Origin of the sequence: Clostridium sp. D33t1_170424_F3, from assembly GCF_015667585.1 — a bacterium.
In the GTDB taxonomy this organism is placed as follows: domain Bacteria; phylum Bacillota; class Clostridia; order Oscillospirales; family Acutalibacteraceae; genus Anaeromassilibacillus.
This window is the reverse complement of record NZ_JADPEG010000004.1, coordinates 57,026-112,674: the sequence shown is the minus strand read 5'-3', so window position 1 is coordinate 112,674 and position 55,649 is coordinate 57,026. Positions and strand designations below refer to the sequence as shown.

General features: G+C 50.4%; 66 protein-coding genes (2 of these 66 running past the window's edge). 16 read left to right on the top strand and 50 right to left on the bottom strand.

The genetic code is table 11. The features are described from left to right. Positions 1-323, bottom strand: partial view of a 5-bromo-4-chloroindolyl phosphate hydrolysis family protein gene (locus I4V53_RS03970; protein ID WP_195984099.1) — the beginning only. The gene continues 856 nt to the left of window position 1, outside the view; 323 of the gene's 1,179 nt are visible here — the first part of the coding sequence; the start codon lies at positions 321-323; the stop codon falls past the left edge of the window. 156 nt (positions 324-479) lie between these two features. Beyond that, entirely contained in the window at positions 480-3,089 is a 2,610-nt protein-coding gene (gene clpB / locus I4V53_RS03965; protein WP_195984098.1) for an ATP-dependent chaperone ClpB, read from the bottom strand. Between the two features lie 557 nt (positions 3,090-3,646). Here clpB and I4V53_RS03960 point away from each other — a divergent pair. From I4V53_RS03960 to I4V53_RS03940, 5 genes are all read left to right on the top strand, one after another. Next, on the top strand, positions 3,647-4,216 hold the full coding sequence (locus tag I4V53_RS03960) for a sigma-70 family RNA polymerase sigma factor (RefSeq protein ID WP_195984097.1): 570 nt from the start codon (positions 3,647-3,649) through the stop codon (positions 4,214-4,216). A 2-nt stretch (positions 4,217-4,218) separates the two neighbouring features. Next, positions 4,219-4,932, top strand: coding sequence for a DUF4367 domain-containing protein (locus I4V53_RS03955; protein ID WP_195984096.1), 714 nt, complete (start codon positions 4,219-4,221; stop codon positions 4,930-4,932). Between the two features lie 89 nt (positions 4,933-5,021). Continuing rightward, positions 5,022-6,269, top strand: a complete 1,248-nt coding sequence (dinB, locus tag I4V53_RS03950; protein ID WP_195984095.1) for a DNA polymerase IV — start codon at positions 5,022-5,024, stop codon at positions 6,267-6,269. 12 nt (positions 6,270-6,281) lie between these two features. Then, positions 6,282-6,530, top strand: coding sequence for a hypothetical protein (locus I4V53_RS03945; RefSeq protein WP_195984094.1), 249 nt, complete (start codon positions 6,282-6,284; stop codon positions 6,528-6,530). A 10-nt stretch (positions 6,531-6,540) separates the two neighbouring features. After that, positions 6,541-7,104, top strand: coding sequence for an SOS response-associated peptidase (locus tag I4V53_RS03940; protein ID WP_195984093.1), 564 nt, complete (start codon positions 6,541-6,543; stop codon positions 7,102-7,104). A 41-nt stretch (positions 7,105-7,145) separates the two neighbouring features. Here I4V53_RS03940 and I4V53_RS03935 read toward each other — a convergent pair whose 3' ends face one another. After that, entirely contained in the window at positions 7,146-7,370 is a 225-nt protein-coding gene (locus tag I4V53_RS03935) for a helix-turn-helix domain-containing protein (RefSeq protein WP_195984092.1), read from the bottom strand. Between the two features lie 168 nt (positions 7,371-7,538). Here I4V53_RS03935 and I4V53_RS03930 point away from each other — a divergent pair, with 168 nt between their 5' ends. Then, positions 7,539-7,865 carry a hypothetical protein gene (locus I4V53_RS03930; RefSeq protein WP_195984091.1) on the top strand — a complete coding sequence of 109 codons (327 nt, stop codon included), beginning with the start codon at positions 7,539-7,541 and terminating at the stop codon, positions 7,863-7,865. A gap of 56 nt (positions 7,866-7,921) precedes the next feature. Continuing rightward, positions 7,922-8,758, top strand: a complete 837-nt coding sequence (locus tag I4V53_RS14135) for a recombinase family protein (protein WP_195984090.1) — start codon at positions 7,922-7,924, stop codon at positions 8,756-8,758. 213 nt (positions 8,759-8,971) lie between these two features. Here the strand turns inward: I4V53_RS14135 and I4V53_RS14130 are convergent, their stop codons facing one another. From I4V53_RS14130 to I4V53_RS03875, 10 genes are read right to left on the bottom strand one after another with little or no spacing between them, the layout of a single operon-like run. After that, complete coding sequence (locus tag I4V53_RS14130; protein WP_195984089.1) at positions 8,972-10,987, bottom strand: SGNH/GDSL hydrolase family protein; 2,016 nt, start codon at positions 10,985-10,987, stop codon at positions 8,972-8,974. Positions 10,988-11,044: 57 nt separating this feature from the next. Further along, positions 11,045-11,533, bottom strand: coding sequence for a phage holin family protein (locus tag I4V53_RS03915; RefSeq protein WP_195984088.1), 489 nt, complete (start codon positions 11,531-11,533; stop codon positions 11,045-11,047). Between the two features lies 1 nt (position 11,534). After that, positions 11,535-11,798, bottom strand: a complete 264-nt coding sequence (locus tag I4V53_RS03910) for a hypothetical protein (RefSeq protein WP_195984087.1) — start codon at positions 11,796-11,798, stop codon at positions 11,535-11,537. Positions 11,799-11,814: 16 nt separating this feature from the next. Then, the gene (locus I4V53_RS03905; protein WP_195984086.1) at positions 11,815-12,585 is read right to left on the bottom strand and encodes a peptidoglycan recognition protein family protein; all 771 of its coding nucleotides are present in this window, start codon (positions 12,583-12,585) and stop codon (positions 11,815-11,817) included. Continuing rightward, the gene (locus I4V53_RS03900; RefSeq protein ID WP_195984085.1) at positions 12,582-12,998 is read right to left on the bottom strand and encodes a carbohydrate-binding protein; all 417 of its coding nucleotides are present in this window, start codon (positions 12,996-12,998) and stop codon (positions 12,582-12,584) included. Before I4V53_RS03900 ends, I4V53_RS03905 begins: the two co-directional genes overlap by 4 nt. After that, positions 12,991-13,308 carry a hypothetical protein gene (locus tag I4V53_RS03895; protein WP_195984084.1) on the bottom strand — a complete coding sequence of 106 codons (318 nt, stop codon included), beginning with the start codon at positions 13,306-13,308 and terminating at the stop codon, positions 12,991-12,993. Before I4V53_RS03895 ends, I4V53_RS03900 begins: the two co-directional genes overlap by 8 nt. A 3-nt stretch (positions 13,309-13,311) precedes the next feature. Then, positions 13,312-14,556: a Kelch repeat-containing protein gene (locus I4V53_RS03890; protein WP_195984083.1), complete on the bottom strand. Its 1,245-nt coding sequence runs from the start codon at positions 14,554-14,556 to the stop codon at positions 13,312-13,314. Continuing rightward, the gene (locus I4V53_RS03885) at positions 14,556-15,560 is read right to left on the bottom strand and encodes a hypothetical protein (protein ID WP_195984082.1); all 1,005 of its coding nucleotides are present in this window, start codon (positions 15,558-15,560) and stop codon (positions 14,556-14,558) included. The genes I4V53_RS03890 and I4V53_RS03885 overlap by 1 nt, the downstream gene beginning before the upstream one ends. After that, positions 15,561-16,706, bottom strand: coding sequence for a siphovirus ReqiPepy6 Gp37-like family protein (locus I4V53_RS03880; protein WP_195984081.1), 1,146 nt, complete (start codon positions 16,704-16,706; stop codon positions 15,561-15,563). After that, entirely contained in the window at positions 16,706-17,575 is an 870-nt protein-coding gene (locus I4V53_RS03875) for a phage distal tail protein (protein WP_195984080.1), read from the bottom strand. Before I4V53_RS03875 ends, I4V53_RS03880 begins: the two co-directional genes overlap by 1 nt. Positions 17,576-17,727: 152 nt before the next feature. Between I4V53_RS03875 and I4V53_RS03870 the strand changes: the two genes are divergently transcribed. Continuing rightward, positions 17,728-18,978 (top strand): DUF5780 domain-containing protein, encoded by a 1,251-nt coding sequence (locus I4V53_RS03870; protein ID WP_195984079.1) that lies wholly within the window; start codon positions 17,728-17,730, stop codon positions 18,976-18,978. Here the strand turns inward: I4V53_RS03870 and I4V53_RS03865 are convergent, their stop codons facing one another. The 26 genes from I4V53_RS03865 to I4V53_RS03740 form a co-directional block, all read right to left on the bottom strand. Continuing rightward, complete coding sequence (locus tag I4V53_RS03865; RefSeq protein WP_195984078.1) at positions 18,979-22,911, bottom strand: tape measure protein; 3,933 nt, start codon at positions 22,909-22,911, stop codon at positions 18,979-18,981. A 9-nt stretch (positions 22,912-22,920) separates the two neighbouring features. Beyond that, positions 22,921-23,061 (bottom strand): hypothetical protein, encoded by a 141-nt coding sequence (locus I4V53_RS03860; protein WP_195984077.1) that lies wholly within the window; start codon positions 23,059-23,061, stop codon positions 22,921-22,923. Next, on the bottom strand, positions 23,061-23,534 hold the full coding sequence (locus I4V53_RS03855) for a hypothetical protein (protein ID WP_195984076.1): 474 nt from the start codon (positions 23,532-23,534) through the stop codon (positions 23,061-23,063). The genes I4V53_RS03860 and I4V53_RS03855 overlap by 1 nt, the downstream gene beginning before the upstream one ends. 58 nt (positions 23,535-23,592) lie before the next feature. Next, entirely contained in the window at positions 23,593-24,228 is a 636-nt protein-coding gene (locus tag I4V53_RS03850; RefSeq protein WP_195984075.1) for a major tail protein, read from the bottom strand. 5 nt (positions 24,229-24,233) lie between these two features. Next, positions 24,234-24,635: a hypothetical protein gene (locus I4V53_RS03845; RefSeq protein ID WP_195984074.1), complete on the bottom strand. Its 402-nt coding sequence runs from the start codon at positions 24,633-24,635 to the stop codon at positions 24,234-24,236. Beyond that, the gene (locus I4V53_RS03840) at positions 24,632-25,024 is read right to left on the bottom strand and encodes an HK97-gp10 family putative phage morphogenesis protein (RefSeq protein WP_195984073.1); all 393 of its coding nucleotides are present in this window, start codon (positions 25,022-25,024) and stop codon (positions 24,632-24,634) included. Before I4V53_RS03840 ends, I4V53_RS03845 begins: the two co-directional genes overlap by 4 nt. Next, positions 25,021-25,362 (bottom strand): phage head completion protein, encoded by a 342-nt coding sequence (locus I4V53_RS03835; RefSeq protein WP_195984072.1) that lies wholly within the window; start codon positions 25,360-25,362, stop codon positions 25,021-25,023. The genes I4V53_RS03840 and I4V53_RS03835 overlap by 4 nt, the downstream gene beginning before the upstream one ends. Further along, a complete protein-coding gene (locus I4V53_RS03830) occupies positions 25,337-25,663 on the bottom strand; it encodes a phage head-tail connector protein (protein ID WP_195984071.1) in 327 nt (108 codons plus the stop codon). The genes I4V53_RS03835 and I4V53_RS03830 overlap by 26 nt, the downstream gene beginning before the upstream one ends. A 1-nt stretch (position 25,664) precedes the next feature. Further along, positions 25,665-26,516: a phage major capsid protein gene (locus tag I4V53_RS03825; RefSeq protein ID WP_195984070.1), complete on the bottom strand. Its 852-nt coding sequence runs from the start codon at positions 26,514-26,516 to the stop codon at positions 25,665-25,667. A 3-nt stretch (positions 26,517-26,519) separates the two neighbouring features. Then, positions 26,520-27,245, bottom strand: coding sequence for a DUF4355 domain-containing protein (locus tag I4V53_RS03820; RefSeq protein WP_195984069.1), 726 nt, complete (start codon positions 27,243-27,245; stop codon positions 26,520-26,522). A 134-nt stretch (positions 27,246-27,379) separates the two neighbouring features. Continuing rightward, the gene (locus I4V53_RS03815; protein ID WP_195984068.1) at positions 27,380-27,562 is read right to left on the bottom strand and encodes a hypothetical protein; all 183 of its coding nucleotides are present in this window, start codon (positions 27,560-27,562) and stop codon (positions 27,380-27,382) included. Between the two features lie 201 nt (positions 27,563-27,763). Beyond that, positions 27,764-29,359 (bottom strand): minor capsid protein, encoded by a 1,596-nt coding sequence (locus tag I4V53_RS03810; protein WP_195984067.1) that lies wholly within the window; start codon positions 29,357-29,359, stop codon positions 27,764-27,766. Next, complete coding sequence (locus I4V53_RS03805; protein ID WP_195984066.1) at positions 29,356-30,723, bottom strand: phage portal protein; 1,368 nt, start codon at positions 30,721-30,723, stop codon at positions 29,356-29,358. Before I4V53_RS03805 ends, I4V53_RS03810 begins: the two co-directional genes overlap by 4 nt. Positions 30,724-30,728: 5 nt before the next feature. Then, on the bottom strand, positions 30,729-31,934 hold the full coding sequence (locus I4V53_RS03800) for a PBSX family phage terminase large subunit (protein ID WP_207747830.1): 1,206 nt from the start codon (positions 31,932-31,934) through the stop codon (positions 30,729-30,731). After that, complete coding sequence (locus tag I4V53_RS03795; protein WP_195984064.1) at positions 31,897-32,307, bottom strand: phBC6A51 family helix-turn-helix protein; 411 nt, start codon at positions 32,305-32,307, stop codon at positions 31,897-31,899. Before I4V53_RS03795 ends, I4V53_RS03800 begins: the two co-directional genes overlap by 38 nt. A gap of 27 nt (positions 32,308-32,334) precedes the next feature. Next, positions 32,335-32,667, bottom strand: a complete 333-nt coding sequence (locus I4V53_RS03790) for a hypothetical protein (protein WP_195984063.1) — start codon at positions 32,665-32,667, stop codon at positions 32,335-32,337. A 41-nt stretch (positions 32,668-32,708) separates the two neighbouring features. Beyond that, positions 32,709-33,113: a hypothetical protein gene (locus I4V53_RS03785; RefSeq protein WP_195984062.1), complete on the bottom strand. Its 405-nt coding sequence runs from the start codon at positions 33,111-33,113 to the stop codon at positions 32,709-32,711. Beyond that, entirely contained in the window at positions 33,098-34,366 is a 1,269-nt protein-coding gene (locus I4V53_RS03780; protein ID WP_195984061.1) for a DUF3102 domain-containing protein, read from the bottom strand. The genes I4V53_RS03785 and I4V53_RS03780 overlap by 16 nt, the downstream gene beginning before the upstream one ends. A gap of 18 nt (positions 34,367-34,384) precedes the next feature. After that, complete coding sequence (locus tag I4V53_RS14125; RefSeq protein ID WP_195984060.1) at positions 34,385-36,394, bottom strand: PcfJ domain-containing protein; 2,010 nt, start codon at positions 36,392-36,394, stop codon at positions 34,385-34,387. A 15-nt stretch (positions 36,395-36,409) separates the two neighbouring features. After that, entirely contained in the window at positions 36,410-36,793 is a 384-nt protein-coding gene (locus I4V53_RS03770) for a Cas9 inhibitor AcrIIA9 family protein (RefSeq protein WP_195984059.1), read from the bottom strand. A gap of 12 nt (positions 36,794-36,805) precedes the next feature. After that, complete coding sequence (locus I4V53_RS03765) at positions 36,806-37,321, bottom strand: Holliday junction resolvase RecU (protein WP_195984058.1); 516 nt, start codon at positions 37,319-37,321, stop codon at positions 36,806-36,808. Further along, on the bottom strand, positions 37,269-38,054 hold the full coding sequence (locus I4V53_RS03760; RefSeq protein ID WP_195984057.1) for a rolling circle replication-associated protein: 786 nt from the start codon (positions 38,052-38,054) through the stop codon (positions 37,269-37,271). The genes I4V53_RS03765 and I4V53_RS03760 overlap by 53 nt, the downstream gene beginning before the upstream one ends. A 393-nt stretch (positions 38,055-38,447) precedes the next feature. Continuing rightward, a complete protein-coding gene (locus tag I4V53_RS03755) occupies positions 38,448-38,753 on the bottom strand; it encodes a hypothetical protein (RefSeq protein ID WP_195984056.1) in 306 nt (101 codons plus the stop codon). Positions 38,754-38,756: 3 nt separating this feature from the next. Then, positions 38,757-39,050 (bottom strand): hypothetical protein, encoded by a 294-nt coding sequence (locus tag I4V53_RS03750; RefSeq protein ID WP_195984055.1) that lies wholly within the window; start codon positions 39,048-39,050, stop codon positions 38,757-38,759. 4 nt (positions 39,051-39,054) lie between these two features. Then, positions 39,055-39,321: a helix-turn-helix domain-containing protein gene (locus I4V53_RS03745; RefSeq protein WP_195984054.1), complete on the bottom strand. Its 267-nt coding sequence runs from the start codon at positions 39,319-39,321 to the stop codon at positions 39,055-39,057. Positions 39,322-39,469: 148 nt separating this feature from the next. Beyond that, positions 39,470-39,736 carry a hypothetical protein gene (locus tag I4V53_RS03740; RefSeq protein WP_195984053.1) on the bottom strand — a complete coding sequence of 89 codons (267 nt, stop codon included), beginning with the start codon at positions 39,734-39,736 and terminating at the stop codon, positions 39,470-39,472. A gap of 397 nt (positions 39,737-40,133) precedes the next feature. Here I4V53_RS03740 and I4V53_RS03735 point away from each other — a divergent pair, with 397 nt between their 5' ends. Further along, positions 40,134-40,355 carry a hypothetical protein gene (locus I4V53_RS03735; protein WP_195984052.1) on the top strand — a complete coding sequence of 74 codons (222 nt, stop codon included), beginning with the start codon at positions 40,134-40,136 and terminating at the stop codon, positions 40,353-40,355. Here I4V53_RS03735 and I4V53_RS03730 read toward each other — a convergent pair. Both I4V53_RS03730 and I4V53_RS03725 read right to left on the bottom strand, forming a co-directional pair. Continuing rightward, the gene (locus tag I4V53_RS03730) at positions 40,342-40,491 is read right to left on the bottom strand and encodes a hypothetical protein (protein ID WP_195984051.1); all 150 of its coding nucleotides are present in this window, start codon (positions 40,489-40,491) and stop codon (positions 40,342-40,344) included. The two genes, I4V53_RS03735 and I4V53_RS03730, sit on opposite strands and share 14 nt — an antisense overlap. A 36-nt stretch (positions 40,492-40,527) precedes the next feature. Then, entirely contained in the window at positions 40,528-40,677 is a 150-nt protein-coding gene (locus I4V53_RS03725; RefSeq protein ID WP_195984050.1) for a hypothetical protein, read from the bottom strand. Positions 40,678-40,811: 134 nt separating this feature from the next. On the opposite strand from I4V53_RS03725, the gene I4V53_RS03720 reads away from it, so the two are divergent. Next, complete coding sequence (locus I4V53_RS03720) at positions 40,812-41,009, top strand: Arc family DNA-binding protein (protein ID WP_195984049.1); 198 nt, start codon at positions 40,812-40,814, stop codon at positions 41,007-41,009. Positions 41,010-41,398: 389 nt separating this feature from the next. On the opposite strand, the gene I4V53_RS03715 is transcribed toward I4V53_RS03720, so the two are convergent. Further along, the gene (locus tag I4V53_RS03715) at positions 41,399-41,614 is read right to left on the bottom strand and encodes a helix-turn-helix domain-containing protein (RefSeq protein WP_195984048.1); all 216 of its coding nucleotides are present in this window, start codon (positions 41,612-41,614) and stop codon (positions 41,399-41,401) included. A 165-nt stretch (positions 41,615-41,779) separates the two neighbouring features. On the opposite strand from I4V53_RS03715, the gene I4V53_RS03710 reads away from it, so the two are divergent. From I4V53_RS03710 to I4V53_RS03700, 3 genes are all read left to right on the top strand, one after another. After that, positions 41,780-42,313 (top strand): helix-turn-helix domain-containing protein, encoded by a 534-nt coding sequence (locus I4V53_RS03710; protein WP_195984047.1) that lies wholly within the window; start codon positions 41,780-41,782, stop codon positions 42,311-42,313. Positions 42,314-42,510: 197 nt separating this feature from the next. After that, complete coding sequence (locus I4V53_RS03705) at positions 42,511-44,049, top strand: recombinase family protein (protein ID WP_286167013.1); 1,539 nt, start codon at positions 42,511-42,513, stop codon at positions 44,047-44,049. Between the two features lie 69 nt (positions 44,050-44,118). Continuing rightward, on the top strand, positions 44,119-44,790 hold the full coding sequence (locus I4V53_RS03700) for a hypothetical protein (RefSeq protein WP_050697553.1): 672 nt from the start codon (positions 44,119-44,121) through the stop codon (positions 44,788-44,790). Between the two features lie 237 nt (positions 44,791-45,027). Here the strand turns inward: I4V53_RS03700 and I4V53_RS03695 are convergent, their stop codons facing one another. Next, a complete protein-coding gene (locus I4V53_RS03695; RefSeq protein ID WP_286167012.1) occupies positions 45,028-45,390 on the bottom strand; it encodes a LysM peptidoglycan-binding domain-containing protein in 363 nt (120 codons plus the stop codon). A 292-nt stretch (positions 45,391-45,682) separates the two neighbouring features. On the opposite strand from I4V53_RS03695, the gene I4V53_RS03690 reads away from it, so the two are divergent. Together I4V53_RS03690 and I4V53_RS03685 are read left to right on the top strand one after the other, a co-directional pair. Next, positions 45,683-45,946: a hypothetical protein gene (locus I4V53_RS03690; RefSeq protein WP_195984045.1), complete on the top strand. Its 264-nt coding sequence runs from the start codon at positions 45,683-45,685 to the stop codon at positions 45,944-45,946. Between the two features lie 117 nt (positions 45,947-46,063). Further along, positions 46,064-46,300 (top strand): hypothetical protein, encoded by a 237-nt coding sequence (locus I4V53_RS03685; protein WP_050697550.1) that lies wholly within the window; start codon positions 46,064-46,066, stop codon positions 46,298-46,300. Between the two features lie 178 nt (positions 46,301-46,478). Here I4V53_RS03685 and I4V53_RS03680 read toward each other — a convergent pair whose 3' ends face one another. From I4V53_RS03680 to I4V53_RS03650, 7 genes are all read right to left on the bottom strand, one after another. Then, the gene (locus I4V53_RS03680; protein ID WP_195984044.1) at positions 46,479-46,913 is read right to left on the bottom strand and encodes a hypothetical protein; all 435 of its coding nucleotides are present in this window, start codon (positions 46,911-46,913) and stop codon (positions 46,479-46,481) included. 242 nt (positions 46,914-47,155) lie between these two features. After that, positions 47,156-47,833 (bottom strand): hypothetical protein, encoded by a 678-nt coding sequence (locus I4V53_RS03675; RefSeq protein WP_195984043.1) that lies wholly within the window; start codon positions 47,831-47,833, stop codon positions 47,156-47,158. 275 nt (positions 47,834-48,108) lie between these two features. Beyond that, on the bottom strand, positions 48,109-49,482 hold the full coding sequence (locus I4V53_RS03670; protein ID WP_195984042.1) for a UDP-N-acetylmuramoyl-tripeptide--D-alanyl-D-alanine ligase: 1,374 nt from the start codon (positions 49,480-49,482) through the stop codon (positions 48,109-48,111). A gap of 67 nt (positions 49,483-49,549) precedes the next feature. Beyond that, positions 49,550-51,013 (bottom strand): UDP-N-acetylmuramoyl-L-alanyl-D-glutamate--2,6-diaminopimelate ligase, encoded by a 1,464-nt coding sequence (locus I4V53_RS03665; RefSeq protein WP_195984041.1) that lies wholly within the window; start codon positions 51,011-51,013, stop codon positions 49,550-49,552. Positions 51,014-51,079: 66 nt separating this feature from the next. Then, positions 51,080-52,276, bottom strand: coding sequence for a glycosyltransferase (locus I4V53_RS14120; RefSeq protein WP_195984040.1), 1,197 nt, complete (start codon positions 52,274-52,276; stop codon positions 51,080-51,082). Positions 52,277-52,295: 19 nt separating this feature from the next. Further along, on the bottom strand, positions 52,296-53,360 hold the full coding sequence (locus tag I4V53_RS03655) for a glycosyltransferase family 2 protein (protein WP_195984039.1): 1,065 nt from the start codon (positions 53,358-53,360) through the stop codon (positions 52,296-52,298). A 26-nt stretch (positions 53,361-53,386) separates the two neighbouring features. Next, entirely contained in the window at positions 53,387-54,541 is a 1,155-nt protein-coding gene (locus tag I4V53_RS03650; protein WP_195984038.1) for a glycosyltransferase family protein, read from the bottom strand. 211 nt (positions 54,542-54,752) lie between these two features. Here I4V53_RS03650 and I4V53_RS03645 point away from each other — a divergent pair, with 211 nt between their 5' ends. After that, positions 54,753-55,649, top strand: the 5' portion of a protein-coding gene (locus tag I4V53_RS03645; protein WP_195984037.1) for a glycosyltransferase. Its footprint extends 360 nt past the window's final position; 897 of the gene's 1,257 nt are visible here — the first part of the coding sequence; its start codon is at positions 54,753-54,755; the stop codon falls past the right edge of the window.

Here is a 55,649-nt window from a genome sequence, read left to right as displayed (position 1 = left end):
GTGGGGATCGCACCCAACAGGCCGAATACCTGCATCAAAACCCCGGATACATTTCCCACCGGCTTGCGCATCACACGCACCACAGGTGGCGGCTCCACCGGGGTTGATGCACTTTTCACATAGGGCCTTCTTTTGCTTCCCCGGACGCTCTCCCGAACCGACCTCTTAACGGACCGGCTGACATCTTTTCCAACAGAACGGACAGAGTCCTTGAGCTCCTCAAATCCCTCCGAATGCAGCGCGTCTTTTACGGTTTGATTGATCTGGTCCCCCAAATCGGAAAGCTGTCTCTCTAAATCCTCAAAAGGTTGCTTATCTTTCATGACATTCCTCCGTGATGCTTTTCACAGCAATCGAATGTAAGTCCTATTATATCGCATTCCCGTGGAATGTACAAGCAATTCCCCTTCGGCGTTTAGATGAAAAATGCCCTCGTCTTACGCACCCGGCGCAAGACGAGGGTAAAAATGCGGCTGTTATCAATTGGATGGGCAAACTGTCAGCTGGTTTCCATCATAATCGACGGTCAGCACGGTACGGGGTTTCAACTCGGCCTGAATGATCAGTTTTGCAATCAACGTCTCCACCCTGCTCTGAATGTAGCGCTTCAGCGGACGCGCGCCGTAAACCGGATCATAACCCTGGTCCACAATATAATCCTTTGCCACAGCGGTCAGCTCGACACCAAGCTGCTTATCCTCCAGCCTGCGGCGCAGATCGGCAATCTGCAGGTCCACGATGTGGTAAATTTCCGACCGGGTCAGCGGCTTGTAGAACACAATCTCATCCAAACGGTTGAGAAACTCCGGGCGGAACTGGGTTTTCAGCAAATTGCTGACCTGTTCCTTAGCTGCTTCACTGATCTGTCCGTCCTCCCCGATTCCCTCCAGGATATAACTGGAACCGAGATTGGAAGTCAGGATGATGATGGTATTTTTAAAATCCACCGTGCGGCCCTGAGAATCCGTGATGCGCCCGTCGTCCAGTACCTGCAACAGGATATTGAACACGTCGGGGTGCGCCTTTTCCACCTCGTCAAAAAGTACAACGGAATACGGCTTGCGGCGCACTGCCTCGGTCAGCTGACCGCCTTCCTCATAGCCAACGTATCCCGGAGGCGCTCCAATCAGGCGGGACACGGAGAATTTCTCCATATACTCGGTCATATCGATGCGCACAATGTTGTGTTCGTCGTCAAACAACGACTGCGCCAACGCCTTCGCCAGCTCCGTTTTACCGACGCCGGTCGGGCCCAGGAACAGGAACGAACCGATCGGGCGGTTCGGGTCCTGAATACCCGCGCGGGAACGCAGGATCGCTTCACTGACCTTCTGCACAGCTTCATCCTGTCCAATCACACGCTGGTGCAGGATATCGTCGAGGTGCAGCAGCTTTTCGCGTTCACTTTCCATCAGCTTCGCAACCGGAATGCCGGTCCAGCGCGCGATAATCTTTGCAATCTCCTCGTCGGTTACTTTGTCGCGCAGAAGACTGGAATCGGAAGACTGGCTTTCCTCCGCGACACGCTCCTCTTCGGCAAGCTGCTTCTGCAAATCAGGAAGCTTACCGTACTTGTATTCCGCGGCTTTGTTCAGATCGTATTCGCGCTCCGCTTTCTCAATTTCTGCGTTGACCTGCTCAATCTCCTCGCGCAGCTTTTGCACCTTGCTGATCGCCTGTTTCTCATTTTCCCATTTGGCCTTCATTTCTTTAAACTGTTCTTGCAGGTCCGCCAATTCTTTTTGAATCTCTTTCAAATGCTCCTGCGTCAGCGGGTCAGTATCCTTCTTCAAAGCCGCTTCTTCAATTTCATGCTGCATGATCTTACGGGAAATCTCGTCCAACTCCGTCGGCATGGAGTCGATCTCCGTGCGCACCATCGCGCAGGCTTCATCCACCAGGTCAATCGCTTTATCCGGCAGGAATCGGTCGGAGATATAACGGTTGGAAAGAACCGCAGCGGCAATCAATGCCTGGTCCTGAATTTTGACGCCGTGAAACACCTCGTAACGCTCCTTCAAGCCACGCAGAATTGATACGGTGTCCTCTACCGTCGGCTCATCCACCATGACAGGTTGGAAGCGGCGTTCGAGCGCCGGATCCTTCTCAATGTATTGATGGTACTCGTTCAATGTCGTGGCGCCGATGCAGTGCAGCTCTCCCCGCGCCAGCATTGGCTTGAGCAGGTTGCCGGCATCCATGGAGCCCTCTGTTTTGCCCGCGCCCACAATCGTATGCAGCTCATCGATAAACAGAATGATTCGGCCTTCGCTCTTTTTGACCTCGTTTAAGACCGCCTTCAATCGCTCTTCAAATTCGCCGCGGAACTTTGCACCGGCGATCAGCGCGCCCATGTCAAGAGAAAACAGCTTGCGGTCTTTCAGGTTGTTCGGTACATCGCCGCGCACAATGCGCAGCGCCAGGCCTTCCGCAATCGCCGTTTTTCCAACGCCGGGTTCTCCAATCAGTACAGGGTTATTCTTGGTTTTACGGGACAGGATGCGGATCACATTGCGGATTTCCGAATCGCGGCCAATCACAGGATCCAGCTTATGATTCTTTGCCAGCTCTACCAGATCCTGCCCATACTTGGAAAGCGCGTCATACGTCTCCTCCGGACTGTCGCTTGTCACGCGGGTATTGCCGCGCACAGAGGACAATGCCGTCAGGAATGCATCTTTTTCAATATGAAACCGTTTCAACACATCCTGCATTGCCTGATTGGGCCTGTTCAGAACGGCAAGCATGATATGCTCTACCGATACATATTCGTCCTTCATGCGGTCGGCTTCTTTTTCCGCCGCAATCAGCACTGCGTCTACATCGCCTGAAACATAAATTTTACCCGCTTCACGCCCCGGTCCCGTGACGCCCGGAATCCGGGAAATTTTCTCTTCCACCGCCTGCTGCACCGATACGCTGTCAATCCCCATCTTTTTCAACAGCTGTGGGATCAATCCGTTTTGCTGCTGCAGCAATGCACAAACCAGATGTTCCTCCTCAATCTGCATATTATGGTTGGATATGGCAAGATTTTGCGCCTCCTGGATTGCCTCCAGGGATTTTTGTGTAAACTTCTGAGCATTCATATTCTGCCCCTCCTATCTGTAAAACGTTCAACATCCATGGGAGTTAAAGCTTTATTTTTAGCACTCTTTCTTTGAGACTGCTAAAATTATAAACAGTAATTATGAATACAATATGAACAATCGTGGTCTTTTATGTAAACCGATAAAAGTTTCGCCCAAAGATAATCCCTTTATACGATGCCGAATCCCCTGTTGCTCTATTTCTTTTCTAAAATTCCTGTAACAAAAAGAACACACTTCCATAAAATGTTAAGGAGAAACAAGGTCTTATCGCACAACAAACACCTTATTTCAGATGTTAGGAGGATTTACCATGGATGAAAATAATTGCGGATGCACCCCGCAGGAGCCAGGTGCAGATTTTAAAGAAGCCGTGTGTATCGACGCCATGCGGATTTACGACAGCTGCAGTGAATAAGATTGTTCATCCTATAACTTATTCCATAATTGTGCAATTATAACATATATTACCTGTGATTATTGTACACCATTTACATTAAAGAACCTCCCAATATGATATGGTTAATCGGACATATCATATTGGGAGGTTCTTTGTATTGTGGATTTTGCTGACTGGCCCTTCGGACCTGGGCAATCAGTACACAGATAAAATCAAATCAGCGTTTTTACGGTACTTTAATCTCGCTGTACATACAGCTAATTCCATCTTAAACGATCCAAAAAAATCAGAGGAGATTGCCGCATCTGTTTTTGAAAAAATGATCAGCTCACCTGAAAAGTTTTTCGACCATTGTAAATCCGAAGACCATCTCAAAAACTTCATTGCTACAGTAGCCAGAAATTTAGCAAAAGATGTTTTAAAGCACGAGAAAATAGTTTCAATAAACTCTGATGAAGAAAATTTCTTTGATATTTTGGAAAACGAGTCAGATGAAGATATGGATTTTAAGATTCTGTTCCGGGATTTTTTGCTGTCGCTACCGCGTGAGACAAGAGATATTTTCACGCTAAAAATTGCGTACGGATATAAGCTCAGCGAAATTGCTCGTCTACTGAATAAAAATGTAAAGGCCGTCCAACGGAAGTGGGAACGTGGCCTGGAAAAGATGTGTGCTTACTTTGACGCTTGCGGAATAGATGTTAAAAACCGCAGGAATGGAGGCTGATTATGAATAAAAAATCCGATGCAATTCAGATACTTGAAAAGTACCAGCACTTACTGCTCCTTGATAGTCTTGCCGCCATTCCTCCCAGCGCTTACATAAATGATTTTGAGCCATCTCCGGAAACAATGGCCAGAATTGATGATATTGCTGAACGATACATATTGCAAAGGCCTGCCAAGACAGCGAGAAAGATTGGTAAACGCATAGCGATTGCCATTATCGCCGCTCTGCTTGCTGCTCTTATTACGGCTATTACGGTCACCGCGGTCCGGGAAGCAATCATCAAATATTATGACGGTTTATATTTTAGCATCTCAGATTTACAAGAACCTATAGATTCCAGTATTGATCAAAATGAAATATTTATAAGAAGTATGACTGTTAAGGACATTTACGTCCCGTACAAGCTCCCCCACGGATACATTCCCATTTTATATGGTCCTGCAAACCGGGAGCCAGGGGAGACGTTTGAGATAGAATATCGCTCGCAGACAAAGCGAATGATTTTCAAACAGCGAACTGGAATTGTTGACGAGGATATACTCAGTACACCGATCATTGTCGACGGGCAAGCATACCATTACGCTGACGACGTACCGGATCCAGAGTATCCGTGCGAACTGATGTGGCAGGCTGACGGTATCATATTCAGCATTGGTGGGGATCTAAGCTCCACCGAAATGATCAGCATGGCACAAAGCGTCGCACCGAGATAGCCAATAAAGCCATTATTTACCGCTTGATTATCACCGAACGCTCGTTCTATAATACAAAGTGGCAGAACGTGCGTTTGGAGGTGAATTAGGTGGAACGAACCATCCTGCATTGTGATATGAATAATTTTTACGCGAGTGTGGAATGTCTATACGATCCCAAACTGCGCGGCAAGCCTGTCGCGGTGGCGGGCGATGTAGAGCAGCGGCACGGTATTGTGCTTGCCAAAAACTACGAGGCCAAACGGTATGGCGTAACGACCGGGCATCCGCTGTGGAGAGCGAAGCAGCTCTGTCCAGAGATTGTGTTCGTTCCTCCCCGCTTCGATCGGTATCTGCAATTTTCGGCACTCGCACGGGAAATCTACAGCGACTATACCGACCAGGTAGAAAGCTTCGGGCTGGACGAGTGCTGGCTGGACGTCACCGGCAGCACTCACCTATTAGGAGACGGGCGCACCATCGCCGACGAGTTGCGCCGGCGGATAAAAGATGAGCTGGGTATAACGGCCTCTGTTGGCGTATCCTTCAATAAAATTTTTGCAAAATTGGGCAGCGACCTTAAAAAACCAGATGCAACAACTGTGATTACGCGTGATAACTACCGTGACGTGGTCTGGCCGCTGCCGGTATCGGATCTCCTGTACGTTGGCCCGGCGACCACTCGTAAGTTGCAGCGATATGCCATCCACACCATCGGCGATCTGGCCAACGCACACACGGATTTCTTGCAGGGCCTGCTCGGTAAAATCGGCCTGATGCTCTGGAGCTTTGCTGATGGTCACGATATCTCTCCTGTTACCAATGCCGGCATACATCCGGTTATCAAATCGGTTGGCAACAGCACCACGACGCCCAGAGACTTAAAGACGGACGACGATGTCAAAATCACTCTGTACATCCTGTGTGAAAGCGTAGCGGAGAGGCTCCGGGAACAGAATTTCCAATGTGATACCGTTCAAATATATTTGAGATACACGGACCTCTGGTCCTGCGAACGTCAGGTAAAACTGGACTTCCCTGTCTGTAACTCTGCGAGCGTCTTTCAAGCTGCTTTTGCACTGTATCAAAAACACCGTCTGCCGGACAAAGCCATCCGCAGCCTTGGAGTAAGGGCATGTGGACTATCCCTCTGCGAGCAGATTCAACTATCTTTTCTGCCTGAAATCTCTCGTGTGCAACGCCGGGATGATCTGGAACACGCCGTGGATGATATTCGGCGACGTTTTGGGCATTTTAGTATACAAAGGGGAATTGCTCTGACGGACCGCGAATTGTCCCGTTTGGATCCGAAAGCCGATCACATAATTCATCCGGTCGGCTTTCTCCACAACGGATAAGAGGTGTGCATCATGGAAACTCGAAAAGTATACGTAGAGGTCGATGCGCATTTTGACGCCGGCGGCAAGCTCACTCCCACTGCGATTACCTGGGAAGACGGCAGACATTTCGAGATTGACCGGGTACTTGACATGCGCAGAGCCGCCAGTTTGAAGGCTGGTGGAATTGGTACACGCTACCGGGTGCGTATTTTAGGCAAGGAACGGTATCTATGGTTTGAAGGGCCAAGCTGGTTTGTGGAAGCATCCAGCTCATCGTAAGGAGAACACTATGTGCGGACGATATACACTATTTACCGATAGTGAGTACGAAGATATAAGAAAAATCATCGAGGAAGTAGAGCGCAAGCACGGCACGGGTTGTGTAAAGACAGGCGAGATCTTCCCCACCAACTCTGCGCCAATCTTGTTGGATGTCGGCTCCGGTGTGACTGCGGATGTCGCAAAATGGGGTTTCCTCTCCTTTCATGGCAAGAGCTCCATCATCAACGCTCGGGCCGAGACAGCAGCTGAAAAGCGCATGTTTGGTAAAAGTTTGATGATCCGGCGCTGTGTGGTTCCAAGCACCGGTTTTTACGAGTGGGATTCTCAAAAACGTAAACGCCGGTTTCAACTTCCCGGGTCGAACACCCTTTATATGGCCGGCCTTTACAACGATTACCAAGGTGAGCGCCGGTACGTAATTATGACCACGACTGCGAATGAATCCATTATAAATGTGCATGATCGGATGCCAGTGATTGTGCCGCTTGATAAAATTGATCGCTGGATCGCGGATACGGATGCCGCATTTAAAATCATGAGTGAGAGGCAACCAGAGCTCAGTATAACGTAAAATGGCACTGCTATTATGGCAAAAATCCCCCTGACAAGCTACTAAAGCTTATCAGGGGAATTCTCTTCGTCTACATATTCCATTAGATCGCCGGGTTGGCACTGCAAGACCCGACACAATTTATTTATTGTTTTTGCATCCAGACCACCGGTGTGTCTTCGCAACGCGGTTAACGTCCCCTGACCAATCAGTTTCTCGTCCCTTATACGGGTTGCGTTGTAGCCTTTATCCTTCAAGATCCTGAATAGTTTATCATATTTAATCACTTGATCACCTCTCACATTATCTTATCAAATATTTAGCACAAAATCAAGTGCATTTCATACACTTTTAGCACTTAACTTTGTGCTATACGTCAATTGTTTCGCACAAAGTTAAGTGCTATAATGTAATCACAGTCAAGGACGACTGAAAAAAGAACGGAGGAAAACAAAATGAAAGAAAACAAAACAATCACAATCTACCGCTGTACGTCCGAGGAACGGTGCCAGTTCAGGAAGCAAGATGCCTTTACACTGAACGAGCCGCAGAGTGTCAGCCGCATCTGGTACGACCCGGAAGAGTACAATCTTCCGGATGGATTTATCGTCGCTGAATGCGTCGGTGGAGGCAAGGCCATCTATAACGCTGCGGGGGAGCACTGTACTTTAACCGCCGGTTATAATAACCGTCCGATATTGATTGACGCGGATGGAATTCACGCATTAAAAAAAGCCGCTGCCCTGCTGGAACAGGGCAACGGCGAAGTGGCCGGAAAGTAAGCATACAAAACCGGGCCGTGTTTATTATAGCACGGCCCCTATTAGGAGGCAATAGAGTGCGCAAAAAAGCAGCTATCTACATAAGAGTGTCCACGCTTGATCAGGTGCGGGAGGGATATTCCCTTGCTGCCCAAGAAAAAGCGCTGCGAAAGTGGTGCAAAGAGCACGGGTATGAAGTCTATTTTGTTTACGCTGATGAAGGAATCAGCGGAAAGGACATTGACCACCGTCCCGGTATGAAGCAGCTTTTAGAAGACGTTAATGGTAAACGCTTCAATTTTATCATCGTGTGGTCCTTGAGCCGGTTCACCAGGTCTGTATCAGATTTATATGATACACTCGAACTATTACAAAAATACAATGTATCCTTTGTTAGTTTGACAGAGGAGTTCGACACCAGTACAGCTATGGGGCGCGCAATGGTTGGCATTTGCGGCATTTTTGCGCAATTAGAGCGGGAGATAACCTCCGAGCGGATTAGCGCAGCAATGGAAGAACGCGCCTCGCAAGGAAAGCGGACCTGCAATGAAGTTTTAGGCTATGACCTTGATGGAAAGGATAGCCTGAAAATTAATGAAGCAGAAGCTGAGAGGGTACGGTACATATTTAATAAATACCTCGAATATAAAAATCTTTCAGCCGTTGCAGAATTGTGCAGACTTAAAGGCTACACAGGAAAACGCGGCAGAGTACAAACTGCCGAAAGTATAAGAAAAATACTCACACGTCCAGTTTATGCTGGATATAACAGTTATTGCGGGCAAATATACAAAGGAAATCACCCCGCCATTATTAACGTAGAGACTTACAATAAAGTGCAACGTTTTTTAGAAAAGTCCATCGTCGGAAGACGTTTGCAACGTCAATATAAGAAACTAAATACCACAATATAAAAGCAAAAGCCCCCAACCTGCAACTTTGACAATAAACAGGTTGAGGGCTTTGTCTCCATGGAGTTTTCCCGCTATTTTCTCCCTAACAGCGAGCAACTCGAACTCATCGATATTTTAGAGGAGTTCAATTTTTCGTCCAATTTGATTCTCTTTACATTGTAAAGTATTTTGCACTTGCAACTAGAATTTGTCAAGCACGGCACAGCTGCCTGTTTAAAACTCACTTAGAAGCTTTCCGGAAATCTTCTCCCCCAGCAACGTACGGCCCAAATCGTTTGGATGCGTTCCATCCCCAATCGGAAAATACTGTCCCCGGTTGTATTTGTTGATTCCCAAAGTGTAATACAAATCCAGCGCCGGCGTTTTGTAATCCTTTGCCAATTGCAGGAGCGCGTTTCCGTATTCGTAAAAATGCTTGTTTCCAAACATTTTTTCATCACTGTCTACCCGCTCGCTATCCCAATAGCGATAGATCGGGGTTAAAAGCAAAATACGCAGATGTGGGTAACGGCTCCAAAGCGCTTCCAAGGCATGCCGCGCCGCGCCCAGGTAGGTTGTAACATCTTTGGGATTGTCCACATTATCCAATGGCATCCCTCCCTGAATATCGTTGGTTCCATACATGATTGTGATGAAGTCTACTGCCGACCAATTGATGGCCTTGAGCGTCTGTACTCTCTCAGCTGCATAGCTGCCAGTGTTGCCGACCGCTGTCTCCTGCAATGTATAATTCTCGGAAACGATGGCGTTGGCGAGTTGGTACATACTAAAGGCGTCGTAATATGGATCTGGGTGCTGGCTCATGCGGCAGCCCTCCATACCTACGTTGTGAACCGTCATCCCTGTCAGTCGGGCAATAACGGATGGATAGTCGGTTGGCGGCGCGAACATGCCGGTAATGCTATCGCCAAAGCAGACTAACGTCTTGCCTTGCAGTCGGCTGATCGGCAGACTGACGTTTCCCTCATCGTCTGGCTCCTCCCCGTTTACCGTGAACACCTTAGACTTTGCTTCGGTGTAATAGACGGAGCACACTGGATCCGCTGTGTAATTCAAGCCATCCGTATATTCCAAAAAGACTTTTTCGCCCGTGAACGTGCCGGTGTCACTGTATATCTCAGTGTGGCCGCTCTCCGCGTCCGCATAATTGATGTACAAATCCTTGAAACGCACCTGGTACCCGTTTACCAGCTCCGAGATTTCCTTTCCCGCGTAATATTCCAGAATCACATCCGGTGTTGTCGCGGTAAACTCCCAGGAATTCAGCCTGGCATGATCGACTTCCGTGGTGCTGACAATCAAATCACCCTTGGCGCCGTTGACAACACTGGCCAACAGAAAGCGCCCGAAATTCATCCCTGTGGTTGTGGAATCCGGCGTAAGACCTGTTGTGTCGATATACAGCTTATACGCCTTCCCTACCTCCAGACCGGTGAATTTCATGGACCAGAATACTTGATACCAGCCGCTGGGCTTATTATTTACGATGCTAACGGTAAACTTATAAATACCGTTGGAATGGCTTTCAGTCATCCAGTTCAGTGTCCGCCCCGCGCTGTCCATGTCTTTTACAGTATCGGAGTATAGCCGGTAGCTGCACTCTGCGGAGGATACCATTTTCACGCCGCTGATTGATGGACCCGACACCCGGCAGGGCGTTTGACTGAAAAAGTTCCACTCTGCGTTTCCGCTGGCGGGGATGCCGGTATCACTCAACTCTCCGGTTGTGCTATTCCATGTGTACCAGTTGCCATTTTCACCGATCTGCGGTGAGCATAAGGCAGCCTTTGCGGCACGATCGGCATCGGCCTCCACTGCCTCCTTAACATCCAGAATACGCAGTTCATACTCCGCAAATTCAGACGGCAGCGGAGACGGGACCACATCCGGCGCGTTGATACTGGGATTAACGGACAATACAAGCTGCGCAGACTTCTTGACGCGGCCGTCCGCATGCGAGGCCCGCAGCTGTATCGTAATACTTCCGGCTGCCGCGATGTATTCGCGCTTGATCAGTACAGACAGGACCATGTTGCCGGCTTCTTCTGTTTTCTCTACGGCCCAAATGTTTTTCTTGCTTGGTTGGGACACATCCAGTACAATATCCCAGTCCATAAATTCCGTCCCGAGTTTCTGTATTTGCAACGTGCAGACTTCATTTTCACCCACGTATCCGAGGGAAGTGCCGCCCTTCGACGTGAATGTCCAATTTTCGTTTAAGATGATCACAATGACATCCCTCCATATAGAAAATCGCCCTGCCTCATGAGAAGCAGGGCTTTGTTTTTACTGATCTTCTTTCTCTTCGCCGCCGGCGAGCTTGTCCCCGGCCGCGTCCACGCTCCCTTTACAAGCGACAATAATTTTGCTCAAAAACGCAGGGATAGGCGCGCCCAGCTTTCCGGCATTCTCAACAATGGATCCCAGTTCCGTGAGGATATACCAAACCAGCACAACCGGGCAGAGGAGCACCGCATAATCCCACGGCAGTGTGACCGCCGGAATATTGTTGACAACCAGACCAATCATCCAGTCAGCCAGCGCAGCAGCGATTACTGCAACGATCGCCCCGGTCTTATGCCAAATGCCATCCCGCGCAACCGCGCTGCTCCATTCTCCCGCCCGGCAAGCTGCTGCGCTGCCTGTAATGTAATCCACCACCAAGCAGGCAACCCAAGCAACAACCAACCAGCCAAACCATCCCAGCCAGGCGGACAAGGCGGCGCAGGCCGCTGTAATGGTTGCTTTAATTCCAATAATGGTATGTTCGTTCATATTATTCCACCCTTTCGTATGTCTTCTCAAAGATGTCGGGCTTACAGGGGTATAACTCACCCTTTACGCCACGGATGATATAATCGCCCTCACTTGCGATATGTTTGCCCTCCAGCGTCGGGAGCATACAGGTACATTTTCCATTCGGTCGCCGTTCAATCGTCAAGCTATGCACCGTTCCGTTGGTAAACTGATAAACTTCATCGAAATTGTTTCTGGTAAAAACGATTGCTTCAATTACAACCGGCTTTTTTCTGTATTTCATTCCTACATATCCTTTCTCATTCCGCAATTTTGAAAACAAACCTGAGAACTCCGTCTATCCCGCTCTGATCCGGCAGGCGCGTGTAAATCCCCGTACTCTCCCCGGCTTTGCCAATCGCGACGATGTTCGCCCGCCAGCCGTTATTGTGCGGGAAAGCCGGGCAGACCGTCACAACACCGGCGGTACCGGGATAGATCACCGGCTTGTCCGCGCACTGCATGGCCACCGTGTAGCAGTCTCCGTGCCGTCTGACAACATCCATGGTAGTATCAATCCCGATAGCCATCAAGCCCCGCACGCGCTGCCGCATGGCCTCAAATGCCTCCGGATGATCCACGTAGTATTTTGGGCAGCACTTTCCTGTCACGTCGTAATGCCTGATGATGTCACGCAGCGGATCAAGCTTGTACCGCCGGCAGAGATCGGCACAGAGGGCAACCAAAGCCCGTTCCGCCGCCGCTGTGAATTTCCCGTCCGCCGCCGGGTGGCAGCACTCGATGCTGATGCTGTACGGATTGGCTTGGTTGGTCGCGTAGCTGACCTCGCTCTCCGGGATACACTGGATGACCGCGCCATAGAGGCCAATTATGTAATGTGACGACGCGTAAATGAGTTGACCGGCTTTGTTGCGTTTGCCTACTTTGAGCCCTTCAAAATAATTCCTATTGGCCTGCATTGTGGTTCCCGGATTGCCAACGTAATGCACAGCTATCTTGGTCACCTTGCCAAGTTTCGTCCCCGGGCGGCTGTAGGGGTTGATCGTGAGCAGATCTTTTACAATGTTCATTCCGCAGGCACCTCCGTCCACTGAGTCGGCGGCTCCCAGACGTTGGCGTCAACGTCGCTGGTCCAGTGCTTTCCGTTGTGGCTGACCTTGGCTCCTTTGGTGTAAGCATCCGTGCTGCCGGCAGGCTGCCGCCACTCTGGCCACTCGACGGCGGGATCGTCAATATGCACCCAGAGAGATGAAGCCGCATCCGGTGTCCAGCTGGCCTGCGATGTGTGGGCTGTCAGGCAGCGATAGAGCGAGCCGCCATACTGCACGCGGTCACCAATGGTGTATTCATGACCTTCACTGATCCACGCCGGGAAGAGTGTTGGTACAGTAACTGCCAGCTCATCTGGTACGAAGGCGCTCATGGCCTCAATTCCTGCGCGGATGCGGCGGGCCTCCGCAATCAAAGATTCCCGATCAAACATTTTCAGCACCTCCCATAATGATTTTAAGCGCTTCTTCCTGCGCTGCTACCTTTGCAGCAAGGTCAGTATCTTCCGGTTTCTGTTCGCGTTCTGCATTGATAACCGCAATGTGGTTCTGCGCGCTTTTTTCAATAGTCGCGCCGGGGTATGGTGCATCCCTCTTAGTCTGTACAATCCAGTCCGCGCCGTTCTCATTGACGATGATGTAAACTTCATCATTCGGCTGGATACGCAGGGATTCCATTGCTTTGTCCGCCGAGCAAGAGTTGATCGGGGATTGCTTGTCCCAAATTCTATATGTAAGGTTCATTTTTTATTGCTCCTCTCGAATTAGATTCCAATTTTCACCGTCACCACAATATACGGCGGGAAATGTTACATCGCCATCTTTAAACAGCATTGCATCTTTGAAATAAACCGGAAGATAATCTACCAACTTTGTCGCCAGCAAAGAAGTCATGTGCGTATGATCGTTTGGTTGATAGTAAAGAATTGTTGTTGGATTGTCTGGATATTGTTTTGAGGTTAAGGACATGCAATCTCCATCAGCCGATCCATAAGTAGATGATGTTGATTTATATCCAAAAAAAATATATATCCTATCGTTGACCTGCGCACAACACGAGCTATATCTTCCAATTGGTAGTGGTTCTGCATACCGAAACGTTTTAGTATTTGGGTTATAGGCTAATACAGTGTTTGCTATATTAAAAGTATCTAGCTTTCCGCCAAAAATAAAAATTTCATCGCCGATTAAACAACTACATGCCCATGATTTAGAAGCTGGCATTGGAGTCAATGTTGAATAAGTATTAGTCTCTGGGTTATATTCATATACTGTATTTTTAAACCCGTTCATATATCCACCAAAAACATAAATTTTATCTCCATAAGTTTCGCAGCAAGAACCTGTTCTGTTATCCGGAAGGGCACGAATTGTCGTACAGGATTTAGTATCCGGATCAAAAACTTCTGCGGACACCATTGGGGTTGAAGATGCGTTTGATCCCCCGAACATATAAATTTTACTGTTATAGACAGCACAGCACGAATCGTATTTTCTTGCTTGCATACTACATACATTAGAATACGAATTTGTCTCTGGACTATATTTTAAAATATGAGGAATAATGGTCTCATTTTTATCATGTCCACCAATTACATAGATGTAATCTCCACAAGTAGCGCACATCGCGCCAGCACGTTGCGGGTACCCATCACTGGTCAATGCGGTTCCTTTATAATTGTTTTCAGCAACATCATATAAAAATGACATTGCCCAGCTTCCGGTATCGGTTACTCCTCCCCAAAAGTAAATTTTGTTCTTATAAACAGTACAACAAGAATCTCTAAGATTTTGACTATATTCAGTAATCGGGGATGGAGTTATCCAACCTTCCTTGCCCCAATAACTCGTATCAAACACTATCTTTTTGGGAGATATATTCGTGCTAGTTTTGAACCAAATTCCGTTTTTCTCTTTCGGTTCGGTCGGCTGGCAGAACACGTTGAACTTAACCGCCGCACCGCTTCCGCCAGTGTTCACGATCGTGGACATTACGCATCCCCCCTTACAATCACCCGTACAGGAATATTGATGGTCGGTTTATCTCCCCACGCTTTAAGCGTGAGTCTGCCGGAAGTCTGTCCGCCATCCTGAATGTTTGCCGCCTGCAATGCTTCAAGTTGGGCGGCAGTTATAGACAATCCCGGCAACAGGTCTTGATTACTTGTTGCGGTTACTCCTGATACACTCAGGTTGTAGGTATATGGGGCGCTGCTGCCGCTCCAAGTGGACGCATACAACGTGGTCGTTCTGGTCGTGCTTTTATTGGCTTTGCCGTCCTGCAATGCGGTAATCATGTTCAGCAATTGCCCTGCAGCGTCTTCGCTGAGTACACTCTTCGCAGTTTCAAACCAGTCATTAAACGTGGTTTTAAAGTAATCCTGTAAGACCTGGTTTTGCTCCCAAATACCTTTTGTGTCTACATTGGGGATGCTTTTCATGAGTCCGGACAACGGTTTACCATCTATCGGATGTGCAGAGGTATTCAATCTCTGATCGGTAATCATGGGCGCTGTGACCGCCGTAGAACTTTGCGGTACAACCACGGTCGCCAATGCAAGCTCGTAATTCAGTGCATCGTGCAAGAGGCTGTTTTCGATCGACACGTTTCCTTCTCTCTGCTTCGTCGCGACATAAATCTGCGGTTTCGCTCCACGCAAGTCCAGCCGCAGGACAATGTCCGTCGTGGCGCCGGCGGACACGGTATGCGACATCGGGAAGCTGGATATGTATCCGCGGCCTTTTATCATGGCCGCACCAGGTGAAACTATAACCTGTAGGTTAACTCCAGCAGTGACAGCTAAACTTGATCCAATGTAATCCGCCGGGTTATCATCCGGACTTGTGATCGCCATTTGTGGTGCAATGCCCGTCGTGTACAAGCATTCAAAAAAGCTTGCCAGGTCCTGCGCCGCATACTGGTAATAGGCCAGCTCATCTTCCGTAAGCGCCCCTTCCGGTTTATCCCAAAAGAATGATTTTTCACCTAAAGCCATTTATTTTCCCCCTGTCCGTATTTGTCGCTCCAATAGTTGTAGATTGGTTTTTCTGGGCTTCCCAAAGGTTCCCGTTATCCCATAACCTTTCCCCTGCCATTCGTGCGTAACACTGATAAGCTGAACATCCGCATACTGGTTAAGGACTCTATCGCGGATCGTCACAAAATCACCTAAATAAAAATCTTTGTTGTAAACGAAGCTGCTGTTCAGCTCAACTGTGAAGGTGTCGTCTTTCTCAAAGTTCGTTGCTTCTTTGCGGGCAAGGTTCTGCATTTCTCCGACGACATCCGACGCTGTATCATCCACATTCACATTGATTTGCGTCTCATATCGTTCGCGGCCTTCCGGTTCCGTATCGTCTTCCCGACAAACCAGCAAAGTAGTTGCTTCTGCCTCAGAGCGCGCACCACTCTTGGTTGTATAAAACGCATTGCGGTAGTTCTCCACGTCGCTGACGAAGTGACTGTCCAGAGCAGTCCTTAAATCCACGTCCAAAATGATGCGCGGTCGGTCGGATTGTCCGGCTGTGCGGTCTGTACCCATAACCACATCAAACACCATATTACCTGCAGACAAATCCATATCCACCTTATATCCGAGCTCCTGCGCCGCACCCACCTCTTGCAAAAGCTCATTTAAACGGTTGAACCGTGCCATGTACTTGTCATCCGCAATGCCTCTGCCCTGATCGGTAGCAACGGTAAAACCGGGAATTGCGCGTTTTGTATTGGCTGGAGAAACGATATTATTGATTACATAGTGCTTCATTACGGTTTCCGTGCTGCCAGATACTGTATCGTACCCCTCTAGGTCGCTGCCCGATGACGGATACAAACAAACGCGCTGCTTGAGGTATCCTTTCAGATCGTCGCCGCTGCGGCCAATCGGCGCGGCAGTCGCGGTGCGCTCATCGTCAAGACCACGGATAATCCCCCAAAGATAGACGTTGTTGCCGCGGACGCTGATGAGATTACCCTGCTGCAATGCGTTTGCATAAGCGTCAAAGGCGGATAGCGACATAGACCAAGAACCCGGCTCATACAGGTTCTCTGTCCATGAGATTGACTGCGGGACGATTTTCCCCAGCTGTCCCTCTTCAAGCGCCGTATCCCCGGTGATCGGGCTAAATACACGTATATCCATCAGACGCCTCCAAACTGCTTCCGCCAGAACATGTACCCCAACGGCTTTGTAGTCTGTCCACCGCCGTCCAGATTAATGACATTGCGGCCACGCTGCAAATACCAGTAATCGCTGTCTAATGTCAGGTAATGGCTGGCGTTTTCGATAACCAGCCCCGTCACGGACGATTTGACAACGGCGGTTCCCCGTTCGGTATCTACTTCCAACTGCTGATCGGCGGAAATTGCACGGTTAAACTGCATATACCGGCCCGACGTTTCATTGGTTATCGTTACGCGCTCTGCGGTTCCCATCACGACGATGCGCACCGGAAGGTCGTCATAGGTGTCATTGATGACAGCAAACTCTGTCGTATATGTGCCGAATACAAAATTCGGGTCGATTACCAGAGGAAAAGACAAACCGCCGAGCACTGCACCCATGCGAACGACTCGATCACTGCGTTCTTTCCATTTTGGATTTTCTGTAGATTGGAATGTAAGACTAAATTTCTCGTAGCTGCCGATCCGATCAAAGCCGGCGGGAATCTCCAAAAAGCGTCCGCGCAGAGAATACGCACCGGTGTCGTTCTCATAGACCAGCGTCCCCTGATAATTCAGATCAATGGTGCTGGCCAGCTTTTGTTTCATCTGCTGCAAGTTTCCGAGGTCAAACCAGCCTCTTTTATCACCGCCCAGGATTGCAAGCTCCATCGGCACGCTACGCTGGTCGTAGCCGGTCGCGTAGGTGTTATACACTCCGCCAATTGACATGTCGCTGTCCTCAGTGCTGCCGACGCCCATCGTGTCAATATCGGATAAAAGGTATGGACCGACCTCATCAAAAACGACAAATAGGCCATTGTCGGATATATAGGTGACTTTATCCATTGTTATCATCTCTTTTCAGATTTGGGTATAAGAAATCCGCGCCCTTTTTCGGAGTGCGGTTTCAATTTGAGAATTTTTTTCACTTCTCTTGCAGAAAATGTTTACTCAAGCTATAATATGAACAAACAATGAACTTTTTGGAGGTAGAATTTATGAATTGTCCAAAGTGTGGCGAAAACATAGGGGCTTATAGATATTGCCCTTTTTGCGGAACTACTGTAGAACAAAGCAGCTATTCTGAAAACGTTACCCCATCTCTCGATCAACCAGCCACATTAGCTGATGAGAAGACGAAAAAGCGTCGTTTATCACCCGCGGTAATTATTACGTGCTGTGTTTTGGCTGCAGTAATTGTTTTCTGCGCTTTAATGGCATTGGGTAATATTCAAAACTATCCCGATAAAATTATATCCGCAGTCAAAGAAGGACAAACGGAACAAGCGGTTTTGCTCTACAGCGAAAATATAGAAGGAAATAAGAAAGAAGAAGAACAGGTTAAAGAACGTCTAATTTCTCATGCTCAATCTATAGAAAAGGACTTTGAGAATAAAAAAATCTCATACCAAGATGCCGAAGACCAACTTAATACCATTATGGAAATTCGTATAATTGGAGACGTACGGACGATACAAGACAACGTTGATAGATTACATAAAAGTCGAGTGGCATATCAAACAGGATTAGAATATTTAAAAAGCAACGATTATGAAAATGCGATCGATAATTTAAAAAACGTTATTGAATCTGATACAAACTACCAAGACGCACAAGATAGAATTAATACTTCTTCACAAAAATATATTGAAGAACTTTTAAAATCCATTGATGACTTTAAAAATCAGGAAAAATATTTAGAGGCATTAAATGCCGCTAAGAAAGGCTTAACTCTATTTCCGGATACATCAACTTTAATGATAGCCAAAGAAGATTGTCAAAATTTATATGACCAACAGGTTGCCCAAAATAAAGCTAAAAAAGTAGAAGAAGCCAAACAGTCTCAGCTTATTCCTGTGACAGACTGTAAAATCAAAGTACAAAGTACAGACATGAAAAGTCTGTATCCAGATATGATCTGCGCCATTGTTAAAAATAACTCTGACAAAACCATAGACTACTTAGAAATATCGTTCATTGGTTTTGATGAAAATGGTTATCCTTTAAAAATAGAAGGAGACTTGGATTTTTCTGGTGCTGCACTTGAAAAATTTGCAAAAGGCGACGCGTTAAACATTATACCTGCTGCGAGTTGGGGAGACGATATGGGATTCAAGTTAATATCTAATCACAAGGTTAAAACACCAATGGCATGTGTGGTTAAAGCAAAATTTTATGACGGCAGTGAATGGGAAAACCCATATTACAAGTATTTTAAGGAAGAATATGTGGGTAAACCGTTGAATTAATTACCTCCTCCTATATAGCAACCGTTCTGCCTGCCGATCCATCAGCCGTGCAACCTGCCCTTCGGTAAGGCCACGCGAAATATTGTTCGTAACGCTCATACTACGGTTATCGCTGTTGCTGTATGCAACGGCGGTGCCTTGCCGGTATGAGCGTTTTGACTGCTCAATGGAGCTTTCCAGCCGTGCAACGGCGTCCTGCACCTTTGCGACCATCGCGTCAATTGTTGTCTGCGCCTGCGTTTTGACGGTTTCAAAGCCTTTTCCGAGGGCGTCGTTGGTGGCGTTTGCAAACCGTTGCCCGATGGACAATGTCTCCTGATTGACGTACCCATACACTTGATACAAACCCGCCTCGAAAGCCTTGAAAGAGTCTTCGAGCGCTTTTAAAGACTGGTCCCTGGCTTCCTCTACGGCGGCCAGGGCTTTTTCGCGCCGTTTTTCAAGCCGGGCTTCCTCTTCCTTGTACTCTTCTTCCAAGTTCGACAGGCGTTCTTCGTGAAGGCGCTTCTCTGCTTCCAAATCATTGACCTCTTTTTCAACCGTGAGGTCCTTCAACTCTTCCTGCTGGCGTTTCAGCTCCTTTTCCAGTTCCGCTTTTTCTTCCGGAGTACGGGCATACCGAATTTGAGTCTGTAAGGTCTGGATACGCGTCTGCGCAAAAGACAATTCGTCGTCCAGCTTTTCTTCCTGTCTGGCGCGCTTCTTTGCGTCGATCTCCCGCTGCAGCTCGGATATGATACCGTCAACACGTTCCTTTTCGGCCTCATACTCTTTTTTGGCTTTATCGATCCGGGCATCATAGCTCTTGTTGATGGCGTCTATTTCCGCGTCAGCCTGCTCCTCAACCAGTTCTTTTTGCTTGGCGTAGTAATCCTTGGTCAAACTGAGTTGGTCGTCAAAAGCGCTCTGCAAAGCATTCTTCGTGTCATCTTTCATCTTGTTTTCCAGCTTGTAGATTTCCTGTGCATATTTTCGGTAATTATCCTCGTCGATTCCGTAGTAGCTGTCTCGGATTTTGACCAGACCGTCCATATACTCCTGTTCGCTGATGAGTTCCATTTCACGTTTGAATTTCAGCTCTGCATAAAGCTTTTCCTGCCAAGTTTTTTCTTTTTCGGCGCTTTCTTTTTTCTGCTTGTCGGCTTTCTTGGTAGCAGCATCAATATCAAAATCTTTGAGATTGAGTTCAAAGGATCCTTCGAGGTCGGTAAGCGGTTTCATCAGGTCAATCATGCCCTGGAGCTTTTTTCGCTGCGCCGCATTATCAAATTCAGCAATTGGGTCAACCACGCGTTTTGGACCGGTCGCTTCCTGGTTAAGCTGTACCAGCTGCTGTTCCATCGCCTGAACTGTCTTTGCGGCGTTTCCGCCGACGGCGCGGTAATACTCCTGCCATTTTTGGGACAACTGTGTGATTAAATTTTGCTCGATGTCTCCTTTCGCCTGCGCTAAAGTCTTCCAATTTGTCCCATCCTTTTGATAGTCCGCTGCCAAACTATTAAACAGGACGGCATTGTTGGATTTAAGGACCTCAAAAAACTCCTCGCTGTCCTTGTACTTCTGCATCATGGTGGCACTGTATTCCGCCGATTCCTGTTGGTACAACGCGGGGAACTGCTCAATAAGTTCCTTTTCATCGATGATTCCCGCCATGTAATCCTCAAGGTAAGGCATCAGCTGTGAATAACTGTCACCAAGCGCTCTTATAGTACTGATGGATAACTGTCCACCGTCCGCGGCCTCTTTTTGGGCGGAAGCGAGGGTTTTCAGACGCTTTTCGCTGCCCTCCAGGCTTTCCATGAGCGCATCCGTATCCATCAGGCTGCTGTTGACGCCCTCTGTGGCTTCCTGCGCATCGCCGGCAGCAGAAGAATAATCTTCGTAGGATTTGGTCAGCCAGTCTAAACCTCCATCGACTCCATTTATAATTTCCTGCTGCATACCTCTGATTCGCACTTCTTCGCGCAGTTCGTCTCTCAGCTGTTCGATGTGGTTGCGGGATACTTCGTCAATTTCTCCATACTGCTTTTCGTACGCATCGCGCTTTTTCTCAAGCTCGGCTATTTCTGCCTGCTTTTCTTTAGAGCGTTGTCCGGATTTGTAAATTTCTTCTTCGGCTTCAATCTTCTTGGCGTTGTACTCGTCCATCTTGTCCAGTGTCGCCTTCGCTTCTGATTGCGCTTTCAGGGCCTCAATGTCTTCGAGTATGGCTTGCTTGTTCATCTGCAATTTGCCGGTGACCTCATCGATTTTGACGGCTTCACGGCCCAGCGTTTCATTGACTGTTTCGACGTATTGGGCCAGCATTTTTTTCTTCATGGATACGTCTTCGACCGTCCGGTCGATTTCCTCCATCCGAGGGATAACCGTATCCGTTATAGTTGCCAGCTCCGCCAGCCGGTCAGAAGCGGATTCAATGCCTGCTGTTTCTAGGTTCCCCAGTTCTCCTTGGAGTTTTTCCAGTTCTTCTCGGGTGTCCCTTGCAGCCCTGGCCGTCTCGTTTGCAGCGTCGGCAAACATCAGTATACCGCCTACGACCATCATCAGCACACCGGCCAACGCCACGAAGGGGTTGGCGCTCACCGCAGTGTTCAGCCCTATTTGAGCGACTGTTGCCACCTGCTGCGCCACCTTATACGCCCCGTAGGCCACGATCAGCGCACCGACAGCCTCTTTGTGTTCAACGAGCCCTTTGACAGTTCCCAGTACAAGACTTGTAAGAGCGCCAAACACGGCACCCCATTGCTTTGACAGCTCCGCCAGGTCTCCGTTCTTTTTCAAAGCTAAAAATTCATCGGATATTCCTTTTAAGCCCGATTTGGTTTCCCCAAACGCTTCTGCTCCGACATCGCGGAAGAACTGCCCCATGTTGTCCTTCAAGGTGCTCCACCGGCCAATCAGCGTCTTGGATTGCTTTTCCATCATCCCCGCAAACTTCCCGGTTCCTGTGGTCAGGTCGCTGATGGCAGCATCCAGCTGCGGTATTCCAACCTGCCCTTTTTCGATAAAGCCCATCAGCGCAGATGTTGCAATCCCCATATTGTCAGCCAGTGCCTGTGTCAGCGGTACACCAGCCTCGGTCATCTGACGGAGTTCTTCACCGGTAACCTTCCCTTTCGCCAGCATCTGGCCATAAGCAAGGGAAATGCGGTTCAGTTTATCCACACTGCCCTGTGACAGGTCTCCTAATTGCGTCAGGGTTTTAATGATGTTCTCCGCCTCGACGCCATAGTTCATGAGGAGCTGAGCGTTCTGCGTTACATCCGGCACCGTGTAAGGCGTGCGCGCTGCAAAATCTTTTAAATCCTCCATCAGCGACTTGGCCTTACCCATATCGCCCAGCATGACCGCAAAAGAAGTTTCGTACTGCTCAAATTGAGACAGGCTTCCAATGGTGGATTCCAAAAAAGACCGCGTCACCCTCATCGCCAAGAAGCCTTTGAGCATTGACATCATGGATTTAAGCCGCTGCGACATGGTGGTCAATGATCCTGCCGCCGTGTTGCTGGATTCCGCCACTCTGGCAGTTTGATTCGCCTGCTGCGCCAGTGCCTGATTGACACCAGACAACTGCGAATTGAGCGCCTGTTCCCGGCTGCGGAAAACATCCAGCCTCTGATTAAGCCGTGCCTGTGTCTGTTCCAGTGACGCCTTAATCCGCTGCAGCGTCTGCACCCGTTCGGATTCCTGACCGTACTGCGCAACAGCCCTCTGGATTGCGGCGGTATTCCTCTCACGGGCGCTGGTATTGCTTGTCATTGCCCTTGCCGCCACTTCGAGGCGCTGCCTCACCTGCAGCAACTCCTGAGAGAGCTGCCTTTCTTCGGCCTTCAGAGCGGCCGTACGCTGCACTGAACCGTCAATGCTGCTGTTATACTGTGATGTATCGCCAACGATCTGTATGACGGTACGGGCCACTACGTTGTCAGACATTCTCTCACCTCACTTCGCATCAGGGAAATCCTTCCGCAGGTCGGCAAGTGTGCTGTACTGCACGTACTTCTTACCTCCCACCATCAGTTCCTTCCCGTCATACTTTTTTCCGGAGCCGTATTTGACGGCAATATACCGATTAATTCGCATCAGGATCTCTCTTGGCGTTGATACCCAAAAACTTTCAGGGCTTTGTCCAAGTTCGGCTGTCCACATAACTTCAAGAGCGCACCAATCGCAGCCACCGTTGTTTCCTGCATCTGTTCCCCCAGGCTATTCTCACCCTCCGGCGGCGCCATCTGATCCAGCGCCAGATTGTACAACTCAAGCGACACTGCCGCTATGGTATCCGGATCAAACCATTCTCCCACCTGGTACAGGCTGGGCTTCAAGCCTTCTACCATGTCGGAATTAAAGAGATCGGCGTTCTCCGGGTAATTGCAGAGCAAAAATGACCGGATAAAGTGCTTTTGCGTTTTAATGTCGCCCGCGCAGGCGGCTTTTTCGATTCCGCCGCAGGTGCGCTCCAGGTAATCGAGTGCGTTCAGATCCAGCCGCAGCTTCATCGGTTGGCCGGCAATGGTGATGGTTTTATATGGCCGTCTTAAATCCTGTAGATTCATAGGTTCCTCCTAAATTGGTTGAGGGCGGGAATTACCCGCCCCCGTACTAAGATACCGGTTAAACACCCGCTTTAATTCCCGCGGTACCGCTTGTAAACCAGGCAGATTCCAGGTCGGTATACTTCTCGTCGTCACTCTGGACGCTGAAGAGGAAGCCACCGTTTTTGCTGCCGCCGGTGAAGGCTACCTCGTAGTTGAGAGGGACCACCGTACCGACAAGTTCCGCCGTCTGATAGTTGATGTTTTCGTTCTCGGTTTCCGCTTTTTCGGACGGCGTCGCGAACACGACTTTTGCGTACTTTTCCAGTACCCAGACGTCATCTGTCAATTTGACTTTGTGTGCGCAGATATATTCCGGGGATACGTCATTGGAGCCCTGAACCGTCGCGCCTGCTGTGTTTTTCTTCGCCCCAAGGACGCGTTCTTTCAGCGCAGGGGTGATCGCCGGTATCACATAGGTAACCGTACCGCCTTTGTTGGATTTTACGGATTTCTGCTTCTTATTCGAAGAATAAAAGTCTCCTTCCGCCATCTGCGGCGCATAAGCCTTGGATACCACACACTCAGACAAGTCGATTAAATTTGCATCGTCGGTGGTCAGCGTCGTTTTTGTATCCTCAGTTACAGGAAACAGAACCAAATCAGAAACGCCCACAATAGGCGTCACATTAACGGTTAAAGGTGTACTTGCCATAAATATCACTCTCCTAATTTGACTTTAAAGGTAAATGTAATTCTTTTGATGTAAGTACCCGTGGTCGCTTCAAACGAGTCGTCATACTGGCTCCGGCGGGCACTGTAGATTCCAGAAAGGGCACTGGATAGATTCCGGGCGGTAACTTCCTTGCCGCGTTCATCCAGCGCCCGTACTTCAAAATAGTAGGTAAAAGACACGCTGCGCGCCTCATTGGACACATAATCGCCCAACACAGAGGATAACAGATAAAAGACCGCTGCGGGATACCGGGGCCGCGCCGGAAACCACCCGGTTTGTATCCCGGGTTCCGCCCGGCTGCCTGCTTCTATTATGTCAGGAACGATGTCCACCTGATACGCGTCAGAGACTTCCACTCGGTCGCCGTTCGGCCTTGTATAAGTCATTTCAGCACCTTCTTCAACTCTGATGTGACAATTTTATCTATGTTCCCGTTCTCGGTATTTTCCTGCAGAGCAGGGCGTAGATACGGATGCGGAGGCTGTCCCATCCAATCTTGCCTGTGCGGCACTTCCGGATCGCCGCGCTGACCAGTGCCAAACTCCACAAATGGGGCATATCCAACGGTTGTCCCTACTTCAGCTACAAAATTACTGCCTTCATATTCGCCGTGAGTGGCTATGCTGGATCGTAAGCGCCCGGTATCAACCGGGCACAAACGCTTTGCATCCCCCTCGACATGCAGCCCGGCCTTGCGCACCCCACGTTCAACCGCTATATCCACCTGTAATTTGCTGTTTTTCAACTGTGCTATCAGATTATCAAGGTCGTTCATTCCGCCGACCTCCCAGTATCAGCTGCGATTATTTTTACAGGTTCGCAGGCCGTGTCTATGTAGTCCGATATCGCTGCAATCCGGTATACTTTGCCGCTGATGATTACCTCGTCGTCCGGCTGCGGCGCCAATCCCCGCATGAGCACTGTATAGGCTTGTTCCGTCGTTATTCCGATCGCCTGCCGCTTAACAGGATCGGAATATGGATATACCTCTGCGGTGACCTTCGTGTCCTGCGTCGTACAAACCGGGTGGCCGAATTCATCTTTTTTGTCAGTATCCTGCACATTTCGGCGCAGGATAATTTTTCGGCTATTTCTCGGATTCGGTCGCCACATGTTCAAACCTCTTTCCTGCGATTGATGTTAACGGCTGCGGCAGGAGGTGCCGCACAGCCGCCGGCAGATCATCATAGCTTACCGATACACCGCCGGCACTGTGCGCCGACTCCCCTTCACGGCCAATGCGGTTATACAGGATTACCGCTACAGCCCGGATTCCAGCTTCATAAGCCGACACATCATCTCGGCGCGTTATCTGCTTGACAACGGATTCCGCATCGTGCATCAGCAGTTCTATTTGCTCAAACGGGACGCCGGGAAGCTGTTCCTCAAGCCGGCTATACACTTTGATGTCCATATTAAGACGCGGAAGCAGTGAAGGAAGCTGTCAGCAAAACGAGCGTCTCCGGGCGGGTAACCTTCGCGCCATATACATGCAGGCCCTTCACGGCATCCGCAAAACGCTTCTCCATGCGGTACGCCTCCGTCTCAACAATCTGTTCCGCGTAGGTCGCCGCCCCGTTGTACCCGGCCAGAATGCTGTATTTTCCGGATGTCACCGGTGTGTTGTTGGATTTGTAGATCGTAAACCCGGCTGCACGGGCGATTGCGCCGTTTGTGAGGGTTTCTTCCGCGCGGGTTCCGCCTGTGCCAACAAAGCGCTGATCCAACAGCATCAGCCCTTCAAACTCCGGAGGAACTACAACCCAACGGCCGGCGGAGGGGACATTCTTTTTATCCAGGGTATTTTTCATGACTACCAACTGCTCGTACGCGTTGTCCTTCGTGAGTGTGATCGGCGCAGCGGTAGTTCCGATTTTATTTCCGGCTCCTTTCGCCAGCAGATCGGCTGCAAAACGGTCGGAGACGTCGCTCAACGCGTAGGCTGCCCGCTGCATTGCCGCGTCCATGAGAGCCGCCCTGATCTGCGCCTTGTCCACGTCATCCAGCTGGAAATTGAAATACTTTGACTGGTCAATAGTGAGCGTCTGATCCTCAGTGGAAAGCTCCTCCGGGTCTTCCAGATTTCCGTTTCTCACGTAATCCTTCACGGTGATTTCACCCACCTGGTTGATCTTCACGGTGGAGCCGTAGCCTCTGATTTCCCCCTCGTAATCCCGATTTAGCAGATTTGCATAAACGTGGGATGCGTCCAGATGTGCCAATAATCTGGCGCTCCAAATGGTAGGGATAAAAGTGGTAACTGCCATGTTTTATCTTCCTTTCTGTTCAAGGGACGCTTTCACGGCATCCCAATTTTTATTGATCTCTTCGGCCGACATTCCTTTGAGCTGCTCCAACGTGTAGGACGTTCCCTGCGGTTTCCCACCCGCCTGTGGAGTTCCAGCGCCGGAAAGTGCCTGTGCAATTCCGTCGGCAACCGCCTGATCGTACACCGCCTTGAGACCGTCCATGCGCGCTGCCACATCGTCGGCTTTCATGCTCTCATAGGGCAATAACTCTGCCAATGTGACCGGGATCTTTTTTTCGGCGGCAAGTTTCATCGCCTGGTCCTTCAACTCGCGGGCAGCATTCTGCGCCTTGAGCTGCGCAATTTCATTCTGCGCTTTTTTGTACAGGTATTCCTGCTTCTCTCCTTCCGACAGCTTGGCCAGTTTTTCGGCTTCCGTAGCTTTCTCGTCGGCCAGAATACGTTCCTTTTCCAGCGCATTTTTCACAGCAGTTGTGGTGGCCGCGTTCACCCGGCCGTCCAGCCAGGACTGCAGCCCTTTGTCTGTCTTGATAAGGTCGTCGTAATTTGGTGCGGCAGCTCCCTCACCTGCGCCTCCCTGCGTCACCCCTGCATCCGCGGCTGCGGAAGTGGAAGTGGGTTCTGCTCCTGCCGTGACTTCTGCACTTCCCGCGCTTGCTGCATTACCGGCGCCGCCTCCATCCCAACGGCGTACAATACTCAAAAAGGTTTTTCTTTTGATTCTCATTTCGATTTCTCCTTTTATTGCACCCTCCGTTCTTAGCCAGAGGATGCAGATTCCGACATAACAAAAAGGCATTTTAACGTCCTGCCCGGGACGTGCGCTTTACCCTGCGCCGGGAGACATGGGATCACCTCCTTTCAGTTCACGCCGCGGTACTGACAACGGCCATCAATCCAAGCGGCGCAGTCGCGTTCAAGACAGTCTGGGAAGGCGATCTCCTGATTTTCAATCGCCGTCTGGGTGGTCGGAATACCGTTGTCATCGTGTTCAAAACTAATTTGTGTAATGATCCTGGTGTTCACTGCATACGGGCATTTCATCTCAAATCCTCCCGAAAATGAGTATAAAAAAGCACCGTACCGTTATGGCACGATGCTAATTTTTATTCAGGGTTTGCGTCTAAAAGCTCTTTATATGACCTGGATAATAATTGTTCCGCCGGTACATTCCCGTCAAAGTATTCGCATTCTTCATCATAATCCGGGTCTATCGGGTGTTCCCTGACATACGTTTCCATACGTTCACGTTCTTGCGGTGTAATTGATTCCAAAGTTACCAATCCCTTTCAAAAGGCTATCCATGTATTTCGCGTACTTTTCTGGAGTTTTCAGGTAGTCGGGATGCTGTGACATAGCCTCTTGGTAGTATTCAAAAAATTTCTTTTTAGAAAAACTATCCGATTTTTCAACTGCATAAACCGATCCATTATTTCCCACGGCTGTCAAAACCTTCATATTGTTATCGCTTGCAAATAGCCATAAATCATTATGCGTAAACGTTCCGCCGGTTGGGTGGGAGTGTATCGCGATATACGGCACTTCCTCTTTAGGTATCCTGACTTTTGCAGCAGCATCTTTTCCGATCACCTGATTAAGCTTTTTCATGCTGAGATCAAACGTTGCACCGGCCTCTGTCCCAAGAGGCTTTGAGACAATTGACATCAGAAGCTTTTTATGCTCATTTTTAAGCTTCAGCTGTAACACGGGCGAAAGGATTTCTGAATGGACCGTTTTTACCGCCCCGAGGCTTTCGGCAGTCACTGGCAATGGATTCAGATTCACGTCTTTCAGTATACCGCTTTCTCCGATCCTGTCAACGTATTCCTTTTCCCATTCTGGATATGACATGCGCTTTACGAGTACCGTCTTTCCGGTAATGGGATCGCGTGCTGCGCGGCGCTCCAATCTTTGGAGTCCCGGCACGTCAATCACCGCCGCAACGGTGCTGCGGCAATGTGGATGCAGCGGCGGGTAATTCTCTCCGACAACAGCTTTGTCCAGCGGATAGATTTTACCGTCATGGGCGCGACATACGGCGGAGGTTTTGCGATCCAGCGTTGCGATAAACTCGTAACGCTCGATTTCAGCTTCTTTGTAGCTTTCTAACGCGCCCTGATTGCAAAAATAATTGACCTCAGTCCGCACCAGCCGGGCGGCGTTTTTCATGCTTGCTGTGTATGTCTGCTCCATCAGAGATTTGGCCATGTCCGAGACCGATTGCCCGGAGAGGATCCCTTTTTGGAGCACCAGCGCGGCTGCATTTGCCACCAAACTTTGATTACGCCAGATAGATGCAGAATAGTTCCGTCCGTACCACTGGGCAGCCAGCAGCCGATTTATGGTGCTTTGCGGCAGCGACGAAACACCAAAAGCTATGCCCGTTCCTGTCTGCAGCTCATACATTGTTCGCAGATAACTATCTTGTATAACCGCAACATAGTGTTCCGTGGTTATGCGCTTTTCCTGATCCGCCGATACCGCCAGGCGGGCGGCAATCAGATGCTTGATGTACTGCAGACGGGTGATACGATAGCGGTATGCCGGGGCGTTCAGCCGAGCGAGCGCCTGCCTTTTCAAGCGTTCGTCCGTCATCACTGACAACTGATTTTTGAGCGCTTCATATTCAGCGCGAGGGATCTCTTCTCGCAGCCAGCGCCGTGCCTCTTCCTGCGTCATACCTTGCCGGTATATATCAAATATCTTTTTAACCTTTTGGTCGATGTCCTCCGCTGTTTGGCGGTAGAGGAAATTCAGCCGGTTGAGATACGGCGCGGTGTTACGCTCGGCATCCAGCAGTACCTGTTCAGCGCGCTTTGCCCAATATGCCGCGCTTTTCATCCGGCGCTCCCATCGTCACCCCCGGCAGACTCGCCAAAATCCCCGCCGGCGTCAAAGAGAGTTTTGTTCCGCCGGTCGGCGTCGGCCTGCTCCTGGGCAATCTGCACCAACTCCTTTTCCACGTCGGCGACGCCGAACTTGTTTGCAAAAAAGGACACCAGCGTTTTACGGGATAGCGTGTCCTTTGCATAAGGCAGATAGCTCATGACGTCAACCGGCAGTGCATCATCAAACGTAATATCCACATCTGTCCAATCAAAGCCACGGCCCAATTTGGTCATGTAGCTGTTCATAACCTGCAGGCGTCGGTCCAGCGATTTTTTGAACATGCGCCGTTTGATGTTTGCCAGCCATTTGAGCCCCAGCGTTTTAAATTCCATCGCGACGCCAGAGGCGTTTCCAGCAAAATTTTCGTCTGTCAGTTCTGGCACAAGGGAAAACTTGGATATGTCGGATTTGATCGCCTGCCGCAATACTTCCACACTGGTTTCATCCAGTGCTTTTTTGATGTACTCGATTCGAGCGTCCTTGTCAAGGTCGTCCATAATCTTGTAATCATGCAGCAACTTGACGACCTCTGGCGCCTGGTCCGCATCATCCATCAGCCGTGCGCCGTATACCGCAAGGATCGCGTCGACAAACTGGTCTTTGTCGTCCAGACGGTCGGACTGCAAGCGGTCGTACGCGTCAATCAGCGTCAAGACGCGCTCATAATCGCCTATCCCCTCATCATTATTTTTGTACTCCACGATAGGGACTTGACCTGCATAGTGCGGCATCCGACTTTCAAGCTCCGGCAAATCGTACAGGCCCGAGAGGTGGTACAGATACAGCCAGGCGCCATCGTACACGTTCAGTTTCCAGCCGTTTTCTCTCCCATCTACCGCAGTCTCGCGGTAGTAGTACACCGCAAACATCGGTTCTGGATCAATCTCATTACTGAAAACCACAAACGAACCGCGCGGGTCCAGATGATTGAGCTTGACATGCTGAGATGGAAGCTGCGACATGTACACCAGCTCGTAGGCCCGGCCAAAGATGGACAAGTCTTCGCCGATTTCCGCATCGTGCGCCGCCGTCTTTGCAAGTTTGTTTTCCTGCACCAGGTTATCAATGCTATCGCCGCTGTAGGCCAGCGGATTTGCGAAGGTAAACCCATTGGCAACCGTGGTGATGTAATATGCATTCGGCGCAACAACACGGTTATTTGGCGCAAGCGGATTATCTGCCTTGCGGGACATTATATTGTGTTCGCCCTTGTAATACCGGTACAGCCTGTCCAAGCGGGGGATCTCCCGCTGATGATCCTGTATGCAGGATCGGATCACCTCCGGCGTCGGCTGTGTCCCTGCCGGACGTATCATGCGCATCACCTCCTAAGATAATCATTGCGGACAATATGCGCCTTGCCCTGGCCTTTGAACACTTCCATGCAGAAATACCTCATGGCGTCCATCGCATGGTCGTTGACCTTGAGCGGCTTATCCTCTCCGTGCTGCGCGGCCTTGTCGTCCCAAACGTAACCCTGTATTTCCTGCAGCGTGTTTTCGCAGCTCTCGCAGATTTTGATCTTGCCAGAGGAGAGGGCCGTCGCCGTCACCCGGATACCATCCAGTACGGCGTTATCCGCCGGGCGGACCATGAACCGTCCATGCTGCCGGATACAGGCAATCATAGACGCCGCGGACGGGTCCACAATCACCGCGCGGATCGGCAAATCGCCGGCCAACTTTACCAGTTCGGCATAATACTGCTCATCCGTCTTCTGTGCCTTGCTTTCACGGCCTGAGTAGTAATACTCTTTGAGCATATACCACACCCCACCGCATTTACCCCAGAGCAGCATAGCCGCGGGGTTTTGCGTGCCGTAGTCCATGCTGATGTAATACTGCGTGCAGGGACCAGGAGGTGCAGCAACAACGTGTTTGGATTTATCAAACATATCATAGATACGGCCCTGTGCCAGAGTCCAACGCCCCTCAATAAACCGGTCGTAATAAACTGTTCCTGCATACTCTTTTTTGAGTTCTGCAACTACTTCAGCAGGTAAGGCGCCGTCGTCAATGTGATAACTCTGCTGATAGATGTCAGCATCAGAATCCAAGAATTTTTTAAACCAATGTCCAGGATTATCTGGGTTGCAAGTCCCATCAAAATGCGAATGTTCACAACGAAGACGGCTTTTCAGCATTTGGAATACTTCTTCTGACCACGTGGTCACTTCGTCTCCGTACACATATTCAAATGTCGCGCCCTGGATGCGTGCCATGTGCTTTTTATTATCGGCGCCCAGTGCATAGACCTTTTTTCCAAACAATCGAACTGTGTTATCGCTGCTGATATTCCCCACCAAGTCGGGCGACCATATTTCCCTCATCGGGTCTAAAATATTGCGTTCCAAAGTGCCTTTGGTATTCCCCAAAAGTACAAGCAGTCCTTCTCCTTTGGCCGCCAGCAGCCTCTTCGGAATCGTCACAGTAAAATCAACGAACGATTTTCCCGAACCAGTCGCACCGGTTTTTACGTTCCAACGGTGATTACAGCGCTGGAGATACTCCGTCTGCTTCTTCGTCAACGACACTGTTCACACCTCCAAGAATCTCTTTAGCTTTTTTAAGGGCACCAGTATCAATTCCTTGCATCTTCTTTTCTTCACTCCTCTGCTGCAGTTCAAAATATAACTTTATTGCTTGCACATCCCCGGCCTGTATCTTCCGGGATAACGCTTTCCAAACCATTCCCAGTTCAGCATCCGCATACTTTTCAATCAGTTCGTTCACGATCTTCACAAAGTCCGGGTTGCGCATCCATCGGTGAAGGGTAGAACGTGCTACACCGGCCGCATTCGCTATATCCTGTTTTGTGCCTTGAAAATCAGGATTAGCGAGGCACTCCGCCGCAACGACCATACGCGCATCCAAGATGGAATCTGTATTGTTTTGTAGCACTTCACCACCTCTCAACTTGCGTTAAAATTATGATGTGTTTTTATCCGGCGGCCGGCCTCTGCTTGCCGCGATCCTTGCCGCGTGTAGCTGCAAACAAAGATCCCCGCGCATGCATGATAGCTGATTGTAGCGGGCGTTCTCCATCCAGTTGTTGGTGGATTTGAGACTGGCTATTTTTGCGTCAATAACAGCAATCTCTGCGATGAGTTTTTCATTGCGTTCGATTTCCTTTTTCAGGTCATTGCAATCCATGGATATCAACCACCTTTCGGGCATGAGAAAGGCGCCCTGCAAACGCAGGACGCCCAAAAAGAGGAGTATGAAAAGATCAAATACGATCTTGTGGTCGCTTTCCGACAATATCATTATAACTCATTTTTTGACGCATATGGGGCCAACCTTCATATTTCGAACAGATTTGCCGCCAAATTAATTAGAAATCTTTGTCGGCATCGCTTCATGGTCCTTGGGGACATCGGCAGTTTTATACTGCTCATCGGTACATATTCAAACAGGTTCAGCCGTATAAAATCCTTTTCCGTGTTGTCACGAGCTGCATTCCACGCCTGCTCAATAGCCTTGATCTGCTCATCCAGCCTACGCTTGCGTGCAATCAGCCGTTCTGCCTTCTGCGCTGTCTCATCGCCTCCAGAACTATTGTGCGGCATTCCGTCAGATGGGCACCTCCCTGCAAAGATTACTTCCTCTTCGATTTCCTTCCGCCGGCGCAGAAGATTGTAATAGTCTTCCGCGGTTGCCAGACAGCGTTTGTATACGCCGTTTTCCAATTTTATACCTTTCTGCAAGATGTATCCTCCTCATACACATTCCCGTCAAAGTCCATCTGGCCTTTCATTGGCCTGCCCCCCCTGGCGGCCTGCTTGGATTTGACCGCGGCCTCCGTCGCCCGGAGCAGCGCCAGCAGGGCCGCCGCCATCTTACCGGCGCCGTCGTCGTCACCGCTGTCCCACAGTTTATCCAGACCGGCCATCATCCTGTTGACCGCCGTCTGCGCGCTCTCAAAATGCAGCTTGAAAACCGCGATCTCTGATGAGGAAGCCACGGCGAGTTTTTTCCGGAGGGCCTGCACCTGTTCCGTCATAGCCTGCTTTTCCCGCTCCGCAGCGGCGAACTCCTCTTCCTGCGCTGTTTTCATGGTAGCCAGATCCTGCTCCGCTTTGGTCATGGCCTGCTCCGCCTTTGCCTTCGCCTTTTCGGCCCGGTCGATCTTCGCTTTCAGCTTCTCTTCGGCTTCTTTACGGGCAGCCTCCGCGGCGGCCCGGACCGCTTCCTGATCCACTACGGTTTCCACAGCTACCTCCGGGACCGCATTCTGCAGTTCCTCCAGCTGGGCTTTCAGGTCCTGCATTTCTCTGTCGGCGTCCTGAACAAGCTGCTCCGCCTTTGCCTTCTGTTCTTCCAGCTTCAGATGGTACCCGTCAGCGCGGTTTTCCGCTTCCCGGAGCTTTTCCCGCGCCTGCTCCATGTCCACATCATAGACTTTCCGCTGTTCTTCCAGCTGTTTATCAATCCGGCGTCTTGCCTCTTCGGCTTCCCGCCTTGCCTTTTCTGCTTCTTTTTTCGCTTCGTCCCGCTCCCGGATGGCTTTTTCCAACTCCCGCTTGCTCATCTCTTCCACTGTCTTTACTTTGCCATCAATTATATGTTTTCTGGAAATAAATTCGTCGCGCTCGGAGACCGGCAAAGCCAGCAGCACCAAGGCTTTCGAGGCTCCCAAATCCGTCACCGGTGACGGATTTGAATATTCCCTGGAGAGACGCATAAACCGCTGTGCGGTGGTCTCGGAAAATTCTACTTCCCGTTCCAGCCAAGGCAGCCATTCCCCGTGCGGCAGCTGCTCTTTTGCTTCTGTCAGCCGGCGGCCAATCTCCAGTATGGCGCTTCCGGCCTGCCTCTTGTAAAACTGGATTTCCTCTGTGATGACCTCAATCGGGCGGGGCTGATCCGGCAAGTTCCGGGCCTCCTGTTCGCTCTCTATGCCATCCTCCATAAACGCCTTTTCTTCTTCAATGGCTCTGGCAATCCTGTATTCATCCATGGTATAATCCCCTTTCTGTTACGCTGCCGCTGTCTTTTTCTTTTTACTTTGGGTTTTCTTCCGCCGGGCGGTCACGATTTGGGCCAGCCAGGCGTCCACAAACGCCTTCACTTCCGGATGGTTTGCATAGCTGTCGTTGTGATCTGTCCGGCACTGTACCACGCGCCTGCTCTGCAGCTCCAATGTGTAGAACGGCGTATCCGGCGCCTCGGCCCGGCGGATGAAAAAGATTGCTGTCTCTCCGCTGGCCATACGCTGTATGTACCCTCCAACGCAGTGGTGCAGGGCGGCGCCTTCCCGGGCAAGCTCTTCCTGCGTCCGCGCCGGGCGGATAAAGAGACCGTCCTGCTCCCAGACCCACCGCTCCAGCTTTGCCACCTGCGCGGCAAAGGCTTCCTGGTCCGCCTTGTTCTTCTCAAATTTAATCTGCGCCATTGTACGCTCATGGGCCGCGTGCAGATCCCGCGGAAAAAGGATCTGTCTGTCGCACAGATTCAAACGGAGCTGCAGGCATTCCTGCAGGTAGTCCCGGTAAAACCGCTCGATCCTTCCCATGTATGCCTGCTTCTGTCCGTCAAGATATTTCACGATGTTCCTGACAGGCGCGTATTCCGCCGCTTCCACGATCAGCTTGTATTCGATGTCCTTGTCCATCAGCTCGACCGCATCCATTTCCGTCATACGGCCGGCTTCGACATATGACCAGAGGTCGGATAACCGCTGGACGTCGTCCATGGTCCACTGCCCCGGCTCTTTGATTTTCAGGAGGCGGAGAGGGAACCGAAAGCATTCCTTCAACGTCTTCCTGGTCCACCGGATGGCGTTCCGGTTGCTCTTGGACAATCCGGCGACGCGCTGGAAAACAAGCTGCCGGTATCCGGCTTTCCACAGGAATTCCATAACCGGGTATCTGGTCCAGTCGAGAGCGTACCGGATAACGTTGTGGTATCCGTAACCGCTGTCCGAATAATCTGTATTCATGGTTTCATAGTATCCAGGAATGTACGCATACTGCAGGCGGGTCCCGGCAACGGCGGCGGGAATGGATCCGGGGAAAAACGCATAACTCCCGTCATATACCTCCGTACCGGCAAAGCGTGTCCAACCGTCCAGCCTGTACCGCCAGGCATTCATGCAATAGTTCTCTTTATACTCATGCAACCATTTGGCAACATGAAAGCCTTGGGCGGCGTACCGGCCGAACTCTTCCAGCCAGTCTGCGATGCGTTCATACCGGGCTGCAGGATCCCGTTTCAGGTGCCACTGCCGAAAGAACACAGTCTGTCCATCCGTGCCTTTTTGCATGGCCACGATGTTCTGGACATAATCCGCCCGGTACTGCGCGCCGCCGGAGATGACGCAAAGGACCTTCTCCCCGCAGTCCGGGCAGGTGACATAACGCCCCTGGCAGAACCGCTCCGCCCGCGCGCAGACTTCACGGCCGCAAAGGAAACAGGTGCCCCGCACATTCCCTTTTTTGTAGAGCAGCGTCCTGTCGCCGGGTAGTACCTCCCGGCGGATCCAATCCTCCAACCCTTCCGGAAGCTCTTCCGGGCACAGGCAGACGTCTTCATCCGGCAGTTCTCCGCGGCGGCGCTTTGCTTCCTGGACCATAGCTGCCTGCGCCGTATCCATCCACGCGGCCAAATTGTCAATCTGGTGGTTCTGTGTATCCGGCGTCCGGAGCCACCGGGCCAGGACGGCTTCGTCCTTTTCTGAGATTTCCGGGTAACAGGTTTTCGGTGATGTATACCAAGTTCTCATGCAGTCCTTCAGGCTTTTTTCCTTCTTCCGGGCGTCTCCGGCAAACACAACAGCGAAGGCAGGTCCCTTTTTCGAGCAGACGACCCGGAAATCTCCGGCGCTGCGCGCAGTTTGCTTATTTTCACGGTTGACGCTGAAATTCACGACCAGCTGGCGCTCGGGATCGACGACCGGCGTCGCCGCTGTGACACGGTAATGCATCCGGTCGTTCCCATGAAACGGTTCGGGCCATGGTTTTGATTTGATCTTTTTGTCTATTTTCACATCTAGCGCCTCCCGCTATATAAAGCTGTCGAAGTCGAGGCTGATCAGGTTGTCCTGCTGAACCGGGACGGCAGGTACCATGCCTGAACCGTTCACCTCCCGCCTGACCGCCTGGCGCACCGCGTCGTCCCTGCCGGCAGCGAGGTATTGGTCGACGGCGTCAAATACGTCCGTATCGCTCATGACGCTCACACTATCCTTCATTTTCTTCCGGGCGGCGGCTGTAATAGCCTTCATGGCTCCCTCCAGCGTTTTCCCGCTGTCCATGACGGCGTTGGCCACGGCATCGTCACTGCAGCGGTCGATAATGTAATGGCCGACGATCTCCATATACCGGTCCTGCGGATCCTTTTGCATCTCCATGTTAATTTTCATGATAGCATCCTGTGTTTTACTCATAGCTGCCACTCCTCATCGTAAATAGTCCAGGAAGAGGACCGCGCCGTTGAACTTCACACGGTACAGCCGCAGGTCTTCCGCTGTCACATACTTCCGGCCATAGATTGCTTTCATATCGCGCCAGACACTCCAGGGCACGAAGAAAAAGCGGTCCTTGATCCCGATACATACCGCGGCCGCCGCGCCCATTCCAGCGTGATCTTCCAACGAGTCCAGTTGTTCCTGCGTCAGGACGTTCCGGTTCATCCGGTCCGTGGTCGTGTACTTGGCTTCAAAGACGATAGATTTGCCTCCGGCCAGCGTCCCCTGGTAGTCCGGCTCCGCCGCTGCGGTGAAACGCCCGGTGAAAAGCCCTTCCCCGTGCTTCTTCATGACACGGAACGGCTCCGGGATTTTATCGATCTTTGCGCGCCGCTGTGCCTTGTAATGCTCACAGGCCGCCTTGATGTTGCTTTCAAATACATGCCCCTGCGCGTTATTTACGGTGTTTTGCCACTGCCGGCGGACCTTTTGCTGATCGTATTGCATTCTTTGGACTTCCTTTCTCTGGTTTGATCTGGATCATGCGATAAAATTGATAAGGGATCCCCGTTACAGGGGAGATTCCGTTCTCCACGGAGTTCGGGTCTATGTAATAGCCTTTGATGGGCTTTGGTTCCTCGCGCCATTCTTTGGCGTCTACTTCTTCCACCTTTTCCACAGGTTTTATGAGGTTACGGCTTCCGGACCACCGGTTTCCGGGGATGGACTCCCCTCCGTCCGGAGACAGCCGGGACTGTTTGATGAGGTACCAGGCAAGGGCGGAGTATTCACCGTCCGGATACAGGGACTCAAACCGCAGGGCTCCGTGCGGCCAACATGCTGTAACCACCTGGTAGTCAAACGCCGGGATAATCACGTGATGATGGATCCCTCCCTGTTTTCCGTAGGCGGTCACCTGTATGTATTTAAACTCTGCTCCTGCCTTTTTGAAGCGCCTGCGTACACGGTCCAGGAAGTTTTCCATGTTCTGTTTTGCCCGCTGCGGGTCCGGCCGCTCATCCTTCCGGTAGGTACAGGTCAGGAAGAGGTCCCCGGGGGCAAAGTTCGCATTGATCTGCCGGGTGAGCTTTCTCCAAGCCATCTTCTCGTTGTATTTCTTCATCGCTTCCGGCGTGCGGCTTTCCCGGTTCCCCCGTGGGATATTTCGGCCATACCGGGCGGAATAGCTCTTGTGTACTTCAATGGTAATTCCAGCTTTGCAGGTCTTCTTCAGGTACACCGCTTTTTCTCCCCTTCCCGGTCTCATGCCTGTAATGTTAATACCTCAACCAAGGCAGAAAAGGCCCGGGCTTTTGCCTGTCGGGATAATACGCGGGAAGCAAATGGTGTACAATAGATTTGCTTCGGATATTATCCGGGTAATGTTTCACCCATCGACGGCTGCCGGGCCTCATGTCGATGGGTGTTTCTATTCTTATTCAATTGTCGTTTGTCCGCCTCGGCGCGGCGTTATACCTGCAATGCGGAGGCCATTCATTCCTGAAAGGGCAGCCGGTATAACAATGCTCCATGCAAACCATGGCGCGATGCAAAGGGCAATGCGACCAGACGTGTTCCTGATGCACGTCCCTTCCGCAGACCGGACAAACGGTGTTGTCATATGGCTGCCGCATCATTCAAACTCCCCTGGCGCCGCCCGCTGGGGCGCATATGGAAGCGGCTCCCCGGTCGTTTGATTGCATCCGCGTTCTTTCAACCATTCCCGGATTCTTCTTCCGGCATCGGCGTCCGCCATGCCGCGGTATGTATCCCAGATCGGAAGCGGGTTCAGCGATTCTATCGCATCTGTAAACTTCCACTTTCCGTCCGGCGTTCGTTGAAGGTCCCGGATAAACAAAAACCATTCTCCACGCTGGGCAACGGCAAACTGCCGCTGCCGATACAACAGACGAATTTCTGCGTTCTCTTTTTCTTCCATCTTTCAGACCTCATGATGCAGAGTCAAGGTATACAGCTCTCCTGCACAGGTAAAAGTAACATTGGCCTGCGCTCCTCCTCCATCGTCACAGGTATGAACATGACAGGCATAGACTGCACCATCCGTATACCGTCTTTCGACAACGTCTTTTAGCCACAGCAGTTCTCGGACCATATCCACGCTCTTGACATACCTGCAGTTTTGTTCTACACTTTGAATAGAAATGTTGTCGCATTTCACTTTGCCGTCCTGGGTGCTTCCAACGCCCGGAGCGGCTTCTTTTTTGCTTACTTGCATTTTCTCACTTCCCCTTTATGCAGTTGCTTCTCCCAAGCAGCCAGTCCACCTTTACGTGGAGCACATCGGCTAAGGCCGCCAGTTCAAAGTCCATCACATACCGGTGCTGGCCTTCCAGCTTGGATAAACCGGACGCGTTCATCTCAATGCCTTTAACCTGTAGTTGGGCTAACAAATCCCTTTGCGTCATATCATTCAGTCGTTTACGGGCTTCGGTAACACGGGCGCCGATTATATTGCGGCTGCCCAGAGCTTCTTTCCGTGTCCTCATCGCTTTCTCCCCTTTCTTGTATGTAAAATATTCGATATACTCCACTTACAGTGGACCAGATACGGGATCCCATACCTCCGGCGTCCGCAGGCGGCGCATGTGATCTTTGCACTCCTGGTTGGGATCGGTGTGACCGACCGGGATTCCTTCAGTTTTTCGGCGCAGGGCCGGCAGAGATACTTTTTACCCATCGGCTGCCCCGCCTTTCCGGAGACTTTTCCGCTGCGGGCTTGTCCGCCAGCACGCCTCCGACCCCCATGGCCAGGCTCTCAACCGCCGCCAGTATCAGCACCTGATAAACGGTCAGTATGCCGCTGTCCGACGCCATGGCTGTGGCAAAGGCCCCGGTCAAGCCGGCGGCGAACAGGATTACGCCCAGCCGGCTGTGCTTTATGTATGGGCTTTCTTTCTTCATGGCTTGTCCTCCTTTATGGAGCTTGTCCATTTTTACTGCGTGGTGAAGGTCAAGTATCTTGACCATACCACTCTGGTTTTTCCCCAAAATCAACGATAAGGGTCATGGGGACACCGAAATGCGCGCTGCCCAGATTAGATGACGCCCGCACGATATTCCGGCGTGTCCTTTCTACGAGTTCCGGCGTCGCCGGTATGTAGCGCTTATGCAGGATCGGTTCTCCAATATCTCGCCCGCGGGCGTCCAACATATTAATCACCTCGATTCATTTCTATTATTTTTGCGGCATGTCCTATGACTTTTGCTACAGTGATAGAGTGGAATTTCTTTGCAGAAATTTGTCGTTGCATCCCCGCTTATCCAGTGGTAGAATTTGGATAGAAGGGAGGTGATAACCATGTATACGTTTACAATAAACTTCAAAGATGGTACATGCACGAAATTCGTACATATCACTGAAGCTGCAACTCCACGCCAAGAACCCATTTCAGAAGAAAGGTTTATGTCTAAAATGCTTCCTGAAATTGGTCGTGGGGAGCTACATTTGTACTCCGAGGATAGTCAATATGTTATTGACACAAAAGAAGTAAAGTTTTATTCTGCAGTTAAAGAGGATTAACCAGCAATCCGGCCAACACAGACGCGACTTTGGGAAGAGCTTCCACCTCTTCCGGGGTCGCGCTTGTTTTTGCCGCATTTTCTACAAATTTTAACAAAGCAATTTGTAAACGTTCTTTGATTTCTTTATCGTTCATTTTTCTCACCTCCCCGCCGCCTTCGGGCGGCTTTTCTTATGCGGGTTTCTGTTTGTTTGCCCATTCCCATAGAATTTGCAGAATGAGAGCATTTTTCGCCATTCCTTGCCTTTTGGCTTCCAGTACAAGCCATGTGTTTAAATCATACGGTATACGCAAACCTGCGCGCACTCGCTCTTCTGTCATAATGTTTCCCTCCTGTTAGTGTTGTCACCTTGTCGCCTTTATTATAAGGTGTTGTCACTTAGTTGTCAATAGCTTTTGCTACGATTTAATTGATGCTATTATGTTGTCATAATGACAACCAAGGAGGAATATTAATGCCATCAAAATTGCCGCATTACGCTTTAAGAATCCCTACCCAAACAATGGATAAACTGAAATACATTGCGGAGCGAAACGGTCGTTCAGCAAACAAAGAAATTGAGCAATTAATTCTCCAACACATTGCAGACTTTGAAAAAAAGAACGGAACTATACAGTTTGATGATGGGTTCGAGCCTCGTTCAAGATCATAAGGACAAACGCGTTAAATCCTATTCCTTTTTTCCTTGCTTCCTGCCGTATTTGTTCTTTCAATTCTGCAGGCAGGCGGATCGTTGTTTGCTCCCTTTCCAACCCCTCACCTCCTCGCCGCCTCTGGGCAATCTTTATTGCATTTTATCCTGCACCATGATATGCTTTTCCTGTCGTTCCTTATCAGGACGTGGGTTGAAATTCATACCTGTACTGCCCTGGCAATATGTTCTTATGCTGAGCCCCTTGCACGAGGGGCTCAAAATCTAAAACTAGATTATCATATCTGTACTGATAGTGCTTTATGGTAATAAAGCGGTATCTGTAATGCGTTGTCAATATGTTGTTATGTAATAATTGTCTTTCTGCCGCTCCTTCGGGGGCGGCTTTTTTATGCGGGTTTTTGAAGTGAGTCTTGATTGAATAAATAAGTCCAAGAATATTCTGGAAGTAAGTCAAAACAAGTTGTCCAAACTTCTGGTAATGTAAACGGGGTCTGGCCATTTAATTTGTTTTGCACAGTCTTCTCCGTAACCCCTAAAACCGCTGCATATGCTTTCATGGAGATTTTTTTATGTTCAAGAGCATTTTTTAAATTAGAAAACATTTTATCTTCCTCCTTTCTCTTACGATGCATCGTATTTCGTGTTTATATTATATATGACGCATCGTAATATGTCAACACCATTTTTACAATACATCGTAATTTATTTCTTGACTTGCAGACAATAGAACGTTACAATGTAAAAAAGGTGATAAAAGGAGTTGCATTATGAACTTTCTGGAAAAACTAGACAATCTAATTGCAGAAAAAGGTATTAATAAGAGCGTACTCTCGAAAGAAAGTGGTATTCCTTATACAACGATTGACGCATTTTATAAAAAGGGTTATCAAAATGCGAAATTACCTACCATTCAAAAGCTATGTGACTATTTTGATGTTACTTTAGATTATTTGGTGCGTGATGATATTGAAGACTATAATTATGGTAAACACGAAAAATACGATCCAAACTATATTAAACAAAGTGGTTTTCACCCGGATGATATAGTAGAAGGATATTATAAAAAATCCCCTGCCCCGGACTTGCCGGAAGCAGAGGATGAAGATCAAGTAGTAGATGAACTTGGAACGCCAAGAAGTGCATATAACCTATTTTATAGAATGCTTATCGAGCGGGGATACCTGAAAGAGGGAGATAATTTCACTCCCAGTCAAGCAAGATTTTTCTCCGGACTTCTGGAAATTGTCAATGCAGCCTACCCGGCTCCCGCGATACAAGTCGAGACTGACAATGTTGGATGATTCCTTCGGCACTGTGCCACGCAGGATTTGTCTCACCATTTCAACCGATCGTTGCGGACACGAATATGTTCTGCCCATGCATCTCACTCCCCTTATCATATTTGAGGGATATCTCCCCCTATAAATGTCACGACTGGGGAATACAAAAGGCGACATGTCAATTTTTGGTTATTTTATTTTTTGGGGAGGCTTTCCGCATGATGAGAAATCCTTTAGCTGAACCCCACACGATTTTGCGGGTTGATTTATTTGCTCTTTACATCCGTAAAAGCCGCGCGGACGATCCCGGCGAACCGCTGGAAGAAACGCTGAGGAAGCACAAGGAAATCCTTATGAAGTTCGCCCGCGATCACGGCATGGTAATTGCCCCTGAGGACGTCTACGAGGAAGTTGTATCCGGAGATAGCCTCTACGCCCGTCCTCAAATGCTGCGCCTTCTGGAGGCCGTGGAGGCCGGGAAATACACTGGCGTGCTCTGCATGGACATTCAGCGTCTCGGCAGAGGCTCTATGACCGATCAGGGCGTTATCCTGGACGCCTTCAAATATTCCGGCACGCGGATCATCACACCCAACAAAATCTACAACTTAGAGGACGATTCCGACGAAACCTACACGGAGTTCGAGGCGTTTATGGGCCGTCAGGAGCTGAAGATGATAAAGAAGCGCCTGCGCCGCGGAATCCAGAAGACCATCGACGACGGCGGCTACATTGCAAACGCCCCCTACGGCTACACCAAAACCAAGATCGGTAAACGGCCCACGTTGCAGGTCTGTGAAGAAGAAGCAAAGTTTGTCCGGATGATGTTCGACATGTACGCCAATAAAGGGATGGGCTGCCAGCAGATCGCGGACGCCGTGAACAGTATGGGAGCAAAACCGCACCGCACGGAGCAGTTCGGCCGCACTACCATCCGGCAGATTCTGAAGAGCCCAACCTACACCGGCAAGATTGTGTGGAATCAGAAGACGCATATCCGCCCGGGCGCGCGGGGAAATAAAAAGACCATCACCATCTATAATCCTCCTGAAAAGTGGTCCGTTACCGATGGAATGCATCCGGCTATCATCGATGAGGAGCTATTCCAGCGCGTTCAGCAGATTTTCGCGGGCCGCTATCATTCCCCCAGTTTTAAAGGCGTGGTGGAAAACCCTCTCGCCGGTCTGGTCATTTGCGGCAACTGCGGCGCGCACATGCAGCGGCAGGCTTGCGCCGGCGGTCCCATCCTCCTATGTCAAAAGCGCGGCTGCATCGTATCCAGCCGGTTAGAGCTTGTTGAGCAGGCGCTCATCCGTCTGCTGCGCGATGAAATGAACGCGCTGTCGGCACAGGGGAAAGCGGAGGAACGCAAGGCGTCCGACAACCACAGCGAACTACGGAAATCAATCGAGCAGGAAATCAAAACCGCCAGGCAGCAGGACGGCCGCCTGCACGATCTGCTGGAACAGGGCGTGTATGACACAGATACCTTCATGGAACGGCATAGATTGCTGCTGGGCAGGATCTCCAAGCTGGAAGAGCAGAAAGCGCGCATCGCGGAACCGGAACCCCGGCTCAACATCCCTGCGATGCAGGCGCGTATTCAATCGCTTCTGGATATGTACCAGGATTCGCCACCACAGGCTCGCAACGACTTTTTAAAGTCCATGGTTGATAAGATCATCTACCACAAGAAAAAGGGCGCACGGCCCGCAGAATTCGAATTAGAGCTATACCTTTTACCCATTTACTTATAGGGTGGTCACTCTTCTGATAAAGACTGTCTGGAGGACCTCCGCGTTTACTTCACACCCGATAAGCACGATTTGATTGAGCAAGCCACGAACGTCCGAATCCGGAACGTGGAAGTGATCACGGTATACCTAGACCTGGAGCCCGTTCCTTTTAATAAGGGATTCTACTCCGTTGATATGACCTTTTTCTTTGACGTCTGCCTGGATGTGTACTCCCTCCCGGCTGGCGGCCCCGTGATCGTGAGCGGTATTGCGGTATTTAACAAGAAAGTGATTCTGTTCGGCAGCGAAGGCAACGTCAAAATGTTCAGCTCCGATCTTGCCTGCGACGATGTCGATCCGCAAATCACCTCCGGCAGAGTGCTTCCCAAAGCGACCGTGCAGGTAGCCGAGCCAATCGGTCTATCCGCGCGCATCTGTGACCGTCCAATGACGTGCTGCGATCCCTGCTGCCGGATTCCGGACTGCATCTGCCAGCGCTTTGGCGGAAATTTTGAGACCAATACCTGCCGCAATATCTACGTAACCATCGGCCTGTTCACCATTGTGCAGATCGTGCGCAATGTACAGATGCTGATTCCGGCCTATGATTTCTGTATTCCGGAAAAGGAATGCGTAACAACCAGTGATAATCCCTGCGACATGTTCCGCCGTATTGAGTTCCCCACGAATGAATTCTTCCCTCCGAAGGTAGGAGAATGCGGCTGTGACGAACATTGCCATAAACCAAGGTGCTGCGATTAAGGCTAGTTTCTCCGCAAAGCGCTCTATCCTGCTTTGCGCCCGATCTGCGGTATCAAAATTGAATGCGTAGAAACGGAGTTCCAACCCTCCCTTACACTGTCGTATAGGCCGGAAGGCGAAAGTTGGCCTCCGGTCTATACAACGCCCCATACCCGTATAACCGGATATGGGGCGTTTCCTTTTATGGGCAGCAGAAAAGGCAGCCAGTCAAGACTGCCCTTTAAGGTTTTCTTAATATTACGGACGCATTCTGAGGCGCTGACCCGGAAAAATGCGGTCGGGATCCGGAATATCGTTCAGCCACACGAGCATTTCCACGCTGGTGCCAAACCGATTGGCAAGAGCACTCAGGGTATCCCCCGGACGCACGACATACCAGGCCGGCAGGGTAATATCCCCAATAATCTCATCGTCCACTACAGGCGGTACTGGGGTGACCGGGCGATCCGCAACGGCAATCCGCAGCGTCTGTCCCGGATAAATCCGGTCCACATCAATAATTCCGTTATAGCGGGCCAGGTCATTCACCGAGGTATTGTATCTCTGCGCAATGTTCCAAAGTGTATCCCCCGGAACAATCGTATAGATAATGGTTTCCATAAACATGTCACTCCTTGTCTGCTTGATCAAGTATTATTCCCAATATATGTTTCCAAGCGGGTGGAAGTGCATCTGACCGGCAATAAAGTCTTGTTTTTATACGCGGTTTTAAAGAGTTCCGCATAAGCTGTGAAAAGTATGCCAAAAATAGGCATAGAAGGGATTTTTTCGCACTCTTATCTAGTTTCAAATCCAAATTTTTACAAGATTTTAAATATTGCACAAATCAAAACACTTGTAATTGTGCAATATATATGATATAATCTTTTATGTAAACTACAAGGAGGTATATATGAAACTGTATAACATCAGTGTGGGTGAATTTGTAAACCTGCTTGAGCATGCAAAAGGCAATGTGTTTCTCACGACTGGCGAGGGAATCTCTTTCTGCCTGAACAGTAAGTTGGCACAGCTTTACTGCATCAAGATGCTGGTAGAAAAATCCGGAAGCAACCGGATCTCTCCGGAAATCGAATTTGAGAATGAAGAGGATGAAAAAATGTTTGCGGCTTATTGGATGAGCCGGTGTGCGAAGACCAGTGGTTGGTGTGAATAAAAGTTGTTAAAAAATCGCTTTTCTTTCATCCCTTGTTCCCAATGGATAATTGTGTTTATGTAGTTTACATGGTATAATCAGGTATCAGTTTTAAGAATGATAGGAGGAGACGAACCAATGAAACTGTACGACATTGATATTCAAAAATTACTGGATCTTCTGGACAAGGCAAAGGGTAACGTTTATCTGGTGACAGAGGATGGGAACACCTTGAACCTGAAGAGCAAACTGTGCCAGCTCTACGGGGTGCGCTCCCTGTTGGACAGCGCAAAGAGTTCTACCGTTTCCGCTGAGTTGAAGGTAGAAGATCCCGAGGATGAATCCATGTTCCTGGATTACATGATCGGCAACTGACAAATTCCCCACAAAAACGAACCCACCGCTGATTTTTTCAGCGGTGGGTTTTTTCTATTTCTCTTTAAATAGAACGAAGCCGCCTGAGGGTAAGCAGGCGGCTTTTTAAGGGAGTGGGTTGTATATGGGTTCTTATAATCAATAATAAAGAGGTTAACTTACTGCAAAATTGCAGTTTTTAGCAACTTTCTGTGCTGCTGGTATCGCTGCCGGTCTCTCTGCCTGCAGAAGTGTAGAATGTAAACGTTGCAGTTACACGATATGTACCGGAAGAAACCGGATAAGTCTCATCCAGAGACGCGCTGTTTCCATTGATTGTATCGCTCCAGGTTTTAACGGCCGACCAACCGCTGGACGTCTTCTTCTGCAGTGTTGCCTTGATTGTAATTTTTGTTACATTGCTGCTGCCTTCCGCTTCCGCATATACATAGGCAGTACCATTCGAAATTGACAGATCCGCATACATATTTACAATATCGTTATAACGCGGCTGAATCTGATCTGCGGCAACTGGATCGGTATCCAGCTCTACAGATGTGGCGGCCATCGCCTGGGTCCCCATGGCGAACAGCAAACAGAATGTACAAACAAGTGCGAGTGTCTTTTTCAGCATTTAAAATGCCCTCCTTAAAAAGTTTTACATTAACTAGAACGTAAAAAATCGGCAAAAGGGGACAACTTTTTGAAAAAAATTTAAAAAAATTTTTTATTTATCTTATTTAGATATAAAACAGCTTGTTTTATATCTAAATTCACATTATTCGGTAAATTATTCTATTTAATCATTTATAATACAGAAACAAAAAAAGACCTCTTCCAAGCGTTTCCGCCTGAAAGAGGTCTTACTTCATTCTCTTAAGCCACTGCCTGAATCTGCTCTGTAATTCGGCCGTCTTCGCCAAATGTATATGTAATCCCGTCAATCACTCTCTTTGTATTGACGACGTATTGTCCGTCTTCATAATAATACTGTTCCCCATCGTAGGTCGCCCAACCGGTTGTCGGGTATGTAACCTGGGGCAACTTAAACCACTTGGTCCATTTGATATTCTTCCGTCCAAAGACCTGCTCATATTTCATATCTTCGCCAGTACTGCGGTTGTCCACCGCCATATTGTTGCCAACATAAACGCCCACATGACCGGGCTGATAAAGAATCAAACCGTGAATTCTCGGCAGAGAAGATTTGTCGTTGTAATCGATGTTTCCGGAAACTTCCGCACTTTTCAGCATCGCAGAAGAGCTGCCCGCCACAGAAGCGGAACCCGGCTTTGGATTTTTCCCTTCCCCCTGCCACCAGATATAGGACTTAATCAAACCGGAGCAGTCGCTGGCACGCTTGTCCCCAACAAACTGGCCGTAACAGCCGCTCCTGTACTTCCAGCCGTTTTTATAAGCCAGCAGCACATGATTTGCCAACCCGACGCCCGTCTTTTCTTCCGCCGCTTTCGCCGCAACACTATGACCGAAATTTGCGGTCAGCATTAACGCTGCAAAAACCAGCGTAAATAAAAGAAGAAATTTCCGTTTCATTGCAACCTCCCAAGTATATGAATCATCGGCAAGCCGGTACAGCTTGTCCTTTTATGCATTTCTGTAACATTCATTACAATCAAATTACAACTTGTAACAAATTGGTTACAGTATACCATATCAACAGGGAGGTTGACAAGCCTTCAAAAGAAAATAATTACAATTTGTAACAGTTTTTCAAGGTAAACCGTAACAATTCGCAGCAAAATATAGAAAGGGTGCGGAATACCGCCTGAGAAAGGCTTTTTCCGCACCCTTTTTCTATTTTACAAAGATTACAGGCATGCCAGCACACACTTGACGATTTCGTCCGTATGCATGCCGCGCGAACCCTTCACAAGTACTACATCGCCGCGCTGCAAATATTTTTTTAAGGCGGAAACCGCTTCGTCGTTGGTATCACACACCAGACAGAGCAATTCCGGATTTTCCTTCTTTGCGCCGTCCGCCATTCGCTTTGCCCGCTTTCCAACGGTGACCAGCGCGTCGATCCCTGTGCGCGCCGCATAAGCGCCAACTTCGTAATGCGCCCGGTCCTCCAGCGCGCCCAGCTCCAGCATATCGGCAAGCACCGCGATACAGCGTCCGTCCTGCTCGCGAAGCGTTTGCAGGACGTCCAGGCTGCTCTTAATGGCATCCGGGCTGGCATTATAGGAATCGTCTATAACGGTTACCCCGTTCTGTCTGTGAAGCTGCTGCCGCATGGCGAGCGGATGGTATCCGCCCAGCGACTCCGCGGCCGCCTGCAAATCCACCCCCAGCACCTGGGAAACCGCCAGGCTGGCAAGCGCGTTGGTGACGTTGTGCAGTCCCAGAACCGGCAATTCCACCCGCTGGCGGGTTTCATCCGCACAGAAGAGGAACCGGACGCCATTAGGATGGAATTCGATCTGCTCCGCACGGTAGTCGCACCAGGGCTGCATGCCGAAATACCGCATGCGCACCTGCATCCGGCCTCTCAGCCCGGCGAGCAGCGGATCGTCGCCATTTAAAAATAAAATGGATTCCGGCGTAAAACGGTCAATGATGTGCAGCTTTTCCTCCATGATGTTTTGCTGTGTTTTCAGCTGCTGGATATGCGAAATCCCTATGTTCGTAACCACCGCGATATTGGGCGCGGCAATCTGCGCCAGGCGGCTCATCTCGCCAAAGTCGCTCATGCCCATTTCCACCACGGCGGCTTCATTTTGCGGTTCCAAACGGAACAGCGTCAGCGGCAGGCCGATCTGACTGTTGAAATTTCCTTCCGTCTTCATGACGTTTTTGCCTGCGGAAAGGGCCAACGCTATCATTTCCTTTGTCGTCGTCTTGCCAACGCTGCCGGTCACGCCGACAACCGGAATGGCAAACCGCGCCCGGTAGGCCGTCGCGATCAGCTGCAGGGCCGTCTGGGTGCTGGGTACGCGAATCCACGCGTGCGTGTCCTCCATCTGCGCATGTTCTTCCGTCAGGGAGGCGACGGCGCCCGCCGCAAAGGTTGCGTCAATATACGCGTGCGCGTCTGTGCGCTCCCCCTTGATCGGTACAAACAGCGCACCCGGCTCGATCTGGCGGCTGTCCGTGCTGACGGAGGTCACCACTGTCTCCACATCTCCACAGAGCAGCTCTCCCCCGCACGCTTCCAGAATTTCTCCCACTGTCATTCTCATTTTCCTGCCTCCTTTTCCATTGGATCATCGGACGGAATCCCCTTCCGCCGTTCTTTCCACATCCCCATCAGACCGAGAGCCCTTCCTCTTTTAAAATATCGGCGATGACTTCCCGTTCGTCCAGATGGTACTTGACGCCCTTGATTTCCTGATAATCCTCATGTCCTTTCCCGGCCAGCACGATAATATCGCCATCCTGCGCGGTATCCATACAGTATTTAATCGCCTCTTTGCGGTCCGGAATCACAATATATTTCCCGCTCGTTTTATGCAGCCCCACCTCGATGTCTGCGATGATGTCCATCACGTCCTCAAAACGGGAATTGTCCGCGGTAATGACGGACAGGTCCGCCAGCCGGCCGCTCACCTCCCCCATTTCATAGCGGCGGGACCGCGCGCGGTTTCCGCCCGCGCCGAACATGCACACCAGACGGTTCGGACGGTACTCCCGGAGGGTCTCCAAAATATTCTCCATGCTGACCGCGTTGTGTGCGTAGTCGATCAACAGCGTGTAATTGCCCGGCACCTTGACCGGTTCCACACGCCCCTTTACGTGCACTCCGTTCAGGCCGTCCCGGATGTTCTGCTCGCTCACGTCGAAATGACGGCACACGGCAATGGCAGCCAGCGCGTTATAGACGCTGAAATGGCCGGGAATATCAACGTCCACACCGAACGCACAGGAACCTTCCAACTCAAAATGTACGCCCAGATAGCCGGGCCGGGAAATCAGCTGTTCCGCCTTTGCACGCAGCTCCGCCTCCTTGTGAAAACCATAGGTTTCCAGGCGGCAGGTATGGCCCTCTGTGATGCCTTGCCAGTTTTCATCGTCAATGTTAATGATTCCGGTTTCACACTGGCGGAATAGCATCGCCTTGCACTGACGGTATTCTTCCAGAGATTGATGCTCGTTCCCCCCGATGTGATCCGGTGAGAAATTGGTAAACAGGCCAATTGCAAAGGTAAAACCGGAAACCCGGTGGTCCCGAAGGCCGATGGAGGACGCCTCGATGACCGCCGCTTTACAGCCCGTGTCAGCCATTTGGCGCAGGTAGCTCTGCACCTCATAGGATTCCGGCGTGGTATTCTCCGTCTTGATAACCTGATTCCCGATCACCGTACCGATGGTGCCGATCAAGCCGGTTTTGATGCCCGCGCTCTCCAATATGGAGCGGATCATATAGGAAGTCGTCGTTTTTCCCTTTGTCCCCGTCAGGCCGATCACCTTCAAATCCCGCGCCGGGTGCCCAAAAAACGCTGCGGACAGCACGGCAAGCGCATACCGGGTATTCTTCACCCGCACGACCGGCACGCCTTCCACCGGTACTTCCCGCTGCACCACCAGCGCCGCGGCACCTGCCTCCACCGCCTTTTCCGCATAGATATGTCCGTCCACCTGCGAACCGCTGAGACAGACAAAAACCGACCCCGGCTGCACCTTGCGGGAATCATAAACCAGGCTTGTGATCTCCTGTTCCACATTTCCGGAACAGGTATAGTCCAGGCCTTCCAGCAACTCTTTTAAAACCATAGCAAACCTCCCGTATCCCCGCGCAGACTCTTTCTTTTTCGGGAACACTTTTATTCTTCATTATTTTTATTCCGCGTCCAAGAGGGAATATAACTTGTTGATTTCGTTTTCATTGGTATAATCGCATGCGGAAAGCGCGGCGCGGTAACCGCTGCACAGCAAATCATCCCGCAGCAGCTTTTCCAGCCCGTTTGCAATTCCGTTGGAGGTCATGGGAACAATCAATCCGTTGACGCCTGATGTAATCTGATCTTTCGCCGTGGAAAAGTCCGTCAGCAGGATGGGACAGCATAAGACCATCGCCTCATCCACCGCAATGGATTTTCCCTCAAACCGGGACGGCTGCAGGTACAGATCGCACGCTTTCAGGTATGGGTACGGGTTGGGCTGTTCTCCCAGAAAGCGGACGTCATCCTCTACTCCAAGGGTCCGCACCTGTTCGCGCAGAGCGGCTTCTTCCGGGCCGACTCCTATGATATACCATCTGAAAGAAAGACCTTTTTTCCGAAGCTCTGCCACAGCGGGTATTGCCAGATCCAGCCCTTTTTGATGGGACAGCCGCGCAATGGAAAGCACACGTTTTCCATCGAATGTATCCCCAAAATCCGCCGGTTCCTCCGCCATTTTACGCATAAACGTCGCGGAAATAATATTGTAGACGACATGGAATTTATCTTTACAGTCCGGAAAATTCTGCTCCAACGCCTCTCGGCAGCCTTCGGAAACCGTGCAGAGCGCGTCCAGCTGCTCCACATAGGGCCGGTCGAACGCACTGTTTAAACCCATCGCCGTGTAATCGCCATGGATAAAACCGATCTTCCGTTTTGCCCGCACCTTTGTCACGGCATAGTAAATCGGCTGCCCCTCCATGAACGCGACCACCGAATCGTACTCGCCGTGTGCGGGGCGGACGAAATGTTTTTCGATCTGCCACATGCGCGCCAGACGGTCGCCCATCCCGCCGGGCGTTTTTCCGGCAAACGTCACCAGCAGGCGGCACAAAGACGCCAGCGGGTGTCCTTTCCTGAGAAGCGCGGGCAGCGCCTGACGGATATTGTATTTATATTCCGCCGGAAACAGCGGAGGCAGCAGGTTGACCTCCCTGGGCACACGCTCCAGGAACAACCCCTCGTTTGCAAACAGCTGAAGGTCAACCTCATATTTTTCAAAATCAAACAATGAAAGCAGCGTGACCAGGCTCTTTTCGATCCCACCGCTGTGCAGGCTGTAATTGAGAAACAGCACCCGTTTCTTCTGGGGCACTTCCATCCCTCCCGGCAGATTATTTTTTCCGCGCATTATGAAACAGCATACGGGAATAAAAGCGGTAAAACAGATAGACCGCCGCAGGGCTTCCCGTCCGGATAACACGCAGCACCAGGCGGTCCGCCCGGGAGCCTCCCGCCAGATAGCCGGATGCGGCGGCTTCTTTTAACAGCGGGGTTTCCAGAATGCCGCGCACTTCCGCCCTGCGCTGTCTGGCCGCAGCCGGATTGTGCGGGCTGAAACAGTTGACCAGCGCGGAATGCGCCGCATTGCGCAGCAGCCACGCCAGATGGCGTTCCCCATATGCATCATACAATCCCTGCTTTTTGAGAAATGCATCCACAACATGAAAACATTCCGTCATCATCTCCATTTTATGGGGACGGTAACGCGTACTGAGGGAAACCGGGTTGTAGCGGTAATGATAATACGCCCCTTCCAAAAACAGGACGCGCTGCGCCAGCGCATGCGCCTGAATGGACACCGGCAGATCTTCCAGCATGATTTCCTGCTCGTTGTAGTAAGACAGTCGATTCTGCAAAAACCATTCACGGCGGTACAGCCTGCGCCAGGCGCAGCCCAGCATTTCCACACCGCGCCATACGCCGCCCGCCGCGTCCGGACCGATCAATTCCGCCAGCATCAGCCTGTTTGCCTCTTCATTGGAAATTCCATCGTCCAACGGAAGCGTACAGATACGACTTTCCCCATCGATTAGATTTTCCCGCACGTAGTTGAACACGACCAAATCGGCCTTCTGTGCAGAAGCCGCCCTATACAGATTTTCCAGCGCATCCGCGTCGATCCAGTCGTCGGAATCCACAAAGGACAGATACTCCCCTGTCGCATGTTCTATGCCGTAATTCCGGGTATATCCCAAACCGCTGTGCGGCTTGTCCAGCACCTTAACGCGCGGATCCGTCTCATAGGCGCGCGCCAGCTCCAGGGAACGATCGGTTGAAGCGTCGTTTACGAGCAGCACTTCAATATCCTGCAGGGTTTGGGACAAAATACTATTAACGCACTGATCCAGATACGCTTCCACGTTGTAGACCGGTACGATCACACTTACCTTTGGCAAAAACCAATCCCCTTTCTTAAACCGAATTACGCGCCGATAAACAGTAAAATGCGGTGCATCATCGCTTTCCAGTCGTAGTGCTCCTCCGCAAACAGGCGTTCCTGCGCGCAGCATTGCGGATCCCCGCGACATTGGTCCACAAACGCGATCAGCTCCTCCATGTCGACCGGGCTGTCATCGTTGGGAATGCGCATCGCAAACGGCTCTCTGCCGTCCAGGCTGTCGTCGTCATACGCGTAGAGGAACGGCAGTCCCGCCGCGGCGTACTCCCTGGCCTTTAAAGAGGAACAACGCGTCATCCCGCGCCGGTAGCAGCCGAGCGTGGAAATCCCCACATCCGCCGCCTGGTAGGTTTGATTGAGCTCTTTTCCCGTCTGAAATCCGGGACAGAGCACATCCTCCTTTAAACCCAGCTTTTCCACCTGCGCCAGAAAGTCCGGCATCTCCGTCCGGTCGCCGCCCACCAGAATAAAACGAAGAGACCGCTTGCCTCCGCTTTTCCGATAGTCGCGCATGCCCTGCAATATCCGGTCATACCCCTGCCACCAGAGTGTCCCGGCAACGCCCAAAAGCGTGATGGGACTGCCCTCCGGTTTGGGCATCACCACCGGAATCATATCGGTATCAATACCGTTGTCAGCATTCATTGCTTTTACGCCATAAAACTGTTCCGCATGGTTGCCGTACAGAACGACGCCGTCCACAAGCCCTTTCAGCGAACGGCCGGAAAGGCGGTCGTCCGCCACATTGACCGCGATTTTTGCCGCCGTTATCAGCCGTGCTTTGAGTCCCTTTGCATATTGCATATTGCGTGCATAGTCCCTGAGATAGGGAAAATTTGGAATTTCAATTCCAATGTGCCGCGTCCCGTTCCGCCGGGCGGCTTTGCAGAGGCGAACGGCATCTGAACTGATGCGGTCCAGCCGGATATAGAGAATATCGACACTGTGAGAGGAAACATACTCCTCTGCGATCTGAAAAAACTGTTTCATTTTAGGCCCCGGGCCAATTTGTTTTGTCTGGGGATCGGCGCCAAAAAACTGCATGGCCGCTTCACGCCAAAGCGTATAGGTCACGGTATGGCCCAGCTTTTGAAAGGCCGCCGCCTGCCCCCGTATTTTCCGGGTGACGCCGAGATACAGCGGCGCATCTTCCTGGAACGTCAAATAGAGCAAATTCATATCGGTAAAAGCCCTCTTTCCCAAGGCCCTATATCGCCTTGTGATTCCCACTTTACACAAATTTTCTATTACAAATTATACCATTGCACCCCACACAGGGCAAGAGCAAACTGCCCCTGGTTCTTCCTTGAAAAGTATGGGCCGCTATGGTATCCTTAATACCAAAACACTAGGATTCCCACATGCTGGGAACGAAAACGGAGGCGCCTCCATGAAAAACAGTCTGGTCCTTTTGACAAAAACATACCCTTTTGATAAGGGAGAGGAATTCATAGAAGACGAGGTCCCTGTTCTCGCAAAAGCTTTTTCACACATCTATCTCATTGCCACCAGTACGGCCTCCGCGCCGGTGCAAACCCGCAAAACGCCGGATAACGTGACGGTGCTGCACATCTGCGCCGCCGCGGTCAAGCGCCGCCTGCTCAGCGCCGCTCTGCCGTATTTCCCTTTTACGGATTTCCGTGGATACGCGGACAAAAACGAGCAGAAGGCGATCCACGGCGCCCTGAAAAAGCGGGCATATCTCGCCTATTTCACTGCCAAAGCGGAAGCTGTGTACCGGGAAGCCAAAACGCTTTTAAACGGTTGTGATCTGGACGCCTGTGACGGCGTTACTTTTTACAGCTACTGGTTTTACGATATAGCCCTTGCGGCAATCCGGCTTCGGGACGAGTGTCCAAATAAATGTAAAAAGGCGGTCAGCCGCGCGCACCGGTACGATTTGTATGCCGACCGCAACGCATTAAATTATCTGCCGCTCCGTCCGTATCTTTTACAGCAGATTGACAAAGTCTATCCCTGTTCCGAGGATGGCCGCCGGTACCTGCAAAACCTCTATCCGGAATACCGGTCCAAGATCGAAACCGCCTACCTGGGCACCCGGGATTTTGGCGCCGCGCCCGCTCCGGCAGGCCAGCCGCTCCGCATCGCCAGCTGCTGCCATATCTCGCCCGTCAAGCGCGTGGAGATGCTGGCGCAGTCCCTCGCGCTCCTAAAGAACAGCGGCCTCCCGCTCCAATGGACGCATTTCGGTGGTGGGGACGGCCTGGACGCGCTGAAAACCTATGCCTCTGAGCATCTTTTCTTTATGGATGTAACATTTGCAGGC

Excerpts from the sequence above, each read along its gene's own strand:
- clpB (WP_195984098.1), bottom strand. The coding sequence starts at position 3,089 with ATGAATGCTCAGAAGTTTACACAAAAATCCCTGGAGGCAATCCAGGAG.
- I4V53_RS03955 (WP_195984096.1), top strand. The coding sequence starts at position 4,219 with ATGAATAAAAAATCCGATGCAATTCAGATACTTGAAAAGTACCAGCAC.
- I4V53_RS03945 (WP_195984094.1), top strand. The coding sequence starts at position 6,282 with ATGGAAACTCGAAAAGTATACGTAGAGGTCGATGCGCATTTTGACGCC.
- I4V53_RS03940 (WP_195984093.1), top strand. The coding sequence starts at position 6,541 with ATGTGCGGACGATATACACTATTTACCGATAGTGAGTACGAAGATATA.
- I4V53_RS03930 (WP_195984091.1), top strand. The coding sequence starts at position 7,539 with ATGAAAGAAAACAAAACAATCACAATCTACCGCTGTACGTCCGAGGAA.
- I4V53_RS03915 (WP_195984088.1), bottom strand. The coding sequence starts at position 11,533 with ATGAACGAACATACCATTATTGGAATTAAAGCAACCATTACAGCGGCC.
- I4V53_RS03910 (WP_195984087.1), bottom strand. The coding sequence starts at position 11,798 with ATGAAATACAGAAAAAAGCCGGTTGTAATTGAAGCAATCGTTTTTACC.
- I4V53_RS03905 (WP_195984086.1), bottom strand. The coding sequence starts at position 12,585 with ATGAACATTGTAAAAGATCTGCTCACGATCAACCCCTACAGCCGCCCG.
- I4V53_RS03900 (WP_195984085.1), bottom strand. The coding sequence starts at position 12,998 with ATGTTTGATCGGGAATCTTTGATTGCGGAGGCCCGCCGCATCCGCGCA.
- I4V53_RS03895 (WP_195984084.1), bottom strand. The coding sequence starts at position 13,308 with ATGAACCTTACATATAGAATTTGGGACAAGCAATCCCCGATCAACTCT.
- I4V53_RS03890 (WP_195984083.1), bottom strand. The coding sequence starts at position 14,556 with ATGTCCACGATCGTGAACACTGGCGGAAGCGGTGCGGCGGTTAAGTTC.
- I4V53_RS03885 (WP_195984082.1), bottom strand. The coding sequence starts at position 15,560 with ATGGCTTTAGGTGAAAAATCATTCTTTTGGGATAAACCGGAAGGGGCG.
- I4V53_RS03880 (WP_195984081.1), bottom strand. The coding sequence starts at position 16,706 with ATGGATATACGTGTATTTAGCCCGATCACCGGGGATACGGCGCTTGAA.
- I4V53_RS03875 (WP_195984080.1), bottom strand. The coding sequence starts at position 17,575 with ATGGATAAAGTCACCTATATATCCGACAATGGCCTATTTGTCGTTTTT.
- I4V53_RS03870 (WP_195984079.1), top strand. The coding sequence starts at position 17,728 with ATGAATTGTCCAAAGTGTGGCGAAAACATAGGGGCTTATAGATATTGC.
- I4V53_RS03865 (WP_195984078.1), bottom strand. The coding sequence starts at position 22,911 with ATGTCTGACAACGTAGTGGCCCGTACCGTCATACAGATCGTTGGCGAT.
- I4V53_RS03860 (WP_195984077.1), bottom strand. The coding sequence starts at position 23,061 with ATGCGAATTAATCGGTATATTGCCGTCAAATACGGCTCCGGAAAAAAG.
- I4V53_RS03855 (WP_195984076.1), bottom strand. The coding sequence starts at position 23,534 with ATGAATCTACAGGATTTAAGACGGCCATATAAAACCATCACCATTGCC.
- I4V53_RS03850 (WP_195984075.1), bottom strand. The coding sequence starts at position 24,228 with ATGGCAAGTACACCTTTAACCGTTAATGTGACGCCTATTGTGGGCGTT.
- I4V53_RS03845 (WP_195984074.1), bottom strand. The coding sequence starts at position 24,635 with ATGACTTATACAAGGCCGAACGGCGACCGAGTGGAAGTCTCTGACGCG.
- I4V53_RS03840 (WP_195984073.1), bottom strand. The coding sequence starts at position 25,024 with ATGAACGACCTTGATAATCTGATAGCACAGTTGAAAAACAGCAAATTA.
- I4V53_RS03835 (WP_195984072.1), bottom strand. The coding sequence starts at position 25,362 with ATGTGGCGACCGAATCCGAGAAATAGCCGAAAAATTATCCTGCGCCGA.
- I4V53_RS03830 (WP_195984071.1), bottom strand. The coding sequence starts at position 25,663 with ATGGACATCAAAGTGTATAGCCGGCTTGAGGAACAGCTTCCCGGCGTC.
- I4V53_RS03825 (WP_195984070.1), bottom strand. The coding sequence starts at position 26,516 with ATGGCAGTTACCACTTTTATCCCTACCATTTGGAGCGCCAGATTATTG.
- I4V53_RS03820 (WP_195984069.1), bottom strand. The coding sequence starts at position 27,245 with ATGAGAATCAAAAGAAAAACCTTTTTGAGTATTGTACGCCGTTGGGAT.
- I4V53_RS03815 (WP_195984068.1), bottom strand. The coding sequence starts at position 27,562 with ATGAAATGCCCGTATGCAGTGAACACCAGGATCATTACACAAATTAGT.
- I4V53_RS03810 (WP_195984067.1), bottom strand. The coding sequence starts at position 29,359 with ATGAAAAGCGCGGCATATTGGGCAAAGCGCGCTGAACAGGTACTGCTG.
- I4V53_RS03805 (WP_195984066.1), bottom strand. The coding sequence starts at position 30,723 with ATGATACGTCCGGCAGGGACACAGCCGACGCCGGAGGTGATCCGATCC.
- I4V53_RS03780 (WP_195984061.1), bottom strand. The coding sequence starts at position 34,366 with ATGGATGAATACAGGATTGCCAGAGCCATTGAAGAAGAAAAGGCGTTT.
- I4V53_RS03770 (WP_195984059.1), bottom strand. The coding sequence starts at position 36,793 with ATGAGTAAAACACAGGATGCTATCATGAAAATTAACATGGAGATGCAA.
- I4V53_RS03765 (WP_195984058.1), bottom strand. The coding sequence starts at position 37,321 with ATGCAATACGATCAGCAAAAGGTCCGCCGGCAGTGGCAAAACACCGTA.
- I4V53_RS03755 (WP_195984056.1), bottom strand. The coding sequence starts at position 38,753 with ATGGAAGAAAAAGAGAACGCAGAAATTCGTCTGTTGTATCGGCAGCGG.
- I4V53_RS03750 (WP_195984055.1), bottom strand. The coding sequence starts at position 39,050 with ATGCAAGTAAGCAAAAAAGAAGCCGCTCCGGGCGTTGGAAGCACCCAG.
- I4V53_RS03745 (WP_195984054.1), bottom strand. The coding sequence starts at position 39,321 with ATGAGGACACGGAAAGAAGCTCTGGGCAGCCGCAATATAATCGGCGCC.
- I4V53_RS03740 (WP_195984053.1), bottom strand. The coding sequence starts at position 39,736 with ATGAAGAAAGAAAGCCCATACATAAAGCACAGCCGGCTGGGCGTAATC.
- I4V53_RS03735 (WP_195984052.1), top strand. The coding sequence starts at position 40,134 with ATGTATACGTTTACAATAAACTTCAAAGATGGTACATGCACGAAATTC.
- I4V53_RS03730 (WP_195984051.1), bottom strand. The coding sequence starts at position 40,491 with ATGAACGATAAAGAAATCAAAGAACGTTTACAAATTGCTTTGTTAAAA.
- I4V53_RS03725 (WP_195984050.1), bottom strand. The coding sequence starts at position 40,677 with ATGACAGAAGAGCGAGTGCGCGCAGGTTTGCGTATACCGTATGATTTA.
- I4V53_RS03720 (WP_195984049.1), top strand. The coding sequence starts at position 40,812 with ATGCCATCAAAATTGCCGCATTACGCTTTAAGAATCCCTACCCAAACA.
- I4V53_RS03715 (WP_195984048.1), bottom strand. The coding sequence starts at position 41,614 with ATGTTTTCTAATTTAAAAAATGCTCTTGAACATAAAAAAATCTCCATG.
- I4V53_RS03710 (WP_195984047.1), top strand. The coding sequence starts at position 41,780 with ATGAACTTTCTGGAAAAACTAGACAATCTAATTGCAGAAAAAGGTATT.
- I4V53_RS03705 (WP_286167013.1), top strand. The coding sequence starts at position 42,511 with ATGATGAGAAATCCTTTAGCTGAACCCCACACGATTTTGCGGGTTGAT.
- I4V53_RS03695 (WP_286167012.1), bottom strand. The coding sequence starts at position 45,390 with ATGGAAACCATTATCTATACGATTGTTCCGGGGGATACACTTTGGAAC.
- I4V53_RS03690 (WP_195984045.1), top strand. The coding sequence starts at position 45,683 with ATGAAACTGTATAACATCAGTGTGGGTGAATTTGTAAACCTGCTTGAG.
- I4V53_RS03685 (WP_050697550.1), top strand. The coding sequence starts at position 46,064 with ATGAAACTGTACGACATTGATATTCAAAAATTACTGGATCTTCTGGAC.
- I4V53_RS03680 (WP_195984044.1), bottom strand. The coding sequence starts at position 46,913 with ATGCTGAAAAAGACACTCGCACTTGTTTGTACATTCTGTTTGCTGTTC.
- I4V53_RS03675 (WP_195984043.1), bottom strand. The coding sequence starts at position 47,833 with ATGAAACGGAAATTTCTTCTTTTATTTACGCTGGTTTTTGCAGCGTTA.
- I4V53_RS03670 (WP_195984042.1), bottom strand. The coding sequence starts at position 49,482 with ATGAGAATGACAGTGGGAGAAATTCTGGAAGCGTGCGGGGGAGAGCTG.
- I4V53_RS03665 (WP_195984041.1), bottom strand. The coding sequence starts at position 51,013 with ATGGTTTTAAAAGAGTTGCTGGAAGGCCTGGACTATACCTGTTCCGGA.
- I4V53_RS03650 (WP_195984038.1), bottom strand. The coding sequence starts at position 54,541 with ATGAATTTGCTCTATTTGACGTTCCAGGAAGATGCGCCGCTGTATCTC.